Source organism: Nonomuraea fuscirosea (genome assembly GCF_003001935.1).
Lineage (GTDB): Bacteria > Actinomycetota > Actinomycetes > Streptosporangiales > Streptosporangiaceae > Nonomuraea > Nonomuraea fuscirosea.
The window spans coordinates 1-57003 of sequence record NZ_PVNG01000033.1 but is presented as its reverse complement, the minus strand read 5'-3'; the positions used below and the strand labels follow the sequence as shown (position 1 = coordinate 57003).

Genomic DNA, 57003 nt, shown 5'->3' with positions numbered 1-57003 from the left:
GTAGACGAAGATGCCGACGAGCAGCACCGCCATGAGCGTGAACGACAGCGCCGAGGCGGTCGGGTAGTCGAGGTTGGTCAGGTACTCGGTCTGGATGATGTTGCCGATCATCGTGTTGGAGGTGCCGCCGAGGATCGCCGCGTTGATCGGGTCGGCCGTCGCGGGCACGAACGTCATCAGCACCCCGGCGAAGACGCCCGGCAGCGACAGCGGCAGCACCACCCGGCGGAAGGCCGCCGCCCGGGTCGCGTACAGGTCCTGCGCCGCCTCCACCACCCTCGGGTCCACCCGTTCGAGCGCCACGTAGATCGGCAGGATCATGAACGGCAGGAAGTTGTACGTCAGCCCGCCGACCACGGCGAACGTGGTGGCCAGCACGTGGAAGTCGGCCGGCAGCAGCCCCCAGTCCTTCAGCGTGCCGAACAGGATGCCGTTGTCCGACAGCAGGAAGTTCCACGAGATCGTGCGCAGCACGAACGAGACGAAGAACGGCAGCAGCAGCAGGAAGAGGTAGACGGACTTGCGGTGCCCCGCCTTGAACGCGATCCAGTACGCCACCGGGTACCCGATGACCAGCATGGCCACCGTGGCGAGCCCGCCGTAGAGCAGCGAGCGCAGCAACTGGGGGCTGTAGGCGCCGATCGCGTCGGCGTAGTTGGAGAAGCTGAAGGTCATGGCGAAGCCGTCGATGGCGTTGCCGGTCTGCAGCGACACCGACGCCATCGCGGCCATGGGCACGACCAGGAAGATCGCCAGCCACATCCAGCTCGGCAGCGCGAGCAGGTAGGGGGTGAGCCGCCGCATCGCGCTAGGCCTGGGTGATGGACTGGAAGATCGGGTTGAACACCTGCTCCTGCTGGGTGGTGAGCTGGGTGTAGGAGCGCAGCTTGGCGTAGTCGGCCTCGGTGGGGAACATGAGCGGGCTGTCCACCATCTCCTCCAGAGCCTTCTTGGCCGCGCCCTTGGCCGTGCCCGCCTTCTCCCGCAGCAGGTCCTGCACGGCCGGGACGGGCGTCACGAACTGGATGAACTCGTCGAGCTCGGCGGCCACGGCCGGCTGGTAGAGGTAGTCCATCAGCATGAGGGCGTCGACCGGGTTGGCCGCGCCCTTGGGGATGAGCATGTTGTCGGTCCAGATCGTGCCGCCCTCTTCGGGCACGATGAACTTGACGGGTTCGCCGGCGAGCTGGCGCTGGAAGACGTCGCCCGACCAGGCCATGGTCAGCCAGATGTCGCCCTTGGACACCGCATCGATATACGACTGATCATAATATTTCCGGACAATTCCGGCGTCGCGTTGCGCCTTGAGCTTCTCGCCGGCCTTCTTCCAGTCGGCCTCGGTCGACTTCTCCGGATCGATGCCCAGCGCGATCATGCCGAAGTTGCCGATCTCCTGCGCGTCGGACATCATCCCGACCCGCCCCTTGTACTTGGCGTCGAACAGCGACTCGATGCTGGTGATGTCGTCTTTGACGTACTCGGTGTTGTACGCGATCCCGGTCACGCCCGACGTGTACGGAATCGTGTACTTGTTCCCGGGATCGTAGGCCCGCTCCTTGTACTTCTGCCCGGCGTTGGCCTGGAAGTTCGGCAGCTTCGACTGATCGAGCGCCACCACGTAACCCAGCTCGATCATGTGCTGGAGCTGGATGCCGTTGGTCATGACCACGATGTCGTAGCCCAGGGGCTGCCCGGCCCGCAGCACGGGGTCGGCCTTGCCGAAGAACTCGGCGTTCTCCTGGATGACCTCTTTGTACTCGTAGGAGATGCCGGTGTCCTTCTTGAACCGCTCCAGCGGTCCCTTGTCCTCCGGCATGTACTCCGGCCAGTTGGCGAAGACGACCTTGCCGTTCTTGGTCTGCTTGGCCCAGTAGTCCGCCACGGCGTCGGCCTTGGGCGGCGCCACCTTCTGCCCCTGCACGCCACAGGCGGCCAGGGCGAGACCGGCGGCGGACAAGCCGGTCAGCCTGAAGACGTCACGACGGGTGCGGGGCTGCGTCATTCCACGCATGAGGGGGTTCATGAGGGGGTGTCAACTTCCAATCACGTACGAGTGCTGTGCCCGCCACGACAACCACACGGAGTCGCCCCGCTCCGCCGTCGCCGTCGCGTCGTGCGCGTTCTGCTGGAAAACCGTCATCTCGGCCCCGTCGGCGAGACGCACGGCATAACTGTTGTAGGTGCCCAGATAGACGACTTCGGCCACGGTTCCGCGCACGGCGCTCGATTCGCGCGCGGGTTCCTCGGTGCCGATGGTGATCTTCTCCGGCCGTACGGTCACCGTCACCTCGCCGTCGTGACCTGGGACCAGCACCCGGCCGCCCGCGATCTTCAGCTCACCGCCGGTCGCGGCGCCGGTGAGCAGGTTGGAGGTGCCGATGAAGCCGGCCACGAAGGCGGTCGCGGGCCGTTCGTAGATCTCGTGCGGCCCGCCCAGCTGCTCGACCAGGCCGTCGTTCATGACGGCGATCCGGTCGCTCATGGTCAGCGCCTCGCTCTGGTCGTGCGTGACGTAGACGAAGGTGATGCCGACCTCGCGCTGGATGCGCTTGAGCTCGATCTGCATGGCCTGGCGCAGCTTGAGGTCGAGCGCCCCGAGCGGCTCGTCGAGCAGAAGCGCGCGCGGCCGGTTGACCAGCGCCCTGGCCAGGGCCACGCGCTGCTGCTGGCCGCCGGACATCTGGCGCGGCATGCGCTTCTCCCGGCCGGCCAGGTCGACGATCTCCAGCATCTCGCCGACCCTCCGCTTGACCTCCTCCTGTGGCGTCTTGCGCTGCTTGAGGCCGAAGGCGACGTTGTCCCAGACGCTCATGTGCGGGAAGAGCGCGTAGGACTGGAAGACCATGTTGACGTCGCGCTTGTTCGGCGGCACGTTCGTGACGTCCTGGCCGAGCAGGCGGACCAGGCCCTTCGAGGGCGCCTCGAAGCCGGCGATCATTCGCATGGTCGTGGTCTTGCCGCAACCGGACGGCCCGAGGAGGGAGAAGAACTCCCCCTCGGGGATGTCCAGGGTCACACCCTTGACCGCCTGGACGACCTCGCCATGCGAGTGGTACTCCTTGACGACGTCTTCAAGCTCGATCGCACTCAGCTCGGTCATCCCAGGGTCTTTCCTTCTTATTCGCCGATGTAGTGCATGACGTGCTTCACCCGGGTGTAGTCGTGCAGGCCGAACACCGACAGGTCCTTGCCGTACCCGGAGTGCTTGAAGCCGCCGTGCGGCATCTCCGAGACGAACGGGATGTGGGTGTTGACCCACACCACGCCGAATTCGAGCCGGTTCGACATGCGCATCGCGCGGCCGTGGTCGGAGGTCCACACCGAGCCGCTCAGGCCGTACTTCACGTCGTTGGCCTTGGCCAGCGCGTCGGCCTCGTCGGTGAACGTCTGGACGGTGATCACGGGGCCGAAGACCTCGTTCTGCACCATCTCGTCGTCCTGGCGCAGGCCGTCGACGATGGTCGGGGCGAAGAAGTAGCCCTTGTCGCCCACGCGGTGACCGCCGGTGAGGACCTTGGCGTGCGCGGGGACCCGCTCGACGAAGCCCTGCACCTTGGCGAGCTGGCTCTCGTTGTTGAGCGGACCGTAGAGGGCGTCCTCGTCGTCCAGGCCGCCGGTGACCGTGCCGGCCGCTGCCTCGGTGAGCGCGGCCACGAACTCGTCGTGCACGCTCTCCTGCACGAGCACCCGGCAGGCGGCCGTGCAGTCCTGGCCGGCGTTGTACAGGCCGGCGGTGGCGATGTCGGCGGCGGCCCTGCCCAGGTCCTTGACGTCCTCGAAGACCACGACCGGCGCCTTGCCGCCGAGCTCCAGGTGCACCCGCTTGAGGTCGTCGGCGGCGCTCTTGGCGACCGACATGCCAGCGCCGACCGAGCCCGTGATGGCCACCATCGCGGCCGTCGGATGGCTCACGACCAGGGCGCCGGTCTCGCGGTCGCCGGTGACGACGTTGAACACGCCCGCCGGCAGCACCTCGCCGATGATCTCGGCCAGCTTCAGCGTGGAGACGGGCGTGGTGTCGGACGGCTTGAGCACGATCGTGTTGCCCGCCGCCAGCGCGGGGGCGATCTTCCAGACCGCCATCATCATCGGGTAGTTCCACGGCGTGACCTGGCCGATGACGCCGATCGGCTCGTGCCTGATCACGCTGGTGTGCTCGGCCAGGAACTCGCCGGCCGTGGGGCCCTCCAGCGTGCGCGCCGCGCCCGCGAAGAAGCGGAAGTGGTCGGCGGCGATGGGAGTCTCGTCCTCGGCCATGCGAGCGCGCGGCTTGCCGGTGTTGCGGCACTCGGCGTCGTTGATCTCATCGGCTCGCGCGTCGATGGCGTCGGCCACCTTGAGCAGCAGATTGGCCCGCTCACCCGGGGTGGTCCCGCCCCACGCCTCGAACGCGGCCGCCGCGGCGGCGTAGGCGCTGTCGATGTCCTCGGGCCCGGAGACGGGAGCCTGGACGTAGGCCTCCCCCGTGCACGGATCGATGATGTCGGAGAACCGGCCGCTCTTGGCGTCCACGAACTCACCGTTGATGAAGTTCTGCAGACGGGGTGTCATGCGCCCTCCTGATGAGGTGGCTGAGATGCCGCGACTCTGACAGAGCGCCAGCATCCGGACAAGGGATTTCGTGGCGAAGATATCAAATTGCTACGAATTCGCTTGACAGACCACGGAGAACTGACAACATGTCGCACCAGGACGGCAACCCAGCGGGAACGCCCCCGTAACGCCGGACCAGTAGGAGGATTCCTCTCGATGACGACGCCGCCGCGCGTACGCAGAAACAGCGCCAGCACCGGCACCGTCGTGCTCGACGACCTGTCCAAGCAGATCATCGAGCAACTGCAGAACGACGGTCGGATGCCGTACGCGGCGATCGGGAAGGCGGTGGGCCTGTCGGAGGCGGCGGTCCGCCAGCGCGTCCAGCGCCTGCAGGACGCCGGCGTCATGCAGATCGTCGCCGTCACCGACCCGCTCACCCTGGGCTTCCCCCGCCAGGCCATGATCGGCGTCAACTGCGAGGGCGACCTCGAGTCGGTGGCGGACGAACTGTCGGCCATCGACGAGATCGACTACGTGGTGCTCACCGCCGGCTCCTTCGACGTGATCGTCGAGGTGGTGTGCGAGGGCGACGGGCACCTGCTGGAGATCCTCAGCAAGATCCGCGCCATCCCGGCCGTACGGGCCACCGAGTCGTTCGTGTACCTGAAACTACGCAAGCAGACGTATTCGTGGGGCACCCGCTAGAAGCGGATCCGACTGGAGAACGGCCCCTTCTCCGCCCTCCATCCGGGTGTGATGTCAGCCGACTCGGCTAACCGAAGACGTCCTCCACCGATTCGGCCTTCAAGGCTCGCCTGAGCCACTCGTCCAGGACTGCCTCGTCGCGACAGCCTATGACGTGCTCCCGCGTCTCTTCGGGCACGGCGATCCCCCGCGTGTCGAGGAGGTGGAGAACCGCCCGCGCCATGCCCTGCGCGATGAGGCTTTCGGCGTACTCGCCTTGATACGGATAGGTCATCGGACTTATGTCGCGATCCCTTTTTGTCTCACTCAGAGGAAGAGTTCCTCGACCGAGTCGCCCTTGAGAGCCCGCTCGAACCAGTTGTCGAGGGTCGGCTCGTCACGACACTCCATGACGCGCTCGCGCACATCATCGGGTACCGCATGTCCCCGCGAATCGAGGAGTTTGAGCAGCAACTCCGCTTTACCCTTGGCCTTGCCCTTAGCCTCCCCCTTAACCTCTCCCTCGGCGACGAGGCTTTCGGCGTATGCGCCCTGGTAGGGATAGGTCTTCGTGTCCATACCTCGGCCCCATTCTTCCTGAGCGTCACCTTCCAGTGACAGGGTGATGTATCGAGCGTACCGATAAGCGGTCTCTCGATCGATGGTGTCCAGTGCCGCTTGTACTGCAGCGGTGATTTCGTTGAATCGAGGATGCTCACTCTGCGTGACCACCGAGACGACCGCCAGCCCGATGTTCTCGGCCGCCTGGCGGGCGTCCGTGATCACCGGTGTGTTGCCTTCGTGGATGACCAGGGGCTTCAGGACCAGCCCTGGATGGCCGGTGGAGATGTCGCCGCTCGCCCACTTCGCGACCCTGCCCTTGGGGCAGATGACGACCAGGCAGGCCGGGCACTTCAGAGGATGGCGCCGTCGGCGCGGCAGACGCCGGGGTCGGCCTCCGAGAAGTCGGGCGAGGCGAGGCGTACCGCGCCCGACTTCGCGATCGGCAGATCGAACAGAGCCAGCGAGCGACGCGCCGTAATCATGCGGCTACATTACTACGTGCGTTCGATTCGTTACTCAGAGTTTACGGAACTGGATGGTCGCGATCTCCCAGGCGTCCAGCGGCAGCCGCACCTCCCCCTCCGTGATCTCGATCGGGTCGCCGGGGCGGCCGCGCAGGTCCGCGTGGCGGGCGGCCACGAGGTCGCCGGAGATGACGGCCTCGGTGGGGTTCGGGGTGGAGGCGACGACGCGGAGCTCGTGCCAGCCGTCGCGTTCGCGCAGCGAGGTCATCGTCACGCCGTGACCCATCACCGAGATCCCGGCCCCCGCCTCGGGCAGCGGCAGGAACGGCTCACCCTGGCCGGGCACCACCAGCAGGTCGTGCCGGAAGGACTCGGCCGCGGGCACGACCTCCTCCCACGAGCCTCCGTACGGCATCAGCGCCAGCTCCACCGTGCGCAGCCCGCGGGACTGGGCGGCGGGGGTCGGCAACTGCGGGCCGGCCGGCTCCGGACGCAGGACGTTGCGGTTGCGCGACAGGTAGCCGACCGAGCGGAGCAGTGTCAGGGCCAGCTCGGTGCCGCCGTCGATCACCTCGTACTCGGTCACGTGCTCCAGCAGCGCGGCCACGCCGCCCGCGGCCACCCAGGAGGAGGCGGGGAAGGTGGGCAGCGGTTCCTCGCCGCAGCCGCCCTCGGAGGTGAGCCCCCGGGTGACGACCGCGAACTGCCCTTCGGCGTGCGACTCGGTGGCCGTCTGCGGCAGCGGTATGTGCAGGCGTACGCGGTGGTCCTCGCAGCGGTTGTCGAACTCGACCCGCAGCCGCACGAACGGCTCGCCGGCGCGCAGCTCGACGCGGGTGTTGACGACGATCTCCTCGACCCTGGAGCTGCGCGTGATGGCGGGGATCTCCGGGCTGCCCGCCGAGATCTCCGCCGAGGCCGGCCAGTTGTAGACGCGCCGGACGTCGACCGCCGCGATCAGCGGCCCCGAGGTGACCGGCTCGATGGTGACCATCTCCGCCTCGACCACCTCCTGGTCTGCCAGCGGGGGCGCGTAGTTGTAGGTGTCGCCCACGTCGCCGCGGTTGACGATGCGCCCGGCGCCGGTGACGGTGGTGCCGTCCTCGCCGACCAGCGTCAGCGTGCCGTCGCGGGCGATCAGGACCCGGAGCAGCCCGTTGTCCAGCACCTCCTCGTCGCCGCGCACCGGCAGGGGCGCGGAGTCGGACCTGAGCCAGCAGGCCGGGTGGTGCTCGCGCAGGCTGTGGTCCTCCGGGACGCTGGGCGGCCCGTAGACCTGGTCGCGGGGCGCGGGGCGGACGCTCGTGTGGCCGAGCGGGGGGACCCCCACCAGGGCCGCGACGGTGCGCCGGGGCTCGGCCTCGATGCGGACGCGGGTCACGCCGTCGATGGAGCGGCGCAGTTCGTCCATGTCGACGAGCTCCGACGTCTCCCGCGCGACCTTGAACGTCAGCGTCCCGTCCTCGACCGACCAGGCGGTGATCTGCTGCCCGTACAGCTCGGTGCCGTGGACGAAGGTCAGCGCCGTGGCGGGGTCCATGGTCTCGTCGAGCAGCAGCGTGGAGGCGTACTCCAGCGGCTGCGTGGGCACGGGCCGGCCGGCCGGGTCGATCAGCGGGTCGCTGCCCGCCACGTCCACGACGACGACGCCCTGCCGGGCGGCCGGCGTCGGGTTGACGACGAGCGCCGCGTCGGACGGGACGGAGCGCGCCAGGCGGGCGGTCACCATGTCGCGCACGGCCTGGCCGAGGTGCTCGGCCTCGGCGACGCGGGCGGCGACCTGCTGGGCGGTGTCGTCGACGCCGCAGCCGGTCACGGAGTCGTGCCCGCTGGCGTCCACCAGCCGCCACCACGCCATGTCGAGGAAGCGACCGGGCCACTCCTCGCCCCAGAGGGCGGCCAGCGGCTCGGCGTAGCGCTCGACCATCCGCTCGGCCCGGCTCATGGCCTGCTTGACGTGGGCGCGGATGGAGATGACGCCGGGCAGGATGTTGGCCCTGGCGTGGGAGCGCAGCTCGCCGTGCACCTCCGGCAGGCCCTCGACGTCACCGCTGTACGCGCCGATGTAGCCGGACAGGGTGTCCATCCGGGCGTCGATGGCGGCGACCATGTCCGGCAGCCCGCGTACGGGGGCGGAGTGGTCGGTGCCGTACATGGCGAGCAGCGGCCCCTCGGGACCGTGCCAACCGCGCATGGTCGTGACGAAGGACTCCGCCCGCTCCTTCAGCCCTTCGGTGTCGGAGAACAGGTGGGCGCCGTTGCCGTAGCCGCCCGCGGGCAGGTACTGGGTGCGCAGCGCGGTGCCGTCGGGGGCGACCCAGGCGAAGGCGTCGGTGGTGACGGAGGACGGGACGCCGCGGTAGACGCAGGCGTGCAACAGCCCGGCCTTGCGCAGGATCTGCGGCATCTGGGCGGTGTGGCCGAACATGTCCGGCAGGTAGCCGACCGGCATGGCGCCGCCGAGCTTGTCCGCCCTGGCCATGCCGAGCTCCAGGTTGCGGATGATGTTCTCGCCCGAGCACAGGAACTCGTCGAGCAGGATCTGCCACGGGCCCACGGCCAGCCGCCCGGACTCCACCAGGGCGGCCAGGCGGTCGCGGTTCTCCGGGCGCACCTCCAGGTAGTCGTCCACGCAGGCGAGCTGCCCGTCGAGGGTGAAGTGGTAGGCGGGCTCGCGTTCCATCGTGTCGAGCACTTCGTCCATCAACGCCACCAGGCGCAGCCGGAAACGCTGGAAGGGTTCGTACCACTCCCGGTCCCAGTGCGTGTGCGGAACGACGACGATCTCCTTGCTCACGCTGCCTCCCCTCCAATGGGCAGATCATGCTGCACGGCGTAACGGGCCGCGATCCGCTGCGCCGTGACGATGTCCTCGAGCCCGCCACCCGCGTCGGTGAGGGGCGGCTTGCCATCGTTCACGTAAGCATGAAAGGCCGCGAGCTGTACTTCGAACGCCTCAGTCACCTCGCGCCAATGTGCCCTGCTCTCCGCGTCGGACACCACGGTCAGCGTGGTCGGCGCGTTCATCAGGTACGGCGAGGGGAAGACCAGTTCGAGGGAGCCGCGATCGTGGTGGATCGCCACGGTCTCGCGGTAGGCGGGATAGTCCTCCAGATAGTGCCAGCGCAGGGAGAACCTGCCCCGGACCGGCAGCGGCCCCGAGATCTCGATGGAGCCGGGGGCCGAACCCCACGTCTCGACGTACGAGATCTCCTGGGGTGAGCCGGTGAAGCGGCGCAGGAGCGACAGGTCGTGACAGATGGAGCCCAGCGCCACCCCGTACAGGTTCCTGACCGGTTCGGGGGCCGCCTCGCCGAGCGCCCGCGACACCAGTTCGTGCTCGGCCGCCCGCAGGGAGGCGAGCAGGTCCTGGTCCACGTCGCGTGCCTGGGTCAGGTTGGCGAAGGCGAGCTGCGACTCCCCGCTCGGGTGCAGCACGGTGACCTCGACCGCGCGGATCGCCTCGGGGCCGCCGAGCGCGGCCAGGGCCTCCTCGGCCCGGCGTACGGCGGGGTCGTACTGCTTCATGTAGCCGACCATGAGCCGCCCTTCCGGCAGCGCGGCCACCTCGGCCCTGGTCAGCGCGAGCGGCTTCTCGCAGAGCACGGCGTACCCGGCAGCCAGGGCCTTCCTGACGGTCTCGCCGTGCGAGCCAGAGGCCAGCACGACGACGGCCTCGAAGCCGCCGGCGGCGAGCAGGTCGTCCACCGACGTGTATCGTCCGGCGGCGCCCAGCCGGTCGCCCACGGCGTCGGCGAGCGTGCGCGACAGGTCGCAGACGGCGCTCACCTCGAACAGGTCACGCCGCCGCGACAGCAGCGGCACGTAGACCGCCTGGGTGACGGCCCCGCAACCCACAAGCGCGATTCTCAAAGTCCCAAGTCCTTCAGCATCTGACGGTTGGCCGCCTGGTCGGCGATGTTCTGGGCGACCGAGCGCCGGCCGGGCAGGGTGTCCTGCTCGATGATGATCCAGCCCTCGTAGTCGATCTCGTCCAGCGTGCGCACCACGGCGGGCAGGTCCAGCTCGCCCTCGCCGAGCCGGGCGAACCCGCCGCGGCCCATGAGCTCGCGCAGGTCCACGCCGTCGGCCAGGGCCTGGGCCAGGATCTTCGTGTCGCCGTCCTTGATGTGCACGTGGTCGACCCGGTCGGCCCAGGCGCGCAGGCACTCGACCGGGTCGCCCCCGGCCAGCAGGAGATGCCCGGTGTCGAGGCAGAGGTGCACGTCGGTGAGCTCCAGCAGGCGTTCGACGTCCTGCGGCGTCTCGATGTTCGTGCCGAGGTGGTGGTGGAAGGCGGGTTCGAACCCGCGCTCCCTGCACCGGTCGGTGGCCTCCTGGATGCGGGCGGCGTAGGCGGGCCAGTCGGAGGCGGCCAGTCCTGGAACGCTCCCGCCGGGCCGGGCGAAGCGCTCGGCCGAGGTGGAGCAGGCCAGCGTGGGCCGCGGCGGCAGGTCACCGGCGGGGGCGGCGGCGAACACGTCGAGCGCCGCCTCCAGCGCGGGCAGCCCGCTCGCGTAGGCGTCCGCGTCCTCGTAGCGCAGGTCCACCCAGCCGCCGGCCAGCAGCAGCCCGGCGCCGGCCAGCCGATCGGCCAGCTCGGAGCCGGTGCCCAGGTAGCCGATGGGCCCGGAGTCGATGCCCTCGTAGCCGGCGTCGGCCAGCGCGCGGACCATCTCGTCGGGGCCGAGCGGCGGCGGCGCGTCGCTCAGCTCGAAGACGCCGAAGCTCACGGGGGCGTTGGCGATTTTCCTCACGCGCATAGGGCGATCACCTCGTTCTCATAGGTTTCCAGCCGGTGCCGGCCGTCGATCGCCGGCAGCAGCGCGCGTTCGCCGCGCACCACCTGCCGGGTGCCGTCGGGGCGCACCAGCACCAGGCCGTCGGCGTCGAGGGCGAGCAGTTCGTCGCCCAGCCTGAGCAGCAGCGGCGCGTCGGGGCCGGCGGAGACGGCGGTGCGCCCGGCGCGCACGCCGTCGAGCACGGCGCCGGTGTCCTCGGCCAGCACCCACGTCGTGGGCGCGCCGGGCAGGCCGTCGTTGCCGTGCTTGTGGAAGTCGCTGCCGCCGATCACGATCAGGTCGTCGCGCCAGGCGTCCGCCCAGGCCAGCGGGGCGCCCCAGCGGCGATCCCACCAGCCGGAATGCCACACCTCGGCGATCGGAGGACGGCGGTCGATCGGCTGCAGCCAGGCGCAGTCGCCGCCGAGCGGATGGTTGATCGACATGAGGCCGCCCGCGCGCTCGGCGTGGTCGAGCCAGGAGTCGGGGCGCTCGCGGAAGTCGACCCAGCCGACGTCGCCGAACACGTTCGCGTGGCCGCGGTCGGTGGTGACCTCCTGGCCGGGGATGAGCGTGATGTCGCGGCCGGTCTTGGCCAGCCAGGGGTGGTGGCTGACCGTGTTGTGGTCGGTGACGGCCAGGAAGTCGAGGCCGCGCCCGTGGGCCAGCTCGGCCAGCTCGGGGATGGTCAGGCTGCCGTCGCTGTGCAGGGTGTGGGCGTGGAAGTCGCCGGCGTACCAGGTCAGGCCGTCCACGCCGGGGATGTCCCGGCGGGGCGGGCGCTCACCGTGCGGCGGCTCCTCGGCCACGGGCTCGGGCGGGGCGACGGGCTCGGCCGTGATCTCCAGGGTGTAGTCCAGCCCCTGCGCCGGGATCCGGTGCAGGCGCAGCCAGACGTGCCACGTGCCCGCCTCCGGCTCGCCCGGCAGGTAGCCGGGGGTGGCCCAGTCGCGGGTGATCGTGTACTCGTCGCGGGCGCCACCCGACCAGCCGCGGAAGCCGTCCGGCGCGCCGCACCCGAGGTCGAGCACCCCTTGCGACCTGTCGTACGACAGCTTCACGTGCACGGCGGCGGTCCCGGCCGGCACCTCGAACGGCACCTCGCGCAGGATCCGCTCCAGCCGGTCGTCCAGCGTCCAGTGGCCTCTCACACCAGTTCTCCGTCCAGGTAGACGAGGGCGCGGTCGCGCCTGGGCAGCGCGTATCCGTCGTCGCCCACGGCGGGCTCGCTGCCCTCGGGCACGACGGCCTGCACGTTCACGTCGTTGACGTCGAGGGTCACCAGGTGGGAGGCGCCCAGGTTCTCCACGATGGACACCTTCCCGCCCAGCGCGCCGTCAGCGGGCTCGGCCGAGTACGTCATGTACTCGGGACGCACGCCGTACACGATCTTCCCTCCGTCGGACAGCCGGCCCTCCGCCGCGGCCGGGACCGCGACCTTGCAGCCCGCCACTTCCAGCGTGTCACCTCGGACGACGCCGTCCAGGAGGTTCATCGGCGTGGAGCCGATGAAGCCGGCCACGAACGTGTTGGCCGGCCGCTGGAACACCTCGGCCGGCGTACCGATCTGCCGGATGTGCCCGGATTCCATGACCGCCATCCGGTCGGCCATGGCCAGGGCCTCGGCCTGGTCGTGGGTGACGAAGACGGTGGTGACGCCCAGCTCGCGCTGCAGCTTCTTGAGGAACGTACGCGCCTCCAGCCGCAGCCGCGCGTCCAGGTTGGACAGCGGCTCGTCGAACAGGAACGCCTGCGCCTGCGTGGCCATCACCCGGGCCAGTGCGACCCGCTGCTGTTGCCCGCCGGACAGCTGCCCGGGGCGCCGGTCCATGAGGTGTTCGAGCCCTAGCCGCGCCCCGACCTCGGCGGCCTTGTCGCGGCGGTCGTTCTTGGACACCTTCTTGATCCGCAGCGGGTAGGCGATGTTGTCCGTGACGTCCATGTGCGGGAACAGCGCGTAGTCCTGGAACACCATGGCCACGTCCCTGGCGCCCGGCTGCACGCCCGTCACGTCCCGGTCGCCGATGACCACGGCGCCGCCGGTGGCGGTCTCCAGCCCGGCGATCGTGCGCAGCAGCGTGGTCTTGCCGCAGCCGGAGGGGCCGAGCAGGGCGAAGAACTCGCCGTCGGGGATGACCAGGTCGAGCGCGTCGAGCGCTCTGACCCCGCCGGGGTAGACCTTGGTCAGCCCGCGTAGTTCGATGGCGGCCATTAACGCTTGATCCCTCCGTGGAAGCGGAAGCCGTACTTCTTGCTGACGAACAGGTACATGAGGACCACCGGGATCGAGTAGAGCAGCCCGAACGTGGACAACATGCTGAGGTTGGCCTGCCCGCCCTCGGTGTACAGCGTGTACGTGATCACCGCCGCCGGCTGCTTCTCCACGTCGCTCAGCAACAGGTACGGCATCAGGAAGTTGCCCCACACGTTGGCCACGGCCCAGACGGCGATGGTCGCGAGGCCGGGCCGCACCAGCGGCACCACCACGTCACGCACGATCTGCAGCGGCGAGGCCCCGAACACCCGGGCCGACTCCTCGTAGGACTTCGGCGTGGAGTCCATGAAGTCCTTCAGCATGAAGATCGCCGCGGGCAGCAGCCCGCCGGTGAGAATGAGGATCAGTCCGAACTGCGAGTCGATCAGGTTCAGCTCCACCGCGAGCTGGAACAGCGGAACCATCGCCGCCGTCCCGGTGATGATCGACGACAGCAGCAGCAACGCGTACAGCAGTGCGTCGCGGCCCGGCAGCCGCACCCGGCTGAGCGCGTACGCGGCCAGCGCCGCGAAGATCACGACCAGCACGGCGGTGCCGGCCGACAGCACGACCGAGTTCCACAGCGACGGCAGCGCGTACGGGTGCTCCAGCAACGCGGCGAAGTTGTCCCAGGTGAAGTCCGGCACCCGCACCTCGTACGTGGGGTCCGAGGTGAACGGCGCCGTCACCAGCCACAGCAGCGGCACGGTGAAGAAGGCCAGCAGCACCGCGATCAGCGTGTAGAACCCGATCCGGCCCAGGACGAAACGCGTCATTTCTTGCTCCGCAGCAGCCGCAGGTAGAACACCGCCACGACCAGGTTGATCAACAGGATGATCGTGGAGACGGCGGCGCCGTAGCCCAGTTCACCGCTCTGCAGCGCCACCTTGTACACGTGCACGGCGAGCACCTCGGACTTGCCGTCGGGGCCGCCCGCGGTGAGCAGGAACGGGCTGAAGTCGTTGAACGTCCACAGGCTGATCAGCAGCAGGTTGGTCAGGATGTGGCCTCTGATGTGCGGGAACACCACGTCCCTGAGCTGCTGCCAGCCGGAGGCGCCAGCCAGGCGGGCGCTCTCCAGGTGGGAGGGGGGCACGTTGCCGAGGGCGGCGCCGTACAACATCATCGAGAAGGCCGTGCCGCGCCAGGTGTTGAACACGATGATCGAGAGCATCGGGTGGTCGAGCAGCCAGGCGAAGCCGGGCAGGCCGAGCAGCGCGTTGAGCGTGCCGCCGTCGCGGTCGAGCAGCGCCACCCACAGGAACGACACGATCGCGCTGGGCAGGATCCAGGCCAGGATGACCAGGCCCTCGACCACGCGCTTGAGCGGGCCGCGCCGGTCGCGCAGCAGCCAGGCGATGGCGAAGCCGAGGCCGACCTGCCCGATGACGGCCGAGCCGAGCACGAACTGCACGGTCAGCCAGGTCGAGCTCCAGAACGTGGGGTTGGAGACCGCGTCGAGCAGGTTGTCCAGGCCGACGAACTGCGGCTCGGCGGCCGCGGTGCCGGTCAGGCGGTAGTTGGTGAGTCCGAGATAGAGCACCCAGAGCGCGGGGAAGACGAGGAAGACCGCGATGAGCAGCAGGGCCGGCGCCGCGAAGGCCCCGGCCCGCGCCTTGCCCAGGCCCGCCGCGTCAGAGCTGTAGCGGGGGGCCTGCGCCTCGTCCTCGGGCCGCGTCTCAGGAGGCGATGTTGCCTGCGCCACCGACGATTCCTTCGAGCTTCTTCTGGTAGTCGGCCGCGACCTGGTCGGGCGCGGTTCCGCCGACGACCGCCGCGGTCGCCTCCTGCAGCGCCACCGACACCTGCGGGTAGGCGGCGACCGGCGGCCGGTAGGCCGTCAGCGGCAGCACCTTCTCCGAGATGAACGTCAGCAGCGGCTCACCGGCGAGGATCTCCTTGTTGACGTCGCTGCGCGGCGTGATGCGCACATTGCCGTCCTTGGTCTCCTCCTTCAGCGCCTCCGGGGAGAGCATGAAGGTCAGCAGCTCGAAGGCTTCCTTCGGGTGCTTGGTGTTGGGGTTGACCGTCCGCAGCGCGCCGCCGGACATGCTGACGAAGTCCTGGCCGCGGATGCCCTTGCCGGGCTCCATGGCCGGGATCATGGCGTAGCCGACGACCTGGTCGCGGTCGGCCATCTTGGCCACGCCCGTCTTGGGGTTGACCACGCCGCGCCAGAAGTAGTCGCCCTCCATCAGGATGCCGATCTTGCCGTCGGCGAACTGCTGGAACGACTTGTCGCGGCCCTTGGCCTCCTGCTGGAGCTTGGGGTCGCCGAGGCCGCCGCCGTAGATCTTCTGGTAGAGGCCGAGCGCGTCCTTGAGCGGCTGGGAGGCGCCGCTCCACTTGCCGTCCTGCTGCACCTCGCCGCCCGCGCCGGCGAGCAGCGGCAGCACGCCCTGCATCGAGGTGGCCTCGCCCATGGCGGTGCCGGCGTTGATCTGGATCGGCACGGGCACGCCGGAGGACTTGAGCTTGGTGCCGGCGTCGAGGACCTCCTGCCAGCTCTTCGGCTGCCAGTCGGCGGGCAGCCCGGCCTTGGCGAACAGGGTCTTGTTGAAGTAGAGGACGCGGCCGTCGGTGCCGACGGGCAGGGCGTACTTCTTGCCGTTGAACTCGGTCATCCCCTGGACCGCCTCGGGGATCTGCGACCAGCCGTCCCAGCTGTCGGCCTCGGCCCCGGCCACCTCCGTCAGCGGCTTGATGTAGCCGGCCTCGGCGAACTCGCCGGCCCAGATGCTGTCGATGTCGATCACGTCCGCGCCCTTGCCGGACTTGAGGTCCAGGGAGAGCTTGGTCTTGTACTGCTCGTCGTCGACGCCGCTGGGAACGAACTTGACCGTGACGTCCTTGCCCTTCGCCTTCTGGGCCTCCTGGAACTTGGGGATGACCCAGTCGGCGATGAACTTCGCGGCCGCCTCGTTCTTGCCGCCCTGGATGGCGTTCTGGGCGATCGTCAGCTCGATCGCGTCACCGCCTCCCCCGGACGACGACTGGCCGCAGGCAGCGAGCCCCAGACCGGCCGCGGCGATGACCGCGACCACACCTACCGACCGTTTCCGCAGTGCCATGCAAACCCTCCGACGTGTGCTTTTGGGGAGGAAGCCAGAAGGTCCAATATGTCATGACATATATATGACGTAAAGACCTTGCCATAGGGCCCCCAGGCTGAGGACATCTGGCAACATAGCGGACATCCGAATGTCATGACAATATGCCATAGTAGCCACGCAAAGCTCGGGCCCCCTGGAGGTGCGTTGTACGACCTGATCACGTTCGGGCGCAGCGGCGTCGACGTCTATCCGCTCCAGACCGGCGTCGGCCTCGCCGACGTCGAGACCTTCGGGAAGTTCCTCGGCGGCAGTCCCACCAACGTCGCCGTCGCCGCCGCCCGCCACGGGCTCAGACCGGCGGTGATCACCGGAGTCGGAGCGGATCCGTTCGGAGACTACGTGCGCCGGGCCATCCGCGGCTTCGGCGTGGACGACGCCTTCGTGCACACCGTCGAAGGCCGTCCGACGCCCGTGACGTTCTGCGAGATCTTCCCGCCCGACCACTTCCCCATCTACTTCTATCGCGGCGAGCATCCGCCCGACCTGCAGATCTCCCCCGACCTGCTCGACCTCGACGCGATCCGCGCGACCGAGCTGTTCTGGTTCTCGCTGACCGGGCTGAGCCAGGAGCCGAGCGCCGCCGCCCACGCCGCCGCCCTGTCGGCGCGCACGTCCGGATGGACGGTGTTCGACCTCGACTACCGGGCCACGCTGTGGGAGTCGCGCGAGGCCGCGCACGAGGCCGCGCGCCGGGCCCTGCCGCAGGTGAACGTGGCGGTAGGCAACCTGGAGGAGGTCGAGGTCGCGGTCGGCGTACGCGATCCGGAGGCGGCCGCGCAGGCGCTGCTGGACGCCGGCGTACGCGTCGCGATCGTGAAAATGGGCCCCGAAGGGGTTTTCGCGCGTACCTCTGAGGAGAGCGCAGTGGTGGAGCCCATGGAGGTGAAGGTGGTCAACGGGATCGGCGCGGGAGACGCGTTCGGCGGAGCCATCTGCCTCGGGCTGCTGCGCGGCTGGCCGCTGGAGCGCACCCTGCGCTTCGCCAACGCGGCCGGCGCGTTCGTCGCGGCTCGCCTGGCCTGCGCCGACGCCATGCCGACGACCGCCGAGGTGGAGGATCTGCTGAACGGGGCCGGATCTTGAGCGACACGACACTGTCCGTGACCGACGCGCGGGCGACCGACTACGCGCGGCTCACGCACATCCGCGCCACCCGGCCGGAGGAGATCGCCGCGGCCGCGGCCCGCCGCGAGCGGCGCGGCCTGCCGGCCGAGGGCGAGCGGCTGCTGATCATCGCCGCCGACCATCCGGCCAGGGGCTCACTGGGCGTACGCGACCGGCCGCTGGCCATGGCCAGCCGCGTCGACCTGCTCGACCGGCTGCGGGTGGCGCTGTCCAGGCCGGGGGTGGACGGCATCCTGGCCTCCCCCGACGTCCTGGAGGACCTGCTGCTGCTCGGCGCGCTGGAGGGCAAGCTGGCCTTCGGCTCCATGAACAGGGGCGGTCTGCAGGGCTCGGTGTTCGAGATGGACGACCGGTTCACCGGCTTCGACGCCGACTCGATCGACGCCATGCGGCTCGACGGCGGCAAGATGTTGTGCCGCATCGACCCCTCCGACCACGCGACCGTGGCCACTCTGGAGTCGTGCGCCCAGGCGGTCACCGGCCTGGCCCGCAGGCGGCTGGTGGCCATGGTGGAGCCGTTCTGGTCGCTGCGCTCGGAGTCCGGCGTCGTCCGCAACGACCTGTCGCCCGACGCCGTGATCCGCTCCATCAGCATCGCCCAGGCCCTCGGCGTCACCTCCGCCTACACCTGGCTGAAGATCCCCGCCGTGGCCGAGATGGAGCGGGTGATGGCCGCGACCACGCTGCCCGCGCTGCTCCTCGGCGGTGACCCGCCCGACATCGACGCCGCCTACGCCGACTGGCACCGGGCGCTGGGCCTGCCCGGCGTCCGCGGCCTCGTGGTGGGGCGCGCCCTGCTCTACCCCCCGGACGACGACGTGGCGACCGCGGTGGACGGCGCCGCAGCCCTGGTGCGAGAGGCTGGAGCATGACCTATCTGCCCTACGGCAAGACCGCCGACGGCCCCTGGTCGGTGCGGATCACCCCGTCGCTGGCGGGCTGGACCTACTCGGGCCTGCGGGTCGCGGATCTGAGCGAGGCTCCGGTCACGTTCGACACCGGTGAGGAGGAGATGCTCGTCCTGCCGCTGGCCGGCTCGTGCACGGTCACCCTGCCCGATGACACGTTCGTGCTGACGGGCCGCGCCTCGGTCTTCGACGGCCCCTCCGATTTCGCCTATATCCCGATTTCTACGAAAATCACCGTGTCGGGCGCGGGACGCATCGCGTTCCCCTCCGCCCGCGCCACCCGGGCGCTGCCCCCGCGCTACGTCGCCGCAGCCGAGGTCTCCGTCGAGATCAGGGGGGCGGGCCGGGCCAGCCGCCAGGTCAACAACTTCTGCAGCCCCGACGCCTTCGACTGCGACAAGCTCATGGCCGTGGAGGTGCTCACCCCCGACGGCAACTGGTCCTCCTATCCGCCGCACAAGCACGACACCCCCAACCCGGGCGAGGCCGTGCTGGAGGAGATCTACTACTTCGAGGTCGGCGACCAGGGCATCGGCTACCAGCGCGTCTACTCCTCCGAGGGAGGCCAGATCGACACCCTCGCCGAGGTCTCATCCGGCGACGTGGTCCTCGTCCCTTACGGCTACCACGGTCCCTCCATGGCCGCCCCCGGCTACGACCTCTATTACCTCAACGTCCTGGCGGGCCCAGGGGAGCAGCGTTCGATGGCGTTCTGCGACGATCCCCGCCACGCCTGGATCCGCTCGTCCTGGGAGGCCCAGCCCATCGACCCCAGGCTGCCCTTCGGGAGGACATCGTGATCCGGCTGACCGTCGCGCAGGCCGTCGTGCGCTTCCTGGCCCACCAGTGGAGCGAACGCGACGGCGTCGAGCGCAGGTTCTTCGGCGGCTGCGTCGGCATCTTCGGCCACGGCAACGTGGCCGGCCTCGGCCAGGCGCTGGCCACCTCCGCCGAGGACCTGCCCTACCACCTCAGCCGCAACGAGCAGGCGATGGTGCACACCGCCGCCGCGTACGCCCGCGCCGGCAACCGGCTGACCACCCTGGCCTGCACCACCTCCATCGGCCCCGGCGCCACCAACATGATCACCGGCGCGGCCGGGGCGACCATCAACCGCCTGCCCGTGCTGCTGCTGCCCGGCGACATCTTCTCCACCCGCGTCGCCAGCCCGGTGCTGCAGGAGCTGGAGGACCAGCGCTCCTACGACATCTCGGTCAACGACTGCTTCAAGCCGGTCTCCCGCTTCTGGGACCGGATCAACCGCCCCGAGCAGCTGCCGTCCGCGCTGCTGGCCGCCATGCGGGTGCTCACCGACCCGGCCGAGACCGGCGCGGTGACGCTGGCGCTGCCGCAGGACGTTCAGGCGGAGGCGTTCGACTGGCCGGACGAGCTGTTCGCCGACCGCGTCTGGCACATCCCCAGGCCGCGCCCGGAACGCGCGGCTCTGGCGCGGGCCGCCGAGCTGATCAGGGCGGCCGAGCGGCCGCTGATCGTGGCCGGCGGCGGCGTGATCTACGGTGAGGCCACCGACGAGCTGCGCGCCTTCGCCGAGGCGCACGGCGTCCCCGTGGCCGAGACCCAGGCCGGCAAGGGCGCGCTGCCGCACGGTCATCCGCTCGCGCTGGGCGCCGTCGGCGCGACGGGCACCACGGCCGCCAACGCGCTGGCCCGCGAGGCCGACGTGATCATCGGCGTCGGCACCCGCTACAGCGACTTCACCACCGCCTCCCGGACGATCTTCGCCCCCTCCGCCCGGTTCGTGAACCTCAACATCACCGGCTTCGACGCCGCCAAGCTGTCGGGCCTGCAACTGGTCGCCGACGCCCGCGAAGGACTGGCCGACCTGACCGAGGCGTGCGCGGGCTGGGGCACGCCGGCCGCCTACCGGGAGCGGGCCGCCGAGCTGACCCGGGCCTGGGACTCCGCCGTTGACCGGGCGTACGCGGTGGAGGGCACCCCCATCCCGCAGTCCGCCGTGATCGGCGCGGTCAACGAGGCGGCGGGCGACGACGGCGTGGTGGTGTGCGCGGCCGGCTCGATGCCGGGCGACCTGCACAAACTCTGGCGGCCCAGCGGCCCCGGCTCCTACCACGTCGAGTACGGCTACTCCTGCATGGGTTACGAGATCGCCGGCGGCCTCGGCGTGAAGATGGCCCGCCCTGAGCGCGAGGTGTTCGTGCTGGTCGGCGACGGCTCCTACCTGATGATGGCCCAGGAGCTCGTCACCGCCGTCTCCGAGGGCGTCAAGCTCGTCGTCGTCCTGGTCGACAACTCCGGCTTCGCCTCCATCGGGCGCCTGTCGGAGAGCGTGGGCGCCGAGCGGCTCGGCACCGCCTACCAGCGGCACGACGGCGGTCCGCTGCCGGTCGATCTGGCGGCCAACGCGGCCAGTCTCGGCGCCACCGTGCTGCGTCCCGAGACGGTCGCCGACCTGCGCAAGGCGCTCGACGACGCACGTTCGGCTTCGGAGACCACGGTCGTCTACGTACGCACCGACCGGATGGCCGACGACGTGCCCTCCTCCGAGGCGTGGTGGGACGTGCCCGTGGCGCAGGTGGGGACGACCAGCGCCACCTACGCGGCGCGGGAGACGTACGAGGCCAGCAAGCGCTCCCAGCGTCCGCACCTGGCCCCGCCCGGCTGAGCAGGGTTGCCCCCGCTGACCTGGGGGAACTCCTCTGACCAGGCAGGATGGGGGGCAGGGGATGAGGCCGTGGCGGCTGCTCGGTTGGATCGCGGTCATCGCGGTGGTCCTCTTCTGCCTCCACCAGGTGCGGACGGTGGCCCTGTCGATCGTCATCGGCGTCTTCCTCACCGCCCTGCTCCGCCCGCCCGCCCGCTGGCTCCGCTCGCGCGGCCTGGGCGCGGCCCTCGCCACCACGATCGTCTTCGCCGGCGGGCTGCTGCTGGCCGGGGGCCTCGGCGCGCTGCTGGGGCCGCCCACCATCGCCAGCCTGTCCGAGCTGGGCGCCAGCCTCGGCACGGTGCTCGACGGCCTGCACGACCTGGCCCTCAGGTTCGGGCTCGACGACCGGCAACTGCTCGGCCAGGCCCGCGACTACCTGGCCGGGCAGGGCCGCCAGGTGGCCGGCGGCGCACTGGCCGGGGTCAAGACGGCGGGCGAGATCGTCGTCGGGGCCGTGCTGGCGGTGATCCTGTCCATCTACTTCGTGCACGGCGGCGACCGGCTCTTCCACTGGCTGCTCCAGCTCGCCCCCGCCGCCGCCAGGCCGCGCCTGGCCGAGACCGGCCGCCTCATCTACTCGGTGATCGGCCGCTACATCCGCGGCATCGCCGTCGTGGGCGCGGTCGACGGGTTCTTCATCGGGATCGCGCTGTGGATCCTCGGCGTGCCACTCGCGCTGCCGCTGGCGGTGCTGACGTTCATCGGCGCGTTCCTGCCGGTGGTGGGGGCGTTCCTGGCCGGGCTGCTGGCCGCCGTGGTGGCGCTCGTGGCCAAGGGCGTGTTCGTGGCGCTGATCGTGGTGGCTGTGACCGTGGCCGTGCAGCAGATCGAGGGGCACGTGCTGGCGCCGCAGATCTACGGCAAGGCCCTCGACCTGCCCGGCGCGGTCATCCTGGTGGCGATCGCGGTGGGCGGCGTGATCGCCGGCATCACGGGCGCCTTCCTGGCCGCCCCCGTGACCTCGGTGGTCGTCGCCCTCCTCCACCGCACCCGGCCCGCCTAGCCTCGCCGAACGCCCGCGTGGCTCAGCACAGGATCCGTGATGACCGTCATGATGGGATTCATGCGATGGGTAACGTTCGACGTTTTCGGAACACTGGTCGACTGGCGGCACGGCATCCGCACCGGCGTCGAGCTGGTCGCCCCGGGGAAGGGAGCGGAGGTGCTGGAGGCGTACGTCAGGCATGAGCGCGACGTCCAGAGCGAGTCGCCCACGATGCGCTACCGCCTGCTGACGGCCGAGGCGCTGCGCAGGGCGTGCGCGGAGGAGAAGGTCGAACTGGGCGCCGACGACGCCTCCGTGCTGGCCGCGACGCTGCCGTACTGGCCGGTGTTCCCCGAGGTCGGGGCCGAGCTGTCGGCGCTGCGCGAGGCCGGGTGGCGGCTGGGGCTGCTCACCAACTGCGACCGTGACCTGGTCGCCGAGACGCGGCGGCGGCTGGCGGTGCCGGTCGAGGCGGTGGTGACGGCCGAGGACGTGGGGGCCTACAAGCCGGCCACGGCGCACTTCGAGGCGTTCGGGCGCGCGTACGAGCCGGAGGTCTGGGTGCACGTGGCCCAGAGCTACTTCCACGACATGGTGCCCGCCCACCGGCTGGGGCTGCCCCGCGTCTGGATCAACCGGCAGGGGCAGCGGCCGGACGACGAGACGATCATCCAGCGCGCCCAGCCGGACCTGCGCGGCCTGCTCGAAGCCGTCGAGAACGCCTCCACGCCGGCAGGCTGAGCGGCTCAGGCGCGCTGCTCCAGGACATCGGCGATGCCCGCGAGGAAGGAGTCGACGTCCGCGATGAGGTAGCCGGACCTGAACAGCACGGTCGAGAACTTCGCCGCCCGCACCTCCTTGGCCGTCACCGGAAAGTCGGTCGTGCCGCGCAGCGTGGCCACGATCCGGTCGAGGAAGGCGTCGATCTCGTCCTCGTTGTAGCCGGTGCCCATGCGGCCGGGACGGAAGGCCACGCGCTCGACGCGCGCGGCCTGCGTCTCGAACCACTCTTCGCGGAGCATCTCGCCGGTCGGCTCGGCCATGGCCAGCCGTACGGGCCGCTTGGCCTGGGTCTCCAGGGCCACCACGAACGCCTCCAGGGCGAAGTCCACCGCGGTCTCCTGGTAGCCGCCGCGCTTGGCGCGGAACGTGGCGCCGCGTACCTCGTCGGCGGTGACGGGCTCCAAGGCGTGCGAGCCTCGGCCCAAGGTCGACTCGATCCGCCCGATCAGGGCGTCGACCTCGACGGGGTCATAGCCTGAACGCATGCCGATGACGCGTGGAAAGCGGTTCAAGCCTCTCTCCTCTTGAGACGTGAAGCTGGGGTGCCGCCTCTATTGTCGGACCTTTATCCCGGCCCTGCGACCCGACCTATACCGTTACAGGATCATGCGTCTATCCCGGGTCTCTTTCCGTTACCGAAGGCGTGAACCTTTCGTCATCGAAGACGTCGACGCCGACCTCGCCCCCGGCGACGTGATCGAGCTGACCGGCGTGAACGGAGCGGGCAAGTCCACCCTGCTCCGCCTGCTGGCGGGCCTGGCACGGCCCACCCGCGGCACCGTCTCCGGCCGCCCGGCGGTCGTCGGCTTCGCCCCCGACCGTTTCCCCACCGACCAGCCGTTCACGGTCACCGGTTATCTGCGGCACATGTCCCGCGTCCGCGGCCGCGCCCGCTGGGAGCCCTGGGCCGAACGCCTGAACATGGGCCGGCTGCTCGACACCCGGCTGCCCGACCTGTCGAAGGGCAGCGCGCACAAGGTGGGCCTGGTCCAGGCGCTGATGGCCGAGCCGGGGCTGCTGATCCTGGACGAGCCGTTCGCCGGCCTGGACGCCGACACCCGCTCGGCCCTGCCCGCGATCGCGACCGAGGTGGCGGCGCGCGGCGGCGTCGTCATCGCCAGCGACCACCAGGGCGGGCTGCGCGGCCTGCCCGGCCTGCGCCACTGGTCCGTGCTGGACGGCCACGTCACGGAGAGCGCGGTGGCTCCCCCGGAGCCCGAGGAACGCGGCCAGGCGACGGTGGCCGTCACCGTGCCCCTCGACGAACTGCCCCGGTTCCTGGCCGGCCTGCGCGACCAGGGTTATCCGGCCCGTGAGATCGAGGAGATCCGATGATCGCCCTGGCCGTCTTCCGGCTGGCCGCCTACATCCGCTCGCACCGGGTGCACCAGGCGCTGCTCCTCACCGTGGCCATGCTCGCGATCGTGCACGGCAACCGGGCGCCCCGGGGCGAGGAGGCCTCCGTGCTCACGGACGGCGCCATCCTCGTCCTCCCCGTCCTGGCCTGGGCGGCCAGGAGCCTGCTCGACACCGAGCCGGACCGTCAGCGGGAGATGTCGGCCGTCCAGGTCGGCGGGCGGGGCAAGGAGGTGGCCGCCGGGCTGCTCGCGGCGTTCGCCGCGACCGCCGTCCTCTCAGCGCTGGCCATGGCCTGGGCGCTGCTGCTCGGCATCACCGGCGCGCCGTCGCCCGGCCTGCTGACCGCCTCATTCCTGCTGTACGCGCTGTCGGCCCTGACCGGCACCGCACTCGGCGCCCTCACCAGCCGGGTCGTCCTGCCGTCGCCCGCCTTCTCGATCATGGCCCTGCTGCTCGGGTTCCTGGCGATGCTGCTGATCAGCGGCACGTCGCTCTACTGGCTCACGGTCCCGCTCATCTCCTGGATGAAGGCCGCGAACGCCGGCGAGCTCGTCGCCCAGCTGCCCGCGCTCGGCTCGATCTCGCTGGCCTGGTGCCTGATCGGCCTCGGCGCGTACGTGTGGCTCCGCCGCAGAACCTGACCCACTCGCACCGGCTCCGCCTCGGCCTCCGGCCGATCTTCACTCGGCCGGCGGCTATTCGGGCGGTGGTGATTCGGCGGCGGGTGCTTCGGCGGCGGTCATTCGGCGGTGGTGATTCGGCGGCGGGTGCTTCGGCGGCGGTTATTCGGCGGCGGCGAGCTGTCCGCAGGCGCCGTCGATCTCGCGTCCGCGGGTGTCCCTGACCGTCACCGGAACCCCGTGGAACTCCAGCCGCCGCACGAACGCCCGCTCGTCCTCCGGCCGCGACGCCGTCCACTTCGACCCGGGGGTCGGGTTGAGCGGGATCAGGTTGACGTGCACCAGCTTGTTCTTGACCAGCTTGCCGAGCAGGTCGGCCCGCCATTCCTGGTCGTTGACGTCCTTGATGAGCGCGTACTCGATCGAGACCCGCCGCTTGGTCCGCGCCGCGTACGCCCAGGCGGCGTCGAGGACCTCGGCCACCTTCCACCGCGTGTTGATCGGCACCAGCGTGTCGCGCAGCTCGTCGTCGGGCGCGTGCAGCGACAGCGCCAGCGTGACCGGCAGCCCCTCGTCGGCGAGCTTGCCGATCGCGGGCACCAGCCCGACCGTGGACACGGTGACCCCGCGCGCCGAGATGCCGAGCCCGTGCGGCGACGGCTCCACCATGCGGCGGACCGCGCCGATCACCTGCTTGTAGTTGGCCAGCGGCTCGCCCATGCCCATGAACACGACGTTGCTGACCCGCCCTGGCCCGCCGGGCACCTCGCCGGCGGCCAGCGCCCGCGCCCCGGAGACGACCTGCTCGACGATCTCGGCGGTGGACATGTTCCGGGTCAGTCCGGCCTGCCCCGTGGCGCAGAACGGGCAGTTCATGCCGCATCCGGCCTGCGACGACACGCACATCGTGACCCGATCGGGATAACGCATGAGCACCGACTCGACCAGCGCCCCGTCGAACAGCCGCCACAGCGTCTTGCGCGTGGTGCCCCCGTCGGTGGTCATCTCCCTGACCGGCGTGAGCAGATCGGGCAGCAGCGTGGACAACCTCTCCCTGGCCGCCGCGGGCAGGTCGGTCATCGCGTCGACGTCGGTGGTCAGCCGCTCGAAGTAGTGGCGCGAGAGCTGGTCGGCGCGGAAGGCCTTCTCGCCCAGCTCGGTGACCGCGGCCCGCCGGTCGGCCATCGACAGGTCGGCCAGGTGCCGGGCGGGCTTGGCCCGGCGCGGCGCGACGAAGGTGAGCTGGCCTGGAGGCTGGGACACGTTACTGCCTTTGCTTTGAGGGGTTGTCGACCAGGGTAATGAACGTTCGGATCGGAGGTGGCATTCCTGGTCACGTCATGGCTCGCGCGTTGGTCACCGCCCGATCTACAGTCATCTCGTATGGCGATTTTTCGGTCGGCATCTGGCGAGGGTGGCACCGAGGTCGTGCTCGCCGCCGGCAACCCGTACGGGAGCCGGACGCTCGTGGTCGAGCGGGACGAGGACTCCTCGGTAGCTTACCTGTGCTCACCCGACGGTGCGGTCCACGGCGCCGTCTGGCTGGCCAACCACCGCCCCGCCCCGGCCGTCGTCGACCTGGCGCGGATCAACGCCGGTCTGCCGCCGCTGATGCCCAGGCCCAACACCCTGCACCCCGGCGGCCGCCGCCCGCTCGGGCAGCTGAGCCCGCTGTGGTTCGAGGAGGGCGACGGCGTGGCGCTCTACGAGGACGACGATCTGCTCGCGGTCATCCCGGGCTGGGCCGACATGAACCGGGGCATGCCGGGGTACGCCCGCGACGCGGTGGGCGAGTCGCCGTTCGCGTGGGCGCTGTCGGAGGCGCTCGAAGGGCTGCGTCCCCGTATCTCCAACGCCAGGTCCTACTGGCGCTGGCGGCACAGCGAGGGGTCGTGGCCGTCGTTCCAGGAGTTCGTGATGGGGCACCTGGACCGGGTGCTGGGGCCGGCGGGCCGCTACTGGGACGCCAGCGGTGACCGGCTGCCCACCGTCGGCATCACCGAACGCCCTCCGGCGCACGACCGCGGCTTCACCGTGCTGTCCACGGTCGGGATGAGCTGCCAGCGCATGCCGACGGTGGAGCAGTGGATCGACAAGCCGGACGCGTACGCCAGGATCGAGCTGGCCGTGGCCACCCGTGAGGATCCGCGGGACGCGGCGCTGCTGCTGGTGTGGCTGTCGCAGTATCCGTGGCACTCGGTCACGTGGCTGGGCCACGGGCACACGGCTAAGTGGTATCACGAGCCTGCGACGTTCCCCCTGGGGCCGCAGTACTCGGGCGTCCTGATGCAGGCCAATCCACCCCACATGCCTGACATGTCAGGATTCGCGTTCGGCGGGGAGGCCGTACGGTGGCTCTGGCTCTCCCCCACCACCACAGCCACAGAAGCCCAGCACCCCTGACCCCCGCCGCCGTCAGAAGAAGATGGTCATCAACGCCCAGACCGGCACCAGCGTCGTCACCAGCGAGTCCAGCCGATCCATCAGCCCGCCGTGCCCCGGCAGGATCGTCCCCAGGTCCTTGATGCCGAGATCCCGCTTGATCATCGACTCGATCAGGTCGCCCACGGTCGCCAGCACCGCCGCCAGCGCGCCGATCAGCGCCCCCTGCCAGATGTCGCCGCCGAGCAGCCAGGTCACCAGCCAGGCGCCCACCGCCGTACACGCGACGATCGACCCGGCCAGCCCCTCCCAGGTCTTCTTCGGGCTGATCACCGTCAGCTGGTGCTTGCCGAACAGCACCCCCGCGATGTAGCCGCCGATGTCGCTCGCCACGGTCACCGCGATGAAGATCACCACGCGGTGGTCGCCGTCGCTCTCCTTCAGCAACAGCGCCACGAACGCGGCCAGCATCGCGGGATAGAGGAGCGTGAGCACCGACGCCGACGCGTCGCGTACGTAGCCGTCCGTGCCGTCGCTGAACATCCGCCAGATGAGCAGCACCAGCGCGGACAGCGCGAACGTGGCCAGCAACCAGACCGGTCCGCCCCAGTACGCCCCCGCGTGCATCGCGACCATGCCTGCCAGCACCGGCGCGGCCGGAACCTTGATGTCACGGGTGGCGAAGGCCTTGACCAGCTCCAGCACGCCCACGCCGACGGCCCCCGCCACCACCAGGAGGAACAGCTCCTTGATGGTGTAGACGGTGCCGATGACCAGCGCGCCCAGCACCACACCGACGGCGATCGCCGCGGGCAGGTTTCTTCCGGTACGGCTGCCGCCGCTCGAGCTGGTGCCAGCCGTACGTTCTTCCACTGAGTTCTCCAAGAGCCCACGGCCCCCGCCGTCGAAGCGAGGGCCGTAGTGCAGACCCGCTACGCTGCGGCGGCCCGTCCAACACGGTCCGCCCTGCGGCGGCCCGTCGCCGGCGCGGTCCGCCCTGCGGCGGCCGGTCGCGAACGTGGTCCGCCCTGCGGCGCGCCGCTCAGACTTCGAGCAGCTCGGTTTCCTTGTGCTTGAGCAGCTCGTCGATCTGGGCGACGTGCTTCTGGGTGAGATCGTCGAGCTCCTTCTCAGCCCGCCGGACCTCGTCCTCGCCCGCCTCGCCGTCCTTGATCATCTTGTCGAGGACTTCCTTGGCGGAGCGGCGGATGTTGCGTACCGACACCTTGGCGTGCTCGCCCTTGTTCCTGGCGACCTTGATGTACTCCTTGCGACGCTCCTCGGACAGCTCGGGGAACGTCACCCGGATCACCTGACCGTCGTCGGTGGGGTTGACGCCGAGGTCGGAGTCGCGGATGGCCCGCTCGATCGCGCTCATCGAGCCCTTGTCGTACGGCTGGATGATGACCATGCGCGCCTCGGGCACGTGGAACGACGCCAACTGCTGGATCGGCGTCGGCGTGCCGTAGTACTCAGCGTTGATCTTGTTGAACATCGAGGGGGTGACCCGGCCCGTACGGATGCTCGCGAAGTCCTCCTTCGCGACCGAAACGGCCTTGTCCATCTTCTCCTCGGCTTCGAGGAGGGTTTCGTCGATCACAGCGGCTCCCTGTCTTCTAGCTGGCGGTCTCGGGCTCGCTCCGTCATTTGCCTGCGGGACTAACCAGCGTGCCGATTTTCTCACCGCGCACCGCTCGCAGGATGTTGCCTTCGCCCATGAGGTCGAAGACGACGATCGGCAGGTCGTTGTCCTTGCACAGGCTGATCGCGGTGGCGTCCATGACCGCGAGGTCGCGCAGCAGCACCTCGCCGTAGTCGAGATGGTCGAACCTGACCGCGTCGGGGTTCTTGCGGGGATCGGAGTCGTAGATCCCGTCCACCTGCGTGCCCTTGAGCAGCGCTTCCGCGCCGATCTCCAGGGCCCGCTGGGACGCCGCGGTGTCGGTGGAGAAGTAGGGCGAGCCGAGCCCGGCACCGAAGATGACCACGCGCCCCTTCTCGAGGTGCCTGATCGCGCGGCGTGGCAGGAACGGCTCGGCCACCTGCTGCATGGTGATGGCGGTCTGCACGCGCGTCTCCACGCCCCGCCGCTCCAGGAAGTCCTGCAACGCCAGGCAGTTGATGACCGTGCCGAGCATCCCCATGTAGTCGGCCCTGGCGCGGTCGATGCCGCCCTGGGACAGGGTGGCGCCGCGGAACATGTTGCCACCGCCGACCACGACCGCGACCTGCACGCCCTCCTTGACCGCCTCGGCGATCGAATCGGCCAGGTGATCGACGATCACCGGATCGATGCCGAGGGGCTCGCTGCCGGCGAACGCCTCCCCTGACAGCTTCAGCATCACCCGCTTCCACCTGAGTGGACCCTGCGGGTTCGGAGATGGGGAAGCCGCCGTCCGTGTGGATTCGTGGGCTGACTCCCGGTGGTCCTGCACGGCGGCGGCCTCCTTCATTCGGCGGATCTGTGAGCTGGCAGCTTGCCTAAGCCTAAGCCTGACCGACCTTGAATCGGACAAAGCCCAGCACCTCGACGCCATTCTCTTCGGCGTACTTGCCCACGCTCTTCTTGTTGTCCTTGACGAAGGCCTGCTGCAGCAGCGTGAAGTCCTTGTACCAGCCGTTCACGCGACCCTCGACGATCTTGCCGATGGCGGCCTCGGGCTTGCCCTCCTCACGGGTCATCTCCTCGAAGAGCTTGCGCTCCTTCTCGACGACCTCGGCGGGCACGGACGCGGCCTTCAGGTACTGCGGAGCCATCGCGGCGGCGTGCTGCGCGACGTCCTTGGCGACCTCGGCGTTCGGCTTGTCCAGCTGGACCAGCACCCCGACCGCCGGCGGCAGCGCCGGGTCGGTCTTGTGCATGTACGCGCCGATGTAGCCGCCCTCCAGCACCGCGAAGCGCCGGATCTCGATCTTCTCACCCAGCGCGGCGTTGGCGGTGTCGAGGAGCTCCTTGACGGTCTTGCCGTCGACGGAGGACTCGAGCAGCGTCGCCACGTCGGCCGGCTTGCTCTCCAGGACGTGCGCGACGACCTGGGCGGCCAGCTCCTGGAAGCGCTCGCCCTTGGCCACGAAGTCCGTCTCGCAGTTGAGCTCGAGAAGCGCGGCAGCGGAGTCGCCGTCCTGCTTGAGCGCCACCAGGCCGTTGGACGCGGTACGGGCCTCACGCTTGCCCACGTCCTTGGCGCCCTTCAGGCGCAGCAGCTCGATGGCGCGGTCGAAGTCACCCTCGGACTCCTCCAGCGCCTTCTTGCAGTCCATCATGCCGGCAGCGGTGATCTCGCGAAGCCGCTTGACGTCGGCCATGTTCACGGAAGCCATTGCTCTTTTTCCTTGTGGGATTTCGTCGTCGTCATCGTGGATGGGGCAGGTGCCGGGATCCGGCCTCCCACCCTCTGTTCGTACGGCAGGCGTATGCCGTACGGGAGCCTTGCCTTACTCGGGGCCCGGGTCGGCCCGGCCTCGCTGCTGCTTCGCTCGGCATACTGCCCAGCCTCGCCTCGGCTTACCACCTCAGCTCAGCACCGCCTCACATCAGCCACAGAACCTGCGCGACCAACCACGGCCGACCACACAGAACGTGCGCAACCAACCTCGGCCGACCACACATCGTGCGCAACCAACCTCGGCCGACCACACATCCATGCGGAACCGACCACGGCCGATCACACAGAACGTGCAGGACCGACCGCGGCTGATCACGCAGAACGTGCGCGAACCAACCTCAGCCGACCGCACAACCTGCACCGACCTACTCTGGCCGACTGCAGACCCTGCGCGAACCGACCACCATCAGTCGCTCAGCTTCAGCACCCTCAGCCCTGGCCGACCTGTACTTCAGCCAACCTCAGCTTCGGCAGCCGCGGCCAAGCTCAGCCAACCCGGCTCTACCAGCGGCAGAACCTGAGCCAACCGACCTCGTACCGACACCAGCTTCGAACCGGCACCGACCTCGTACCGACACCAGCTTCGAACCGGCACCGGCCTTGAACCGACACCGACCCTGAAAGCCAGTGCCCGCCCTAAGCCGGCACCCGACTCGGAGCCGATGTGCCCCACCTTGAGCCAGCACTCCGGCCTTAAGCCGACATCCGACCTTGAGCCAGCACCCGACTCCGAGCGGGTTTCCCTGCCCCAAGCCGGCACCCGGCTCTAAGCCGACGTTCCGGCCCTAAGCCAGCACCCGACCTCGGACTGATGTCCCGACTCCAAGCCGACACCTGACCTTAGGCCGGTGTCCGCCCCTGAGCCGGCACCTGACCTTGAGCCGGTGTCCCGGCCTCAAGCCGACACTTGACCTTGGGTCGATGTCCCGGCCTGAGCCAGCACCTGACCTTGGGCCAGTGTCCGCCCCTGAGCCAGCGCCCGGCGCTAGACCGGTGCCCAACTCAAGCCGACACAACACCCGGCCTGGCCCGGCCCTCAGCCGACATCCAGCCTTAGCTGACATCCAGCCTTAGCGGACTCCAGCCTCAGCCCGGCGCTCCCAGCCTCAACCTCAGACCGGCACTCCCAGCCTCGGACCGGCGCCTGCCGACCTTCCGACCGGTAACCGTCCGTCCAAGAGGCCGGAAGCTTTCGCCTGCCAACCCGCATGCGTGCCCCGAAGAGGGCGGGGACGTCAGAAGTCGTGCCCCGCCCTGACCAAGGCCTCAGCTTCGGCCTCAGCCTCAGGCCTGCGGCTGCGCGTTCTCGCCCTCGGCGGCGGCCTCAGCCGGAGCCTCCTCGGCCGGAGCAGCCTCGGCGGCAACGGCCTCGGGAGCAGCGGCCTCAGCAGCGGGAGCCTCCTCGGCGGCCGCCTCAGGAGCAGCCGGCTCAGCCGGCGCGGCCTCGTCAGCCGCACGCTCAGGGGTGCCCTGCTCGATGAGCTCGCGCTCCCACTCGGCCAGCGGCTCGGCGGCGGCCGGCTTCTCGTCACCGCGAGCGGCGCCGGAGCGAGCCATCAGACCGGCCGCGACACCGTCGGCGACGACCCTGGTCAGCAGACCGACGGCGCGGATGGCGTCGTCGTTGCCCGGGATCGGGTAGTCGACCTCGTCGGGGTCGCAGTTGGTGTCGAGGATCGCGACGACAGGGATGCCAAGCTTCTTGGCCTCACTGATCGCGATGTGCTCCTTCTTGGTGTCGACGACCCACACCGCGCTGGGCACGCGACCCATGTCACGGATGCCGCCGAGCGTACGCTCGAGCTTGTCCTTCTCGCGACGGCGCATCAGGAGCTCCTTCTTGGTGAGCCCCGAGGCCGCGACGTTGTCGAAGTCGAGCTCCTCGAGCTCCTTCAGACGCTGCAGCCTCTTGTGCACGGTGGAGAAGTTGGTGAGCATGCCACCCAGCCAACGCTGGTTGACGTACGGCATGCCGACCCGCGCGGCCTGCTCGGAGATGGCCTCCTGAGCCTGCTTCTTCGTGCCGATGAAGAGAATCGTGCCGCCGTGGGCGACCGTCTCCTTCACGAAGTCGTAGGCCCGGTCGATGTACGACAGAGACTTCTGCAGGTCGATGATGTAAATGCCGTTGCGCTCGGTGAAGATGAAGCGCTTCATCTTCGGGTTCCAGCGCCGGGTCTGGTGCCCGAAGTGAACGCCACTCTCGAGCAGCTGTCGCATGGTGACGACGGGGGCCATGTTCTGGTCCTCCAGGTCTTGGCGCCCTGCGGATGGGCGCGGTTCTCGGTTATGCCGCAGCAGCACGTTGTCTGCCGCCCTGATGCCCCGAACCCGCTCCCGCCGGGCACATGGCCCGGACCGATGGCGCGGTCCGCAATGGGGCATGCGAAGTCGGCCTGTGGTCACAGGCCACCGAAAAGTCTACCTCCCACACCACCCCAGGCTGACCGTCTGCGGTCAACCAGACATTCCGCCCCTCCGCCACACCACCACTCATCAACCCCACCAGCCCCAAATCACCCACGCCAATCACAACGACCACCCCACCACACGGCCACACACACCGCCTCAACCCACAGCACCGCACCTCCACTCCACCCGTCCCACCCCACCCATAACGCCCCATCTCGCCACACAAGCCACACGACTCCCCCAGCCACACAACCCCCACCGCCCACTTCACTCACACCTCACCCACTCGACCCGCATTGCCCACTACACCCCTCATCCACAACGCTCACCTGCCACAAGTCACACGACTCACCTCACCCACAGGACCCGCACCGCCGGCACCGCCCACACGACCCACACCACCCGCCCAGGCACCTACGCATCCACACATCCACGCGGACCCTCACCCCTGCCCACAGTCCAGCCACCTCACCCGCCCTAACACGTCTAAGCAGAACCTACAGAGGCCCAATCAAACCCTTGATCGTCACCGCCTGCGGCCGAAGGCCGAACTCGGCGCGCCCCGGCTGCGGATGACGGAGCGTCCGCCACTGGTCGCCGTCGAGATCGACCTGCGCAGCCTAGACGACCCCGACCACCTGGCCGCGGAGTTCCTGGCCACGGCGATCCACCGCATGCTCGGCTGGGTCACCGGCCGGCGCATCGTTCTCCGCCCCTTTCTCCAGCCCGCCATAACCCCACCACATGCACCTTCACAACCACCTGTCCGCGCTCAAGCCTTGCCTCCTCACCTGCCCAGCCCCCTTATCCAACGGTCTTGCCGCCGACCAACAACCCGCCCCACCTCCCCAGCAGAAACCGCCCCCGCTACGTCCAACCTCCGACGACCACACTCAACCCCGCCAGCCGGCCAATCCGCTCGGCGAGCCACCGAACTGCACGACTCCAGCAACTTCACGACAGCGCGACTCCACAAGAGCGCGACTCCAACATCGATGAGTTTCACCCAGGTCGCCGGTCTGTCTTCATACACCGACCACCCACGCCGCAGGAGGCCATCATGACCGCCACCTACACCTTCGACGTCTTGACCAGCCTCGACGGCTTCGGTGCCGCCAGTGGCGACTGGACCGGCTACTGGGGCAAGCAAGGCCCCGAACTGCTCGACCACCGCCTCTCCCTGTACGAGGAGGAGCAGCGGATGGTCTTCGGGGCCAACACGTTCCGGGCGTTCACACAGATGCTGACCACGAGCACCGAGGAGTCCGAGGTCCGTGACCCTTGGGTGACCCGCATGACGAATCTGCCGGCGACCGTGGTGTCGACCACGCTGAAAGGCCCCCTCGACTGGCGCGACGCGACCTTGGTGAGCGGCGACGCCGTCGACATCGTCGCCCGGATGAAGGAGGAGTCCGAGGTGCCGTTGCGCTCGCACGGCAGCCTGTCGCTGAACCGGGCGCTGATGGCCGCCGGCCTGGTCGACCGCGTCCAGGTGACCATCTTCCCAGTGATCACCGGTCAGACCGGACTGGATCCGATCTTCCAAGGCGCGGCCGACTTCGACCTCGAACTCATCGAGAGCAGAACCCTCGACAGCCACACCCAAGAACTCATCTACCGCCCCACCCTGCACGCCTGACCCCACCTACAGACCTTCACCTTCCTCCAACAACCGACCCAACCCCGTTCCCCGACGTGCGAACCACGCAGCTATGGCACGCCCCCGGCCAGCCGACCGCCTCGCGATCAGTCGACAGTGATCGAACGCCTCGGGGCCCCGGAACTGCCGCGAACCCCGGCGCCGAACCGCCCAAAGAGCGAATTCTTACGAAATGTCACTCCGACCAGGACAATCGGAAAGCGACAGCTTGCCCCTCGCTCAACATGTGATCGTCAATCACCACAGGTAGCCACCCGTCAACGCCCCACTTTCAGCCCGTCCCTCCTCTCCGAGCACCCCCGGACGATCAACCCCCGCCGCCGCTACGAGACCGCCGCACTTGCCTGACCCCACAACCCTGGCGTCGTCAAAGTGGAACAACCTCATCCGCCGCCGACCGCGCCACTCACCCTCCCGCTGCAGCTGCGCTCCGCTCGTCCACCGTCGCGAGATCCCGGACGACGCCGTGGAAGACACCCGCGGTGCGCCGTTGCTGTCCCGGGGAGCACCCGTGGACCTGGGCGATCTATTCGGCCAGCTCGCCATCCGCACAGCACGCGGTCCAGGGGCGGCATCGCGGCGTGCGCGGTCCAGGGGCGGCATCGCGGCGTGCGTCAAAGGCAGCACGGGAGACTCCCAGCAACTCACACGCCCGCTTGACGCCGTGACCGCCCTGCTTCTCCGCCTCAATGAACGCCTCTTCGTCGCAATGAACGCTTCTTCGCCTCAATGAACGCTTAGCCTCGATGAACGGATGCACGCTCACCGGTTCTCCTTGGCGAAGAAGACCGTCGCCCGCTTGAGAACGTCGACATACTCACGCAGCCGCCGGGTCTCCCGCCGCAGCGCCGCCAACTCCTCCCGCTCGCTACTGGTCAGCCCCTCACGCCGCCCGGCATCAACCTCGGCCTGACGCACCCATTGCCGCACCACGGTCTCGGTCAGATCGAACTCCTTGACCACCTGCCCAACCGAGCGATCACCACGCAGGCACAACTCGACGATCTCGGCCTTGAACTCGGGCGTGAACGAACGGCGAGGACGCGCCTTCTTCCCATGCTCTCCGTCATGGACGCCCTTCCGCGGACGAACCCCTTGTCAACGGCATCTGAAAGGGACCCAGCGGGCGCTCGGGTTCTAGCGCTTGTCGCAACACACCTGATCTCGGATGCCCGTTGAAGCGGATCAAGCCCACACTCACCCATTCCCGCTGCATTCCCCACGCTCTGCCGAAGCCAGGCGCACCGTCCACCCCTTACACCCACACCCGCCTCTTACACCCACAGCCCACACCCACCCCTTACACCCCACACGAAGCCGCGTACCTCACTTACCTCCAGCCGCACCATGGTCTTCGGTGGGCAGCCCCGGCACCGCCCTAGCGACCACCGGGAACAGATTGACCTGAGCCTCAGCCACTCGGGCCCCCTTCGGTGCGACCCCTTCACGCCGGCGCTGCACCACGAAAGGTTCGATCAACTTCCCGATCTCCCGGTTCAACTGGGCAAGCTCCTCGGCATCGACCCTGATCCGGTAACGACCGAACAGGGTCGCATCACGCCACTCCTCGGGCTCCTGATCGATGTTCGCCAGCGCCCGTTCAGCCTCCTCATTGGCCTCCCGGCGGAACGCCGTGATCAACGTGACCTTGGCCTCCCGGACATCAGGCTGATCATCAGGCAGCACCCCCACGCTGACCGGCTTGCCCACCGCCTTCCAGAGCCGCTCCCTGCCATCCCCCCTCGGCGGTGCGTCCTCCACGAACCCGTACTTGGCCAGCATCCGCAGGTGATAACTGGCGGCGCTGGGAGTGATCCCCGCGATCTCCGCCACCTCGGTGGCGGTGGCGCTGCCCTCCACATTCAGCCTGTTGAGGATCATCAACCTCGCCGGATGAGCCAGCGCCCTCATCGCTTTGGGATCACTGAGCCCTTCACCGTGCCGCGTCATGTGCCAACGGTACTCAATATCGGACGTGAAGCATTGCTTTCATAACTGTGAAGGGATATCTTCATAATCATGAAGCGTTCCCTTCACAGTTTGGCCGACGCCGCCCCTACCCGCCAACCCCACTCGCATCAGCCTGGACATCATGAGGCCAGTAGCATCGCTGACCTCACCGACCCCCCCGCCACGGCTTCCGGATGCGCCGAGACCGGAGAAGCAGGCATTAGCCGACCCAGCCCTCCGACCACCGCTGAGATTGCTCCCCTGCCAACCCCCTTGAGAAAGCAACGCGACTATCGCCTGCTGTGGACCGCCCGAACGATCTCCATCACCGGCTCAGAAGTGTCGAAGCTGGCCATCCCACTGACCGCTGTCACCCTGTTGACCGCTTCCCCATCCCAGATGGGCATGTTGACCGCCGCCGCCTCGGTGCCCGCTCTCGCGTTCGGCCTCCAGTCGGGCGCCATCGCCGACCGGCTCACCCGTCATCGCCCGATGATGATCGCTTGCGAACTCGTCTCATGTGCAGCCGCAGTCACGATCCCGATCGCCTGGTTGCTCGGCGTACTGAACGTCGTCTGGCTGATCGTCGTGGCCCTCGTGATCGGTACGGCCGGCGTGCTCTTCAAAGCGGCGAACTTCCCCCACATCGCGGCCGTAGTCCCAACGGCCCAGCGCACCGAGGCGATGGCCGGCTTCCACGCCTCGTATTCCGTCGCATCAGTCAGCGGTCCCGGCTTGGCAGGCCTCCTGGTGCAGCTCCTCACGGCACCCTTGGCCGTACTGGCGGAAGCTCTGTCGTTCCTGACCTCGGCCCTACTGCTCCGCTCCATCCGAACCCCGGAGAAGAACACCGCCACGACCTCGCGAGGCATGTGGCAGGACGTCAGGGAAGGCCTGAAGGCCAGCGTCACCCATCCCATGCTCCGCGCGCTCCTGGGAGCAGGCGTCACGATCAACTTCTTCGCCATGGCGTACACGGCCGTCTACATGCTCTACATGCTGAACACGCTTGACATCCCCAAAAGCCTTATCGGTGTCCTCATCGCCCTGGGCGGCGCCGGCGGCCTGCTCGGCGCATGGGCAACGGCCCGCCTGTCCAAGCGCTATGGCGAGGACCGCGTCCTCCTCATCGCGGTGATCTTCTTCCCCATGGAGATCCTCACGGTGGGTCTGCTGAACGGCTCTCTTTGGTGGAAGATCTCGATCCTCGTCCTGACAGGCACGATCACCGGCGGCATCGTCGTCGCCTTCGCCACTTGCATGGGTGCGATCATCCTCCGGGAGACGTCCCCGGAGCTCCGTGGCCGGGTCAACGCCACCATGACCTTCGCCGTCCAAGGCGTACTGGCCTTGGGCGGCCTCGCCGGCGGTCTGGTCGCCGAACTCATCGGCTTGCGCCCTGTCATCCTCATCTGCGCCGCGGGCATCGCTCTGAGCACCATCTGGATCTGGACGTCACCTCTACGTCCGCACGGCGCCAACCATCGTCCCCGGACCACGTAACCGCAGCGTCATCAGGTGTAGCCCACGAACCACTTGATCGAGTCGACCCACCGTCCCGCAGCAGGCGTCCCCATCATGCCTCACCCTCACCATTCCGCAACCGCGTTATCCACAGGCACCCTTCCGCTGCGCCCTCTATCCACAGAACGACGTTCACCACCTCGCGACCCAAGGCAACCCCGCCAAACTCCCCGCATGAACGTCAACACGACCTGCCCCATCCCACCCGTCTCTCCGGCTTCCACCTCTCGCCCGCTGGCGCACGCTGATCCGCAACCACACCCTCACCCCCGAACGAGACCGGCACTGATCAGAGCCGCCATCGTGGCCACACTCATCTCCGCGACCCTGATCCTCCCCATCCTCACTCCCCCAGCCAGAGCCTCTCCGACCCCCTGGCGCTGGCCTCTGGACGGACACCCCAGGCTCGTGCGCCGCTTCACCCCACCTCCAGAGCCTTGGCTCGCCGGTCACCGAGGCATCGACCTGGCCGCCCCCGTATCCGCCCCCGTCATGGCCTCAGGCTCAGGCACGATCCGCTTCGCCGGCCCAGTCGCCGGAAAAGGCGTGATCGCCATAGACCATCCAGACGGCCTCCGTACGACCTACCTTCCCGTCACAGCATCCGTACGCCGCGGCCAACCCATCACAGCAGGTGCCAAGATCGGCACCCTCGAAGACTCGAAGACCCACTGCCCGGAGTCATGCCTGCACTGGGGCCTCCTCCGCGACACCCGCTACCTCAACCCTCTCGCCCTTCTAGGCCAAGCCCCCATCCGCCTCCTCCCTTTCTGGCCCCGATTCACGACCAGAACACATGACCCCCAGCATCCACCCCCAGCCCACATCATGCTTTCCCCGCTTACAGCACCCCCCTCGAACGCCCTCCCCCACTCAAAACCAGCCCCGCCCCCACACCCGCAAACACCGCTCCACCCCTCGGCAGCCTCACTCCCGCAATCCGCAGCACACCCCTCAACCCCAATTCCACAGGTAGGAACACCGCCCTTCCCACGCGGAACCCCAACCCAACCGCCATCGATAGATCCACCAACCCTGTTCCTGACCTCATCCCCCGCGACACCAGGCATCAGCCTCCTGACCATGGCACTCGCCCCGTTCATTCGCACCACCGTCCCAGCGAACACCACCCCCGGTACGACCACAGAGACGTTCCAGAACCCGGCCGCCCAAGCTGGCCACAACCACAACCACAACCACAACCACTGACACCGACACCGACACCGACACCGACACCGACACCGACACCGACACCGACAAGATCATTGCAACCGCCGCCACCAGCACCAGCGCCAGCGCGACCGTGAGCACAGATACGACCACCGCCGCGATCGTCAGCACCACCACAACGGCGACCACGAACGCCACCAGCACGAACGCCATCGCCACCACGTCCGGCGCTGACCTTGGCCTTGATCTTGGCCCTGGCCCTGGCCCTGGCCGCGACAGCATCAGTGACGGCTACGTCGAGAGCGAGGACGAGAGCGAGAGCGAGAGCGAGAGCGAGAGCGAGAGCGAGAGCGAGAGCGAGAGCGAGAGCGAGAGCGAGAGCGAGAGCGAGAGCGAGAGCGAGAGCGAGAGCGAGAGCGAGAGCGAGAGCGAGGGGGAGAGCGAGAGCGAGAGCGAGAGCGAGGGGGAGAGCGAGAGCGAGGGGGAGGGCGACAAAAGCGCTACCACCTCAGGAGAAGGCTCGCTACCCGCCAGCCATCGCCCCACATCCCCAATCCAATCCCTGCTGTACGCAGCCTCAACCCAGCTGATCTCTGCCTCCACAATCGGCGTCGGCGTACTTGTGGGAGCCGTGCTCCTCCTGCTCGCCACCGCCTTGCGCAGCACACACCGCATACGCAACAAGCGCCAAGTCAGAACGCCTCAGCACGGCCCGACGCGAGGTCAGCACCGTAAAGGACGACATCACCGCCGAAATGCAGCTCCCCGACGCCGCCTTCCTCCGAGCTGACCGACGAACCGCGCGACATCAACAGCCAGCACCCGCTCGATCGATGGCCCTTCGCCGCCTCTACAACCCCGTCCCTACCGGCCGACCGAAGGGCTGGTGAGATTAGAACGGCCACCCACTGACTGAGAGCACCTCGCGTCATCGCGTCAGCTGCTTTGAGCAGACTGGCCAAAGCGAGACGGTAGCCGTTACTCGCGCCTCGACCCGCGAGTCGTGGACCCACGTCGTATGGACGCACATCTACCCGCCCTCATCCCTGCCCGATCCATCGATCAAGCCCGAGGATGCGCCTGCCGATACGCCGCCCGCAGCCGTTCGATCGATACATGCGTGTAGATCTGGGTGGTGTTGAGGGACGCGTGCCCAAGCAGTTCCTGCACGCTGCGAAGGTCTGCGCCGCCTTCAAGAAGATGCGTCGCCGCACTGTGCCGCAACCCATGCGGCCCCAGATCGGGCGCGCCCTCTACTTGCGCCAGCCGCGCGTGCACCACTCGCCGTACGGTGCCCGCGTCGATACGCCCACCCCGAACTCCCAGGAAGAGGGCCGGCCCGCTTCCAGCCTTCATCCACAACGGCCGCCCATGGATGCACCACCGATCCAACGCGCGTAGAGCAGGAAGCCCGAACGGCACCGTACGCTCCTTGCGCCCTTTGCCCATCACCCTGACGACGTTCCGCTCACGGTCGACATCGTCAACGTCGAGCGCGCAAAGTTCACTCACCCGCACGCCCGTGGCGTACAACAACTCAAGAAGCGCCTGATCGCGCAGTTCCTTAGGGTCTCCGCTGGGGGTGGCATCCAGGGCTGCCTCCGCCTGCCGCTGATCGAGTACGGCGGGCAGCGGCCTGGGCGCCTTGGCGCTCCCCAGCAGCAGCCCCGGATCCGTCGACAACCAGCCGCGGCGATGGCAGTACGCGGTAAAGGTACGAGCGCAGGCCGTCTTCCGCGCCAGCGTGGCCCGCGCCTTTCCCGCCGCATGCTGCCCGGCCAGCCACTCCCTCAGCGCCCCGATATCGAGCCCTTCCAGCACCCCGTGCGTGTGATCGAGCAGGGAGTTGACGTCGGTCAAGTACGCCCGGACCGTGTGCGGCGAAAGATCACGCTCAAGCCGCAAATACCGCCCGAACTCGATCACCACGTCTTCCCTGTCCACGCCCACCTCGTCCACGCCCACATCACTCTCCGATCAAGGTCTGACCGCGTCCGTCCCCTCGAACGTCCACCGCACGCCACACCCACCGCCATTCAAGACGCTCACTCTTCCGGCCACTCGCCCACCCATACCCACCACACCTCCCACCTCCAAACCACGAACCCGCTCATGTCCGCCTCGCCACCCCGGCCCGTCCAAACCCACTCACCCTCCCCCATCTTCGTCGTAAATGCTCGCTTGACGGGGTCGACAAAGTAGGAGCCACCGATGTGCGTTCTGCCTTACCCGCGACCAGTCGGAAGCCACACTGTTGTTGCGGCCATCGTTCTGCTCTCCGGTCTCGTCAGGGCCCTCCAAGGGTCAAACGGTGGCCGTCACCATTTCACAGCTCCATGTTTGTGAGCAGGGCAAAGTGGTGCGCCACTTCCGTCGGCGCAACCCGTCGTGTGATGCCGTTGTCGCGCGCCGGGGTTGTATGAGTTGATCGCACGCCTTCACCGGGGGGAATTGGCCTGTCCCGGCAGCCCTGCATCGCCTGCACCGTTTTCTACGCCATCGGCCGAGGCTTCCTTCGCTGATGACGCAGGTCTTCAGCCTCCTGTTCGCGGGACTGCCTGGGCCTCACCTGGTACTCGGTGTTGTGCGTACGTGATCGCCCTCGTTGATGGGGCAACCCTGCTGCGGTTACGGGAAGTCCTCCGGGAAGGGTGGGAATTCCGCGGGGTCGGGCTCGGGGGCTGGGGGTGGTTCGAGGGTGCTGGAGTCGGGGGCTCTGCGGTACGCGGTTTGTTGTTTGCGGAGGCGCCAGCCCTTGGTGCTTCGTTCGACGTAGCCCGCGGCGGCCAGGCCGCCCAAGGCGCTCAACGCCGTGTCCAGGCCGACCCCGGCCGCCACCGCGATCGATGCCGGCCCTGCGCCGCCTCGGGTGGGTACCGCGTCCAGGACTCGTTTCGTCGACTCGTTGAGCTTGTCTCTGGGAACAGCGGGAGCTCTCGTCTGTGGTGTCAGGTCGTCGCCCAGCACGCCCACGAGCTCGATCATGTCCTCCGGTGAGGTGACACACACCGCCTTGCGTTCGCGGAGGAGTCTGTGGCAGCCGGCGGACATGCTCGACGTGATCGGCCCCGGCACCGCGCCGAGGTGTCTGGTGAGGGTCAGGGCGTGGGTGGCCGTGTTGAGGGCGCCGCTGCGGAGAGCCGCTTCGACGACCACCGTGCCTCGCGACAGGGCGGCTATCAGGCGGTTCCTGATGAGGAAGCGGGCTCGGGTCGGATGGACGCCGGGCGGGCACTCGCTGATCAGGACCCCCTGCTGCCCGACGGCCGCGAACAAAGCCTCGTGGCTGCTCGGATAGCAGACGTCCACACCACAGGCGAGGACCACGACCGTCGGCGCACCGGCGGCCAGCGCGCCCTTGTGCGCGGCTCCGTCCACACCGAACGCTCCGCCTGACACGACGGTCCAGCCCGACTCGCTCAAGCCGACGCCGAACTCCGCCGCGACGTGAGAACCGTATGACGTGGCGGCTCTGGCTCCTACTACGGCCACCGATTTGAGGCACGAGAAGCGGAGGTCCGCGGTGCCGTGAGCCCAGAGCGCCAGGGGACGGCCCGCTCCGAGCTGGTCCAGCTGCGTCGGCCACTCCGAGTCGCCCGGGATGATCAGCCTGGCTCCGAAACTCTTCCCCACCTCGACATCCGCTGCGGGGTTGGAGGCCGCCAGGCGGGCGTACCAGGTGTTCAGGCGTGCCGTGAGGTCGGGTGGGCGTTCTTGCTCGGCTTCTCGGGCGGTGAACTCCGGTGGCAGGGTCCGGGAGCGGATCGCCCTCACTGCCTGCTGGGCACCGTACTGGTCTACCAGGCGGCCCATCACGGGGTCGCCTACGTCGGCGGCTCGCATGAGGGCGGCTCGGGCTTCGGTCTCGCCTTGGGCTGTTGCAGCGATGATGACGGGGCCGACATGTTCATTTGTGTCGCTCGGGGCTCTCGCTTCTGCGGCGACGGCGACGGTGAGGGCGTTCTGAGGGGCTCCGGCATGTTCGGAAGGTCCCGGTGTTACCTGGTCCCCCGACGAGGTTTCATCGGACTCACAAAATCTGTCGATCTTGGACAATCCAGACTCTTCGGCGGTCAGGGCTGTCCCATTTGGGCGGCCGGGGTATGTAGCAGGCGTCCCGGTGCCGGTCGACGCCTCCCCTGTCCTGGACGTGCCGGAGGGCCTGGAGATGCTGGAGGGCCTGCACGGGCTAGACGAGCGAATCGGGCTAGAGGGCCTAGAGGTGCTAAAGGGGTTGGATGGGCTGGAAGGGCTGGAGGGGTTGTAAGGGCTGGAAGGGCCAGGTGCTTCCAGGGAACCGTAGATCCCTGGAGGAACAGTCGAAGTGGTAGGAGCCCTCCTGGTTTCGATCCGCCCGGGAGAGTGCGAGGGCCCGCTGTCGACTGTCCGGCTGTCGGCTGTGCCGCTGTCGTCCTGCGTTTGCGCGTGGTTCGCTGTCTCGCGGCTTTCCGACGCTGTCTCGATGCTGATCTCCATCACAGGCTTGGCCTCCCTGTTAGTCCCGGCTTCGCTGCAGGGTCTGGTCTCCTTCCAGGCCTCATACGGCAGAGGACTTCTGTCCGGACTTGGTCGCCCTCGGTGGATGTGACCGGTCCGGTGATGGCCGCGCCTGTGGGAGTGGGAGTGGCAGCCGCAGGAGTCGCAGGGCTGGCACGCATGACGTTTGTGAGGTGTTGAAGGGGCGCAACCGGTCTGACCGGCGTACCGGACGTGATTGGCACACCGGGTCCGACCGGCATAGAGGACCTGATTAGCGCACCGGGTCCGACCGGCATACAGGACATGCTTAGCGCACCGGGTCTGACTGGCTTACCGGACGTGACCGGCCTGCCAAATCCGACCGGCTTGCCGAGTCCGGCCGCCCTACCTGATGCGACCGGTGTAATGCGTGTGACGGGCCGGAAGTGCTCGGGGGGCGTCGTAGGTCCGGTGCGTGCCAGGGGTGAGAGGGGCGTGTTCTGGGTGGCAGCTTGGAGTGGCGCTGGGCGTTTGGTGATCATGGCAAAGCTCCGGGTTGCGGTTCGGGGCGGTACAGGACGTGCGGTGGGCACAGGTCGGGGCTTCGACCGGTCGCTAGGCGAAGTGCAGTCAGGGTTCCGGCCGGTCGCTGCGCAAGGTGCGATCAGGGGCACCCGGTCGTGAGCTGTACACGGTGCGGCCGGGAGCTCCGGCCGGTCACTGCGAAGTGCAGGCAGGGGCTCCGGCCGGTCACTGCGCAAGGCGCGGGCACGAACTCCGGGCGATCGCTGCGCAGAAGTGCAGGTAGAGGGTCCGGTCGTTCGCTGTGCAAAGTGCAGGCGTGGGCTCGGATGGTCGCTGCGCGGTGAATGGTTCGGCTTGGTCGGAGGTGTATGGCGCGGTGGGGTGTGTATGGCTTTGACGGCTCGCGTTGGCCCCGCCGGGACGGCGTGGAGTGCCCCGCCCCGGTTCAGGCGTCGGTTGTGTCGACTAGGACTGGTCTCAGCCTGGACCTGACCTTTCATATCGATGCTGCTTGCGGCGGGCTCTCTCGATCGGTCACTTGATCTACGTCGTGGAGCTGACTCGGACCGACGAGTGGGCAGGTGCAATCGTCGGTCGCGAGTGTGTAAGGGGGCCGCGTCCGATGGCGACGTCGTCGGCCCTGCTCGTGCGAGGCGAGGGCTTAGGAACTCTGCTTGTGTCCGAGATGGCGTCGTCTGCGGCTCCGCTCGTGCGAGATAGCGGCGCCTTCGGGTCCGCCCGTGCGAGATGGCGACGTCTCCGGGCTCGCTCATGCGGGCTCGCGGCGTCTCTGGGACCGCTCGTGCGAGATGGCGGCGTCTTCGGCGCTGCTCGTGCGAGATGGTGGCGTGCTCAGCCTTGCTGGTGCTGGAGGTTAGGACTCCACGCCCAGCCAGAAGCTGAGGGCGGCGTTGGTTTCGTCTTGGCTGGGGACGTCCTTGTCGGCCAGGTCGGCGAGGGTCCAGGCGACTCGGACGACGCGGTCGAGGCCGCGGGCGGTCAGGGTGCCTGAGTCGAGGCAGGACGTCATGGGGTGCATCGCTTCGGCGGACGGGCGGTAGTCGGCGTGGAGGACGGAGGACGGGATCTCGGCGTTCGAGCGCCACGGTGTGCCGGCCAGACGTTTGGCGGCACGTTCACGAGCCACCAGGACGCGTTCGGCCACCGTCTCGCTGGTCTCCACGAACTGACGGTCGGCCAGCAACTCGCGTCTGGTCGAGCGCGCGACCGTGACCTTCATGTCTATGCGGTCGAGCAGCGGGCCGGAGAGCCTGCCGAGGTAACGGCGGCGGGTCATGGGTGTGCATCTGCAGGTGCCTCCCTGGTCTTCGGCCTGGGCGCAGGGGCAGGGGTTCGCCGCCAGGATGAGCATGAACCTGGCGGGGAACGTGACCGAACCGGCGGATCTGGAGACGGTCACGCGGCCGGATTCGAGCGGCTGTCTCAGCGCGTCGAGGACATGGCGCGGGAACTCGGGCGCCTCGTCCATGAACAACACCCCGCGATGGGCCAGGGAGACGGCTCCTGGGCGGACGATCGTGCTGCCGCCGCCGATGATCGCGGCGGAGGTCGCCGTGTGGTGCGGGCTGACGAACGGTGGCCGGCTCATCATGGGGGCACTGGATGGCAGGGCTCCGGCGACCGAGTGGATGGCCGTGACCTCCAGGGCATGGTCGAGCTCCAGATTCGGCAGGAGGGTGGGGAGGCGCTCCGCGAGCATGGTCTTGCCGGTGCCGGGCGGGCCGAGCATCCAGAGGTTGTGGCCGCCGGCCGCGCAGACTTCGAGGGCTCGGCGGGCGACCGGCTGGCCCACGACGTCCGCCAGGTCGATGTTGTCGGGCTTGGCGGCGGGTTTGGGTGGCTCCGGGCACTCATCCGTCTCTGGTTTGGGCGGGTCGTCTCCCTTTCGCAGCCACTCCACGAGCTGCCGCAGGTGCGCGACGGGGACCACCTTCACGTCAGGCACCAGGACGGCCTCCGCGGAATTCGCCGCCGGGACCACGACCGTGACGTCTCCGTGCTTGGCCGCGCCCAGGACGGAGGGCAGCACGCCGCGTACCGCCCTAATTCGGCCGTCCAGGCCCAGCTCGCCGAGGAAGAACGGCTCCGCGATCCGTTCCGCGGGAACCACTCCGGCCGCGCCGAGGATGGCCATCGCGATGGCCAGGTCGAACTGCGATCCGCGCTTGGGGAGACTGGCCGGGAAGAGGCTGACGATGATGCGGGCGTCCGGCCAGGGATAGTTGCTGTTGACCATCGCTGATCTCACCCGGTCGCGGGCTTCGCTGAGTGCGGTGTCGGGGAGGCCGATGAGGTGGATGCCGGCCAGGCCGTTGCCCACGTCGGCCTCGACCTCCACCGTACGGCCCGTGACGCCCACCAGCGCCACACTGCGCGTGCGGGCCACGGCCACCTAGATCGCCCCCCGCACGTGACGCAGTGCGAAATCACCGGCGAAACGTTCGAGGGCGATCACGTCTACCCTGACCGCTTTGTACGTTTCGGTGCGCGTGGTCAGCCATTTGGCCGCGAGCATGCGCAGCCGGGCGAGTTTGGCGGGGCTGACCGACTCCAGGGCGGAGCCGTGTGATCTGCTCGATCGGGTTTTGACCTCCACCACGACGAGGTTGGAGCCGTCTTCCGCGATGATGTCGATCTCGCCGTGGCGGCAGCGCCAGTTGCGTTCGATCACCTTCATCCCCTCGGCCTCCAGGTAGGTCACCGCTACCTGCTCGCCGCGTTTGCCCAGCTCTTGCTTGCTCTCCGGTGTCATGTGCCGGCTCCGTCCGGTGGGTGGTGCGGGTGGGTCTGCGCACTGACCTTCGCGGATGCGGGGTGGTGGATGAGGGGCCGAACGGGGTTCTGGGGATAGGGGTGGAGGGAGGGGGAGAGCCTGTGGATAACGCGGGAGCGGGCCCCCATCTCCCATGTCCCGCCGAGTGGCTGCTTCTCGGTCCCGTGGAAGCGGGTGCTTCCCGTGATCCTCCTAGAGTCAGCGTCTCAAGATCACAGGCCGCGATGAGGGCGAGCGGCCCCGGTGAAGCAAGAAGCCCACCTCGCGGGAAGCACAGAGCCCACCTCGTGGGAAGCGTAAGCAGCTCAGAAAGTGCAGGACCCTCCCTGCCAGAGGGCCGAACGGCCGCGAAGAGCGGCAGGGGCCGCTCGCAGGAAGAGCGAGGGAATCCGGGAGGGCGCCGGGTTCGCCCGCAGGAAGAGCGAGCGGCACCCTCGGTAATCTCGTGGAAAGGGGGAGCGCTCTATTGAAAGCAAGGGCCGCCGTGCAGGGGATGAGCGGCCAGGCAAGTGCTGGGCCCACCTCAAGGGGAAGAGGCGACCTCCGTGAGGTCGAGCGCGGCTCGGATGACGCGGTCGTGGGTGAGAGCTTTCCGGCCCGACCGCCTGGAACGGTGAGAGCGGCCAGGGCCCCTCAAATGCGGCCGGTCTCGTGAAATGCGGGCGTGCCCGAGATGAGAGCGCGCCCTGAGATGGATGCGACCGCACTGCTGACAGGCGGGCATGCCCTGAGGTGCGGGCGCGGCAGGCGTGGGAGTGAACGGCCTTGTCAGCGGGCCGTAGCCGTGTACGTCCCAGGGCCGTGAGTCCATCGCCGGCTCAGGCCCCCAGCCTTCCCACGCGCCCCCTACCCCGAGAACCCCTCCTTGGGCATTTCCAGGTCCGCCTTGGCGAGCTCCTCCACGTTCACGTCCTTGAATGTCACGACCCGCACGTTCTTGACGAACCGCGCCGGCCGGTACATGTCCCACACCCAGGCGTCCTGCATCTTCACGTCGAAGAAGACGTCACCGTTCTCCGCGGTACGGACGTCGAGATCCACCGAGTTGGTCAGATAGAAGCGCCGTTCAGTCTCCACCACGTACGTGAACAAACCGACGACATCACGGTATTCGCGGTAAAGCTGCAGCTCCATCTCGGTTTCGTACTTTTCGAGATCCTCTGCGCTCATCGCGGTCCTCCTGTCGTACCGGTCCCCCGGTTCGCCTGGTCAGGCAACCCCGGCCCCCATTTCATTTTCACCCATCCCCCTCGCCACCGTGACGAAGGAGAAACGGTGATCAGGACACGGGCCATGCGTTTCCAGCGCCAGCCGGTGTCCTGGTGTGACATACCCCTTGTGTTCGGCGAAGCCGTACAGCGGGTAGCGCTCGTCGAGCGTGACCATGAGGCGATCCCTAGTCACCTTGGCCACGATCGACGCCGCCGCCACGCATGCGGCCACCTGGTCCCCCTTCCACACGGCCAGAGACGGCGCCGGTAGCCCCGGGACCGGGAAGCCGTCCGTCAGGATGTACTCCGGGTCACAGGGCAACTGTGCGACAGCTCGCCGCATTCCTGAAACGTTGCACTTGTGAAGACCTTTGGCGTCGATCTCCCCCGACGGGATGATCACTATGCCTACATGGGAGACGCGGATGATCTGCTCGTAGAGTCGTTCGCGCACCTGGGGGGTGAGAAGTTTGGAGTCTGCCAGGCCGTCGACCTGCTTGCGCAGGATGACGGCCGCGACCACCAGCGGCCCGGCGCACGCGCCGCGGCCGGCCTCGTCCACGCCCGCGATCGGGCTGAGGCCGCGGCGAGCGAGCGCCCGCTCATAGGCGTAGAGTCCGGAATCTCGCCGGACGACGCTCGGTCGAGGGCGGAACGCAACTGTCATGACACAGGCAGCGTACGCCCCATTCGCCGCAATCCGCGACCGGAAGCCGCGCCTACTTGACCTTGTCGAAGATGTCGGGACGGGAGAAAAGATAGCCCCGCGACAGCGGCCAGTAGCGGACCACGGCCGTGCCGATCACCGCGTCCACCGAGATGAAACCGCCTCCGGGCTCCTCCATGTGGGACCGGGAGTCGGCCGAGGCGCTGCGGTGGTCGCCCATCAGCCAGAGCTTTCCTGCGGGCACGGTGACGTCGAACTTATCGCCGGAAGCGAAATCGTTGGGATAGAGGTAGGAGGACTCGTCCAGGGCCGTACCGTTGACCGTGATGCGCTTCTGTTTGTCGCAGCACACCACCTTGTCGCCGCCGACACCGATGACCCTCTTGATCGTGTCCTCGCCGTTCCATCCCTTGAAGACGATGATGTCGCCGCGATCGGGCGCGCCCGCGAGCTTGTTGACGAAGACGCGATCGTTGATCAGCAGCGTCTTCTCCATCGACTCCGACGGGATGTAGAACGAGCCGACCACGAAGGCCTGCAGCAGCAGCGCGATGCCGACGCCCATGACGAGCAGCAGGACAGTCTCGCGGAAACTGCCCTTCTTCTTCTCTTTGCCCACGCCCTCCGCCTTCTTGGTGACGGCCATCAGCGCCTCTTCCGCAAGCGCCGACGAACCAGCACCAAGGGTACGGCCAGCCCGAACCCCGCGACCAGCGGCACCTGTTCGCCGAGGGCGTTGAGAGCGGGCTGCGCGAAGGTGTCGGGGATGTCGATCGAGGAGAACCGGTCGAACGGCCAGACGATCACGAACGCCCTGCCGATGACCTGCCCCACGGGAATGGAGCCGCCGCCAGGATCGCCGGTGTGCGAGCGGGAGTCGAGCGAGACCGAACGGTGGTCGCCCATCACCCACAGCCGGTTCTGCGGCACGGTGATGTCGAAGAACTTGTCGGACGGCACGTCACCCGGATAGAGATAACTCTCTTCCTCGATGGGTGTGCCGTTGACCGTGATGCGCCCCTTGGAGTCGCAACACTTGACGTGGTCGCCGCCGACGCCGATGACCCGCTTGATGTAGTCCTTCTCGCCGGGCACGATGCCGAACGCGGTGCCGACCCAGCGGAAGAACGCCGCGACGGGGTTGGACGGCTCCTCCAGCTCGAACTCCCCGTCCCAGGAATCGACTCCCGAGAACACCACCACGTCACCGCGCTCGATGTCACGGGTGTGGTAGACGAGCTTGTTGACCAGGACCCTGTCATTTGTCAGCAGGGTGTTCTCCATCGATTCCGACGGAATATAGAACGCCTGGACCACAAACGTCTTGATGATCAGGGCCAGCACCAGGGCGACTACCACGAGAACAGGAAGTTCTTTCCAGAACGACCCCTTCTTCTCATTCTTCTCGCCCTTGGCAGGCTGCTGAGTCTCTTCGGCGACCACGTCCACCTCGTCCTCGACAGGGCGGCGCACAGCGCCGTGCTCCTGGCTCTCGCTAGTCATCGCTGACGAGCCTAGATGATGACTAGGCTCGACAAGCCTCGACCGACGTTACACCCACGCACGAGTCGCTCCACATAAAGGAAACGGCCCTGTAAAGCCGAATGGCCCGCGCGATGCGCGGGCCATCGGTAAACGCCATGGTTACTTGGCGGCCGTCGTCTCACGCTTCTCGCGGATACGGGCGGCCTTACCACGCAGGTCGCGCATGTAGTAGAGCTTGGCGCGGCGGACGTCGCCACGGGTCACGAGCACGATCTTCTCGATGACCGGGCTGTGCACCGGGAAGGTGCGCTCGACGCCGACGCCGTAGCTGACCTTGCGGACCGTGAAGGTCTCGCGGGCGCCGCTGCCCTGCCTGCGCAGCACGAAGCCCTTGAACACCTGGACGCGGGACCGGTTGCCTTCGACGACGCGTACGTGAACCTCGAGGGTGTCACCGGGGCGGAAAGCCGGCACGTCGCCGCGCAGGGTCGCCTTCTCGAGCTCCTGGATCTTCGTGTGCATGAGAGTCTATTCCTCAAAGTTTCGCGGGCACGCGGAGGTCCACCCGGCCACACCCGAGTCGGGCGCGGCGACGGAAGCGGACACGCTTGCTGTCTCGTGGGGCCCGGGGTCGCTCATTCCCGGGCACGCAACACCGACCGCGGGATGGTCGGCAGCGATTCAGTTTGCCACATCTTTCCGGCGGACGCGAAACGACAGCTCGTCGAGGAGCTTCCTGTCGTGCTTGTCCAGCTTCGCGGGGTCGAGCGCCGCCGCGAGTTCAGGCCGATTTCGTACGGTACGCCGGATCGCTTCGTCCCGTCGCCACCGGGCGACATTTCCGTGATGTCCGGACAGCAGAACGGCGGGCACCTCGCGCCCCCGCCACACCGGCGGCTTGGTGTAGACCGGGCCTTCGACCAGATTCTCCATGGACCCGGGCGCGAACGAGTCGTCCACGACCGACTGGGCGTTGCCGAGCACGCCGGGCAGCAGCCTGCCGATCGCCTCCACCATGACCAGCACCGCCACCTCGCCGCCGGCCAGCACATAGTCGCCGATGCTGACCTCGTCCACGCGCAGCCGCCCGGAGTACTCCTCCATGACCCGCGAGTCGATGCCCTCGTAGCGCCCGCAGGCGAACAGCAGCCACGGCTCCTGCGCCAGCTCCTGCGCGAGCTCCTGACTGAACGGCCGGCCGCTCGGCGTCGGGACGATCATCCGCGGCAGGACGGGCGTTCCCGATGCGACCGTTGCCGACGCGCCTGTTCCCGGCTCGACCCCTGCCGGCTCGACCGTTCCCGGCTCGACCGTTCCCGGGGCATCCGTTCCCGGGGCGACCGGAGGTGGCACGACCGACCCGGGCGCGCTAGCCTGCGGCGTGGCGCGGGCCTCTCCCCCGTCGCGCCCCTCGTCCTCATCCGAGCCCTGAACGTGACCTCCGCCCCGGGCTCCGCCGGGGACCGCGCTCGCGCCGATGACCGCGTCGATGGCCTCGCCCCACACCTCCGGCTTCATGACCATGCCCGGACCCCCACCGTAAGGAGTGTCGTCCACGGTCCTGTGCACGTCGTACGCCCAGTCGCGCAACTGGTGCACGCGTACGTCGAGCGTGCCCCGCTCCCGCGCCTTGCCGATCAGCGAGACGTCGAGCGGCGCGAAGTACTCGGGAAAGATCGAGATGATGTCGAGCCGCATCACAGCAGCCCCTCAGGCGGATCGACGACCAGCCTGCCCGCCTCCAGGTCGACCTCGGGCACCAGCGCCCGGGCGAAGGGGATGAGGGCGTCCTCCTGGCCCTTGCGGCGTACCACGAGCAGGTCCTGGCCGTGGTGCAGCACGTCGTCCACCTGCCCGACCGGCTCGCCCGCGACGGTCACCACCTCGAGCCCGATGAGCTGGTGGTCGTGGAACTCGTCGGGGTCGTCGGACGGCGTCACCTCGTCCGAGTCGATGACCAGCATGGTGCCGCGCAGCGCCTCGGCGGTGTCGCGGTCGGTGACCCCTTCCAAAGACAGCAGCAGCGTGCCCTTGTGCCAGCGGCGGGCCGCGACGACGAGCGGACCCCGGTCCGGCGGATCGGTCCGGATCGCCGTACCGGCGGCGAAGCGCAGCTCCGGTTCGTCGGTGCGCACCTCCACGGTCACGTCACCGCGTATCCCGTGCGGGCGGCCTATCCGGCCGACGACCAGCTGCACCTGAACCTGCTTTCTGTAGCAACGCGGAGCGCCCCCATCGGAACGAGACCGATGAGGGCGCGAAAACCTACCTGACGCTAACGGACTGCTTCGTGCAGATCGAGCAAGTCGACCCGTACGTACTTCCCGTCGGCCAGGGCGTTCACGACCGTGCGCAGCGCCTTGGCGGTGCGCCCGCCGCGTCCGATGACCTTACCCAGGTCCTCGGGGTGCACCCGGACCTCCAGGACGCGCCCGCTGCGAATGCGGCGTGCGCGGACCCGGACATCGTCAGGATGTTCGACGATGCCCTTGACGAGGTGCTCGAGAGCCTCCTCGAGCACGTCAGGCCTCGCCCTCGGCCGGGGTCTCGGCGGGGGCCTCGGCCTCGTCCTTCTTCTTGGCCTTCTTCGGCGTGGTGGCGGCCGTGCCGGTGTCGCCACCGGACAGCGCCTCCTTGGCCGCGGCCTCGTAGAGGGCGTGACGGTCGGGCGCGGGCTCGGCGACCTTGAGCGGCGCAGGGGCGGGCTCGCCCTTGAACTTCTGCCAGTCACCGGTGAGCTTGAGCAGCTTGAGCACCGGCTCGGTCGGCTGCGCGCCGACACCCAGCCAGTAAGCGGCACGCTCGGCGTCGATCTCGATGCGCGAAGGGTCGTTCTTCGGGTGGTACAGGCCGATCTCTTCGATCGCCCGGCCGTCACGCTTGGTGCGGCTGTCGGCGACGACGATGCGGTACTGAGCGTTGCGGATCATGCCGAGCCGCTTGAGCTTGATCTTGACTGCCACGGGTGTGGTCTCTCCTGCATTCGAGCGTGGGTGAACGGCACCTCGCCGAGTGGGGCACGACGGGATGACGCTCCAGGGACAGGCGCGACCTGCGGGAGGTGAGAGGGCACCCGCCTGGTCACGATGTTCCAACATGTCATTGTGCCAGATCGACGGCACTACCCACGACTCGTCGACGACACCACACCGCAAAACTACGACAAGAACCACCACACCCCCAGACCCCGCGCCCGACCTACCAAGGCCATGTCCCCCACCGCAGTCCGTACAGGCCGGAAACGGCACTTCACCGCCAACCGGCGACCGGCGAGCGACCGCACCGCCGGCCGGGACAAAGAAGGGTCAAGTGGAGGTGACGGTCCGGATGGTAGGGCAGGCGTGCGCACAGGCGGGTGCGCGGGCGGGTGCGCGGGCGGGTGAGACCGGACTGGTCCAACGGGAGTGCGGGTGGGGCGGATGTGGAGACGGTGGGTCGGACGAACCGGGCGGGCGTGCAGGCAGGGCAAGGCGGCCGCGCGGGCGGGCCAGGTCGGGGGTGCGAGTGGGGGTGCCGGCTGAGTGGTGGAGCAACGAGTTCGCCGCGCATAGACGCCCCGGGCGAGGTGGCGGCTCACAGAGTGGTGACGGCCTGTGGAGCGGCGACAACCCCGCAGAGTGGTGACGGCCCATGGAGCATTGGCAGCCCCGTGGCGCGTTGGCAGCCCCGTGGCGCGTTGGCAGCCCCGTGGCGCGTTGGCAGCCCCGTGGAGCATTGGCAGCCCGCAGAGCGGTCTAGTAGCGGTGATCGCTTGGTCTGGTTTGCCGCGGGATGGCGAGTCGCCGGGCCCCAATGTCCGCCGCCCCGAGCGAGGTGCCCGGGGCGGCGGGTGGGTTACTTCTGGCCGGGGAGGCGGAGTTTGGAGGGGTCGAAGCCGGGCGGCAGCTCCATCCCCGGAGGCAGCTTGCCGCCCAGGTTGCCGAGCACGCCGCCCTGCTTGGGCGTCTCGTCCTCCGTGCGTTCCGCGGGAGCCTTGCCGAGGGCGGCCTTGCGCGGGTCGCCGCTGACGCGACGGCCCTTCTTGGCCTTCTTCTGGGCCTTGCCGGACTTGCCGCGGCCCCCCGGCATGCCGGGGATGCCCATGCCGCCCGCCATCCGCTTCATCATCTTCTGGGCTTCGAAGAAGCGGGTGATCAGGTTGCTCACGGCGCTGACGGTGACGCCGGAGCCGGCGGCGATGCGGGCGCGGCGGGAGCCGTTGATGATCTTGGGGTCCTGGCGTTCGCCGGGGGTCATCGAGCGGATGATGGCCGCGATGCGGTCGAGGTCGCGGTCGTCGATGGAGTTGATCTGGTCGCGCATCTGCCCCATGCCGGGCATCATGCCGAGCAGGTTTTTGATCGGCCCCATCTTCTGGACCATCATCATCTGCTCGAGGAAGTCCTCCAGCGTGAAGTTCTCGCCCGAGGTGAGCTTGCCGGCCATCTTGGCCGCCTGCTCCTCGTCGAACGTCTTCTGGGCCTGCTCGATCAGGGTGAGGATGTCACCCATGTCGAGGATGCGCGAGGCCATCCGGTCGGGGTGGAAAGCGTCGAAGTCCTCGAGCTTCTCGCCCGTGGAGGCGAACATGATCGGCCGGCCGGTGATGTGGCGGACCGACAGGGCGGCGCCGCCACGGGCGTCGCCGTCGAGCTTGGTCAGCACGACGCCGTCGAAGCCGACGCCCTCCATGAACGCCTGCGCCGTGGTGACGGCGTCCTGGCCGATCATGGCGTCGACCACGAACAGGACCTCGTCGGGCGAGACCGCGTCGCGGATGTCGGCGGCCTGCTTCATCATCTCCTGGTCGATGCCCAGGCGGCCGGCGGTGTCGATGATGACGATGTCGTGCTGCAGGCGGCGGGCCTCGTCGATGGAGCGGCGGGCCACCCCGATCGGGTCGCCGACGCCGTTGCCCGGCTCGGGCGCGTAGACGGCGACCTGGGCGCGCTCGCCCACGACCTGGAGTTGCTGGACGGCGTTGGGCCGCTGCAGGTCGGCGGCGACCAGCATGGGCGCGTGGCCCTGCTCGCGCAGCCACCGGGCGAGCTTGCCCGCGAGGGTCGTCTTGCCCGCGCCCTGGAGGCCCGCCAGCATGACGACGGTGGGCGGGGTCTTGGCGAAGCGGAGCCTGCGGGTCTCACCGCCGAGGATCCCGATCAGCTCGTCATTGACGATCTTGACGACCTGCTGCGCCGGATTCAGCGCCTGGGAGACCTCGGAACCGCGGGCGCGCTCCTTGACCTGGGCGACGAACGCCTTGACCACCGGCAACGCGACATCGGCCTCTAGCAGGGCGATGCGGATCTCGCGGGTGGTGGCGTCGATGTCGGCGTCGGACAGCCGCCCCTTGGATCGGAGGGAGGAGAAGACCGATGTCAGCCGGTCGGAAAGCGTCTCGAACACGTGGTTGGCCAGTCCTCGAAGCGAAAGTACGTCTAAGACTCCAGCCTATCCGGTCCGCTAGCCGCTCCAGCCTGGCACGGCCATCCTGACCGTGAGCGCGTGCTCGACCAGGTTGATCAGAGCGCTCTTGACCGAGTCCTTGGAGCGGGCGTCGAGCCGCACCATCGGGATGTGCGGCGCCAGCGTCAGGGCGTCGCGCACCTCGGAGTCGCTGTGCGGGTAGGAGCCGTCCCACCCGTTCACCCCCACGATGAACGGGAGCTGCGCCTCTTCGAAATAGTCGATGGCCGGGAAGCTGTCGGCCAGGCGGCGGGTGTCGACCAGCACGACCGCGCCGATGGCGCCGCGTACCAGGTCGTCCCACATGAACCAGAACCGGTGCTGCCCGGGCGTGCCGAACAGGTAGAGGATCAGGTCACGATCCAGGGAGACCCGGCCGAAGTCCATGGCGACGGTCGTGGTCGACTTCAGCGGCGTCATGCCCAGATCGTCGATCCCGGCGGAGGCATCGGTCATGACGGCCTCCGTGGTCAACGGCATGATCTCCGACACCGCGCCGACGAACGTCGTCTTGCCCACTCCGAAACCGCCGGCGACCACGATCTTGGTCGAGGTCAGACCGGGGCTAGAGCCTGCGAAGTCCACTTAGCACCCTTTCCAGCAGGTTGACGTCCGGCCTACCCGCTTCCAGCTGCGGTTGATGCACCCGAACCAGACCCTCGGCCGCCATGTCCGCGATCAGCACGCGCACCACCCCGAGCGGGATCCGCAGCAGGGCCGAGACCTCGGCCACGGATCTCACCTGGAGGCAGAGCTGGCTGATCGCTTTGTACTCGGGCGTGATGTGGGAGAACTCCCGGTGCTCGGCCGTCGCCGAGGACACCAGGGCCTCCATCGCCAGTTTGACCCGCGGCGCCGTCCGTCCGCCGGTCACGGCGTAGGGCCGTACCGGGGAGGCCGGGTCGGAGCTCGACGGCGGCGGAGGCGGCGGCTCCCAGCCGCCGCTGTTCCAGCCGCCGCTGTTCCACGTGGGATTCGACACCTACATCACCTGGTCTGGCTGGCGCGCAACTCCGCACGCACAGCCGGAGTCAGCACCTGACCGGCGCGATCCACCATCAGCGTCATCTGA

54 protein-coding genes and 2 pseudogenes (1 of these 56 only partly in view) are annotated in these 57003 nt (G+C 68.7%); 13 read left to right on the top strand and 43 right to left on the bottom strand.

Annotation, left to right across the window (positions count from 1 at the left end; all coding sequences use genetic code 11):
* The 4 genes in view from B0I32_RS50630 to B0I32_RS50615 are tightly spaced (at most 30 nt apart) and all read right to left on the bottom strand, a layout consistent with a single transcriptional unit that may run on beyond the window.
* Nucleotides 1-804 carry the 5' portion of an ABC transporter permease gene (locus tag B0I32_RS50630; RefSeq protein WP_106252028.1) on the bottom strand. It extends 48 nt beyond the left edge of the window, so the window shows 804 of its 852 coding nt (coding positions 1-804); the start codon lies at nt 802-804; its stop codon lies beyond the left edge, outside the window.
* A gap of 4 nt (nt 805-808) precedes the next feature.
* Complete coding sequence (locus tag B0I32_RS50625) at nt 809-2002, bottom strand: polyamine ABC transporter substrate-binding protein (RefSeq protein ID WP_106252027.1); 1194 nt, start codon at nt 2000-2002, stop codon at nt 809-811.
* A 30-nt stretch (nt 2003-2032) separates the two neighbouring features.
* A complete protein-coding gene (locus tag B0I32_RS50620) occupies nt 2033-3100 on the bottom strand; it encodes an ABC transporter ATP-binding protein (RefSeq protein ID WP_106252025.1) in 1068 nt (355 codons plus the stop codon).
* A gap of 17 nt (nt 3101-3117) precedes the next feature.
* Nucleotides 3118-4551 (bottom strand): gamma-aminobutyraldehyde dehydrogenase, encoded by a 1434-nt coding sequence (locus tag B0I32_RS50615; protein ID WP_106252023.1) that lies wholly within the window; start codon nt 4549-4551, stop codon nt 3118-3120.
* A 198-nt stretch (nt 4552-4749) separates the two neighbouring features.
* On the opposite strand from B0I32_RS50615, the gene B0I32_RS50610 reads away from it, so the two are divergent.
* Complete coding sequence (locus tag B0I32_RS50610; protein ID WP_106252021.1) at nt 4750-5241, top strand: Lrp/AsnC family transcriptional regulator; 492 nt, start codon at nt 4750-4752, stop codon at nt 5239-5241.
* Nucleotides 5242-5308: 67 nt separating this feature from the next.
* Here B0I32_RS50610 and B0I32_RS50605 read toward each other — a convergent pair whose 3' ends face one another.
* From B0I32_RS50605 to B0I32_RS50560, 11 genes are all read right to left on the bottom strand, one after another.
* Nucleotides 5309-5515, bottom strand: a complete 207-nt coding sequence (locus B0I32_RS50605) for a hypothetical protein (protein ID WP_106252019.1) — start codon at nt 5513-5515, stop codon at nt 5309-5311.
* A 32-nt stretch (nt 5516-5547) separates the two neighbouring features.
* On the bottom strand, nt 5548-6006 hold the full coding sequence (locus tag B0I32_RS50600; RefSeq protein ID WP_106252017.1) for a hypothetical protein: 459 nt from the start codon (nt 6004-6006) through the stop codon (nt 5548-5550).
* Nucleotides 6007-6134: 128 nt separating this feature from the next.
* The gene (locus tag B0I32_RS61230; protein WP_281262675.1) at nt 6135-6266 is read right to left on the bottom strand and encodes a hypothetical protein; all 132 of its coding nucleotides are present in this window, start codon (nt 6264-6266) and stop codon (nt 6135-6137) included.
* Between the two features lie 34 nt (nt 6267-6300).
* The gene (locus tag B0I32_RS50595) at nt 6301-9045 is read right to left on the bottom strand and encodes a glycoside hydrolase family 38 N-terminal domain-containing protein (protein WP_106252016.1); all 2745 of its coding nucleotides are present in this window, start codon (nt 9043-9045) and stop codon (nt 6301-6303) included.
* Complete coding sequence (locus tag B0I32_RS50590; protein WP_106252014.1) at nt 9042-10121, bottom strand: Gfo/Idh/MocA family protein; 1080 nt, start codon at nt 10119-10121, stop codon at nt 9042-9044. The genes B0I32_RS50595 and B0I32_RS50590 overlap by 4 nt, the downstream gene beginning before the upstream one ends.
* The gene (locus B0I32_RS50585; protein ID WP_106252012.1) at nt 10118-11011 is read right to left on the bottom strand and encodes a TIM barrel protein; all 894 of its coding nucleotides are present in this window, start codon (nt 11009-11011) and stop codon (nt 10118-10120) included. The genes B0I32_RS50590 and B0I32_RS50585 overlap by 4 nt, the downstream gene beginning before the upstream one ends.
* Nucleotides 11002-12180, bottom strand: coding sequence for a CehA/McbA family metallohydrolase (locus B0I32_RS50580; protein ID WP_106252011.1), 1179 nt, complete (start codon nt 12178-12180; stop codon nt 11002-11004). Before B0I32_RS50580 ends, B0I32_RS50585 begins: the two co-directional genes overlap by 10 nt.
* Entirely contained in the window at nt 12177-13241 is a 1065-nt protein-coding gene (locus B0I32_RS50575) for an ABC transporter ATP-binding protein (protein ID WP_106252009.1), read from the bottom strand. The genes B0I32_RS50580 and B0I32_RS50575 overlap by 4 nt, the downstream gene beginning before the upstream one ends.
* Nucleotides 13241-14059 carry a carbohydrate ABC transporter permease gene (locus B0I32_RS50570; RefSeq protein WP_106252008.1) on the bottom strand — a complete coding sequence of 273 codons (819 nt, stop codon included), beginning with the start codon at nt 14057-14059 and terminating at the stop codon, nt 13241-13243. Before B0I32_RS50570 ends, B0I32_RS50575 begins: the two co-directional genes overlap by 1 nt.
* A complete protein-coding gene (locus tag B0I32_RS50565) occupies nt 14056-14988 on the bottom strand; it encodes a carbohydrate ABC transporter permease (RefSeq protein ID WP_245956654.1) in 933 nt (310 codons plus the stop codon). The genes B0I32_RS50570 and B0I32_RS50565 overlap by 4 nt, the downstream gene beginning before the upstream one ends.
* A complete protein-coding gene (locus B0I32_RS50560; RefSeq protein WP_245956653.1) occupies nt 14963-16354 on the bottom strand; it encodes an extracellular solute-binding protein in 1392 nt (463 codons plus the stop codon). Before B0I32_RS50560 ends, B0I32_RS50565 begins: the two co-directional genes overlap by 26 nt.
* Nucleotides 16355-16540: 186 nt before the next feature.
* Here B0I32_RS50560 and iolC point away from each other — a divergent pair, with 186 nt between their 5' ends.
* The 6 genes from iolC (at nt 16541) to B0I32_RS50530 (ending at nt 22841) form a co-directional block, all read left to right on the top strand.
* Nucleotides 16541-17479, top strand: coding sequence for a 5-dehydro-2-deoxygluconokinase (gene iolC / locus B0I32_RS50555; protein WP_219912435.1), 939 nt, complete (start codon nt 16541-16543; stop codon nt 17477-17479).
* The gene (locus tag B0I32_RS50550) at nt 17476-18393 is read left to right on the top strand and encodes a Cgl0159 family (beta/alpha)8-fold protein (protein WP_393271769.1); all 918 of its coding nucleotides are present in this window, start codon (nt 17476-17478) and stop codon (nt 18391-18393) included. The genes iolC and B0I32_RS50550 overlap by 4 nt, the downstream gene beginning before the upstream one ends.
* Nucleotides 18390-19229 (top strand): 5-deoxy-glucuronate isomerase, encoded by an 840-nt coding sequence (gene iolB, locus B0I32_RS50545; protein WP_106252004.1) that lies wholly within the window; start codon nt 18390-18392, stop codon nt 19227-19229. The genes B0I32_RS50550 and iolB overlap by 4 nt, the downstream gene beginning before the upstream one ends.
* On the top strand, nt 19229-21073 hold the full coding sequence (gene iolD / locus B0I32_RS50540; RefSeq protein ID WP_181308697.1) for a 3D-(3,5/4)-trihydroxycyclohexane-1,2-dione acylhydrolase (decyclizing): 1845 nt from the start codon (nt 19229-19231) through the stop codon (nt 21071-21073). Before iolB ends, iolD begins: the two co-directional genes overlap by 1 nt.
* 61 nt (nt 21074-21134) lie before the next feature.
* Nucleotides 21135-22118: an AI-2E family transporter gene (locus B0I32_RS50535; RefSeq protein ID WP_245956652.1), complete on the top strand. Its 984-nt coding sequence runs from the start codon at nt 21135-21137 to the stop codon at nt 22116-22118.
* A 60-nt stretch (nt 22119-22178) separates the two neighbouring features.
* Entirely contained in the window at nt 22179-22841 is a 663-nt protein-coding gene (locus B0I32_RS50530; RefSeq protein WP_106252100.1) for an HAD family hydrolase, read from the top strand.
* 5 nt (nt 22842-22846) lie between these two features.
* Here B0I32_RS50530 and B0I32_RS50525 read toward each other — a convergent pair whose 3' ends face one another.
* Nucleotides 22847-23395, bottom strand: coding sequence for a DivIVA domain-containing protein (locus tag B0I32_RS50525; protein WP_106252002.1), 549 nt, complete (start codon nt 23393-23395; stop codon nt 22847-22849).
* 94 nt (nt 23396-23489) lie between these two features.
* On the opposite strand from B0I32_RS50525, the gene B0I32_RS50520 reads away from it, so the two are divergent.
* The gene (locus B0I32_RS50520; protein ID WP_106252001.1) at nt 23490-24218 is read left to right on the top strand and encodes an ATP-binding cassette domain-containing protein; all 729 of its coding nucleotides are present in this window, start codon (nt 23490-23492) and stop codon (nt 24216-24218) included.
* Nucleotides 24215-24883, top strand: coding sequence for a hypothetical protein (locus tag B0I32_RS50515; protein ID WP_106251999.1), 669 nt, complete (start codon nt 24215-24217; stop codon nt 24881-24883). Before B0I32_RS50520 ends, B0I32_RS50515 begins: the two co-directional genes overlap by 4 nt.
* A 141-nt stretch (nt 24884-25024) precedes the next feature.
* Here the strand turns inward: B0I32_RS50515 and rlmN are convergent, their stop codons facing one another.
* Entirely contained in the window at nt 25025-26125 is a 1101-nt protein-coding gene (rlmN, locus tag B0I32_RS50510) for a dual-specificity RNA methyltransferase RlmN (RefSeq protein ID WP_106251998.1), read from the bottom strand.
* A 120-nt stretch (nt 26126-26245) separates the two neighbouring features.
* On the opposite strand from rlmN, the gene B0I32_RS50505 reads away from it, so the two are divergent.
* A complete protein-coding gene (locus B0I32_RS50505) occupies nt 26246-27265 on the top strand; it encodes a suppressor of fused domain protein (RefSeq protein ID WP_106251996.1) in 1020 nt (339 codons plus the stop codon).
* 12 nt (nt 27266-27277) lie between these two features.
* Here B0I32_RS50505 and B0I32_RS50500 read toward each other — a convergent pair whose 3' ends face one another.
* The 5 genes from B0I32_RS50500 to rpsB all read right to left on the bottom strand — a co-directional run bounded on the left by B0I32_RS50500 (nt 27278) and on the right by rpsB (nt 32868).
* Nucleotides 27278-28117 (bottom strand): phosphatidate cytidylyltransferase, encoded by an 840-nt coding sequence (locus B0I32_RS50500; RefSeq protein WP_181308687.1) that lies wholly within the window; start codon nt 28115-28117, stop codon nt 27278-27280.
* Nucleotides 28118-28286: 169 nt separating this feature from the next.
* The gene (gene frr, locus B0I32_RS50495; RefSeq protein ID WP_106251995.1) at nt 28287-28844 is read right to left on the bottom strand and encodes a ribosome recycling factor; all 558 of its coding nucleotides are present in this window, start codon (nt 28842-28844) and stop codon (nt 28287-28289) included.
* 43 nt (nt 28845-28887) lie between these two features.
* Nucleotides 28888-29586: a UMP kinase gene (gene pyrH, locus B0I32_RS50490; RefSeq protein ID WP_219912434.1), complete on the bottom strand. Its 699-nt coding sequence runs from the start codon at nt 29584-29586 to the stop codon at nt 28888-28890.
* A gap of 145 nt (nt 29587-29731) precedes the next feature.
* Nucleotides 29732-30565: a translation elongation factor Ts gene (tsf, locus tag B0I32_RS50485; RefSeq protein ID WP_106251991.1), complete on the bottom strand. Its 834-nt coding sequence runs from the start codon at nt 30563-30565 to the stop codon at nt 29732-29734.
* Nucleotides 30566-31914: 1349 nt separating this feature from the next.
* Nucleotides 31915-32868, bottom strand: coding sequence for a 30S ribosomal protein S2 (gene rpsB, locus B0I32_RS50480; RefSeq protein ID WP_106251990.1), 954 nt, complete (start codon nt 32866-32868; stop codon nt 31915-31917).
* Nucleotides 32869-34102: 1234 nt separating this feature from the next.
* Here rpsB and B0I32_RS50475 point away from each other — a divergent pair.
* Nucleotides 34103-34681: a dihydrofolate reductase family protein gene (locus tag B0I32_RS50475; RefSeq protein ID WP_106251988.1), complete on the top strand. Its 579-nt coding sequence runs from the start codon at nt 34103-34105 to the stop codon at nt 34679-34681.
* 547 nt (nt 34682-35228) lie between these two features.
* On the opposite strand, the gene B0I32_RS57045 is transcribed toward B0I32_RS50475, so the two are convergent.
* From B0I32_RS57045 to B0I32_RS50465, 3 genes and pseudogenes are all read right to left on the bottom strand, one after another.
* On the bottom strand, nt 35229-35468 hold the full coding sequence (locus tag B0I32_RS57045) for a hypothetical protein (protein ID WP_146178620.1): 240 nt from the start codon (nt 35466-35468) through the stop codon (nt 35229-35231).
* Nucleotides 35465-35728 (bottom strand): annotated as a pseudogene (locus tag B0I32_RS50470) (transposase); the annotation flags it as partial. The gene B0I32_RS57045 and the pseudogene B0I32_RS50470, both read right to left, overlap by 4 nt.
* 300 nt (nt 35729-36028) lie before the next feature.
* A complete protein-coding gene (locus B0I32_RS50465) occupies nt 36029-36652 on the bottom strand; it encodes a helix-turn-helix domain-containing protein (protein ID WP_106251985.1) in 624 nt (207 codons plus the stop codon).
* 273 nt (nt 36653-36925) lie between these two features.
* Here B0I32_RS50465 and B0I32_RS50460 point away from each other — a divergent pair, with 273 nt between their 5' ends.
* Both B0I32_RS50460 and B0I32_RS61895 read left to right on the top strand, forming a co-directional pair.
* Nucleotides 36926-38155: an MFS transporter gene (locus B0I32_RS50460; protein WP_245956650.1), complete on the top strand. Its 1230-nt coding sequence runs from the start codon at nt 36926-36928 to the stop codon at nt 38153-38155.
* Between the two features lie 75 nt (nt 38156-38230).
* Nucleotides 38231-38893 (top strand): annotated as a pseudogene (locus B0I32_RS61895) (M23 family metallopeptidase); the annotation flags it as partial.
* Between the two features lie 330 nt (nt 38894-39223).
* Here the strand turns inward: B0I32_RS61895 and B0I32_RS60615 are convergent.
* The 18 genes from B0I32_RS60615 to B0I32_RS50370 form a co-directional block, all read right to left on the bottom strand.
* Nucleotides 39224-39559 carry a hypothetical protein gene (locus B0I32_RS60615; protein ID WP_245956649.1) on the bottom strand — a complete coding sequence of 112 codons (336 nt, stop codon included), beginning with the start codon at nt 39557-39559 and terminating at the stop codon, nt 39224-39226.
* A gap of 78 nt (nt 39560-39637) precedes the next feature.
* Nucleotides 39638-40012 carry a hypothetical protein gene (locus tag B0I32_RS58440; protein WP_181308685.1) on the bottom strand — a complete coding sequence of 125 codons (375 nt, stop codon included), beginning with the start codon at nt 40010-40012 and terminating at the stop codon, nt 39638-39640.
* Between the two features lie 396 nt (nt 40013-40408).
* On the bottom strand, nt 40409-41305 hold the full coding sequence (locus B0I32_RS50445) for a tyrosine recombinase XerC (protein ID WP_106252096.1): 897 nt from the start codon (nt 41303-41305) through the stop codon (nt 40409-40411).
* A 669-nt stretch (nt 41306-41974) separates the two neighbouring features.
* The gene (dprA, locus tag B0I32_RS50440; protein ID WP_106252094.1) at nt 41975-43159 is read right to left on the bottom strand and encodes a DNA-processing protein DprA; all 1185 of its coding nucleotides are present in this window, start codon (nt 43157-43159) and stop codon (nt 41975-41977) included.
* A gap of 2044 nt (nt 43160-45203) precedes the next feature.
* Nucleotides 45204-46742 (bottom strand): YifB family Mg chelatase-like AAA ATPase, encoded by a 1539-nt coding sequence (locus B0I32_RS50435; RefSeq protein WP_106251978.1) that lies wholly within the window; start codon nt 46740-46742, stop codon nt 45204-45206.
* Complete coding sequence (locus B0I32_RS50430; protein WP_106251976.1) at nt 46743-47102, bottom strand: YraN family protein; 360 nt, start codon at nt 47100-47102, stop codon at nt 46743-46745.
* 867 nt (nt 47103-47969) lie between these two features.
* A complete protein-coding gene (locus B0I32_RS50425) occupies nt 47970-48293 on the bottom strand; it encodes a DUF2469 domain-containing protein (RefSeq protein ID WP_026215037.1) in 324 nt (107 codons plus the stop codon).
* 39 nt (nt 48294-48332) lie between these two features.
* On the bottom strand, nt 48333-49001 hold the full coding sequence (locus B0I32_RS50420) for a ribonuclease HII (protein WP_106251975.1): 669 nt from the start codon (nt 48999-49001) through the stop codon (nt 48333-48335).
* Nucleotides 49002-49053: 52 nt separating this feature from the next.
* On the bottom strand, nt 49054-49647 hold the full coding sequence (gene lepB, locus B0I32_RS50415) for a signal peptidase I (RefSeq protein ID WP_106251973.1): 594 nt from the start codon (nt 49645-49647) through the stop codon (nt 49054-49056).
* Nucleotides 49647-50504: a signal peptidase I gene (gene lepB / locus B0I32_RS50410; RefSeq protein ID WP_106251972.1), complete on the bottom strand. Its 858-nt coding sequence runs from the start codon at nt 50502-50504 to the stop codon at nt 49647-49649. Before lepB (B0I32_RS50410) ends, lepB (B0I32_RS50415) begins: the two co-directional genes overlap by 1 nt.
* A 141-nt stretch (nt 50505-50645) precedes the next feature.
* Nucleotides 50646-51008, bottom strand: coding sequence for a 50S ribosomal protein L19 (gene rplS, locus B0I32_RS50405; protein ID WP_106251970.1), 363 nt, complete (start codon nt 51006-51008; stop codon nt 50646-50648).
* Between the two features lie 159 nt (nt 51009-51167).
* Nucleotides 51168-52184 carry a tRNA (guanosine(37)-N1)-methyltransferase TrmD gene (gene trmD, locus B0I32_RS50400; RefSeq protein WP_106251969.1) on the bottom strand — a complete coding sequence of 339 codons (1017 nt, stop codon included), beginning with the start codon at nt 52182-52184 and terminating at the stop codon, nt 51168-51170.
* Entirely contained in the window at nt 52184-52684 is a 501-nt protein-coding gene (rimM, locus tag B0I32_RS50395) for a ribosome maturation factor RimM (protein WP_106251967.1), read from the bottom strand. Before rimM ends, trmD begins: the two co-directional genes overlap by 1 nt.
* 77 nt (nt 52685-52761) lie before the next feature.
* A complete protein-coding gene (locus tag B0I32_RS50390) occupies nt 52762-53007 on the bottom strand; it encodes an RNA-binding protein (RefSeq protein ID WP_043634919.1) in 246 nt (81 codons plus the stop codon).
* A gap of 1 nt (nt 53008) precedes the next feature.
* A complete protein-coding gene (gene rpsP / locus B0I32_RS50385) occupies nt 53009-53449 on the bottom strand; it encodes a 30S ribosomal protein S16 (protein ID WP_106251965.1) in 441 nt (146 codons plus the stop codon).
* A gap of 871 nt (nt 53450-54320) precedes the next feature.
* Nucleotides 54321-55871 carry a signal recognition particle protein gene (gene ffh, locus B0I32_RS50380; protein WP_106251964.1) on the bottom strand — a complete coding sequence of 517 codons (1551 nt, stop codon included), beginning with the start codon at nt 55869-55871 and terminating at the stop codon, nt 54321-54323.
* A gap of 57 nt (nt 55872-55928) precedes the next feature.
* Complete coding sequence (locus tag B0I32_RS50375; protein WP_106252091.1) at nt 55929-56489, bottom strand: GTP-binding protein; 561 nt, start codon at nt 56487-56489, stop codon at nt 55929-55931.
* Nucleotides 56490-56496: 7 nt separating this feature from the next.
* Nucleotides 56497-56913: a DUF742 domain-containing protein gene (locus B0I32_RS50370; RefSeq protein WP_393271781.1), complete on the bottom strand. Its 417-nt coding sequence runs from the start codon at nt 56911-56913 to the stop codon at nt 56497-56499.
* Nucleotides 56914-57003 lie beyond the last annotated feature (90 nt).

Excerpts from the sequence above, each read along its gene's own strand:
- B0I32_RS50625 (WP_106252027.1), bottom strand. The coding sequence starts at position 2,002 with ATGACGCAGCCCCGCACCCGTCGTGACGTCTTCAGGCTGACCGGCTTG.
- B0I32_RS50620 (WP_106252025.1), bottom strand. The coding sequence starts at position 3,100 with ATGACCGAGCTGAGTGCGATCGAGCTTGAAGACGTCGTCAAGGAGTAC.
- B0I32_RS50615 (WP_106252023.1), bottom strand. The coding sequence starts at position 4,551 with ATGACACCCCGTCTGCAGAACTTCATCAACGGTGAGTTCGTGGACGCC.
- B0I32_RS50610 (WP_106252021.1), top strand. The coding sequence starts at position 4,750 with ATGACGACGCCGCCGCGCGTACGCAGAAACAGCGCCAGCACCGGCACC.
- B0I32_RS50605 (WP_106252019.1), bottom strand. The coding sequence starts at position 5,515 with ATGACCTATCCGTATCAAGGCGAGTACGCCGAAAGCCTCATCGCGCAG.
- B0I32_RS61230 (WP_281262675.1), bottom strand. The coding sequence starts at position 6,266 with ATGATTACGGCGCGTCGCTCGCTGGCTCTGTTCGATCTGCCGATCGCG.
- B0I32_RS50585 (WP_106252012.1), bottom strand. The coding sequence starts at position 11,011 with ATGCGCGTGAGGAAAATCGCCAACGCCCCCGTGAGCTTCGGCGTCTTC.
- B0I32_RS50575 (WP_106252009.1), bottom strand. The coding sequence starts at position 13,241 with ATGGCCGCCATCGAACTACGCGGGCTGACCAAGGTCTACCCCGGCGGG.
- B0I32_RS50570 (WP_106252008.1), bottom strand. The coding sequence starts at position 14,059 with ATGACGCGTTTCGTCCTGGGCCGGATCGGGTTCTACACGCTGATCGCG.
- B0I32_RS50560 (WP_245956653.1), bottom strand. The coding sequence starts at position 16,354 with ATGGCACTGCGGAAACGGTCGGTAGGTGTGGTCGCGGTCATCGCCGCG.
- iolB (WP_106252004.1), top strand. The coding sequence starts at position 18,390 with ATGACCTATCTGCCCTACGGCAAGACCGCCGACGGCCCCTGGTCGGTG.
- B0I32_RS50535 (WP_245956652.1), top strand. The coding sequence starts at position 21,135 with ATGAGGCCGTGGCGGCTGCTCGGTTGGATCGCGGTCATCGCGGTGGTC.
- B0I32_RS50530 (WP_106252100.1), top strand. The coding sequence starts at position 22,179 with ATGCGATGGGTAACGTTCGACGTTTTCGGAACACTGGTCGACTGGCGG.
- B0I32_RS50520 (WP_106252001.1), top strand. The coding sequence starts at position 23,490 with ATGCGTCTATCCCGGGTCTCTTTCCGTTACCGAAGGCGTGAACCTTTC.
- B0I32_RS50515 (WP_106251999.1), top strand. The coding sequence starts at position 24,215 with ATGATCGCCCTGGCCGTCTTCCGGCTGGCCGCCTACATCCGCTCGCAC.
- B0I32_RS50505 (WP_106251996.1), top strand. The coding sequence starts at position 26,246 with ATGGCGATTTTTCGGTCGGCATCTGGCGAGGGTGGCACCGAGGTCGTG.
- pyrH (WP_219912434.1), bottom strand. The coding sequence starts at position 29,586 with ATGCTGAAGCTGTCAGGGGAGGCGTTCGCCGGCAGCGAGCCCCTCGGC.
- tsf (WP_106251991.1), bottom strand. The coding sequence starts at position 30,565 with ATGGCTTCCGTGAACATGGCCGACGTCAAGCGGCTTCGCGAGATCACC.
- rpsB (WP_106251990.1), bottom strand. The coding sequence starts at position 32,868 with ATGGCCCCCGTCGTCACCATGCGACAGCTGCTCGAGAGTGGCGTTCAC.
- B0I32_RS50475 (WP_106251988.1), top strand. The coding sequence starts at position 34,103 with ATGACCGCCACCTACACCTTCGACGTCTTGACCAGCCTCGACGGCTTC.
- B0I32_RS50465 (WP_106251985.1), bottom strand. The coding sequence starts at position 36,652 with ATGACGCGGCACGGTGAAGGGCTCAGTGATCCCAAAGCGATGAGGGCG.
- B0I32_RS60615 (WP_245956649.1), bottom strand. The coding sequence starts at position 39,559 with ATGGCGTTCGTGCTGGTGGCGTTCGTGGTCGCCGTTGTGGTGGTGCTG.
- dprA (WP_106252094.1), bottom strand. The coding sequence starts at position 43,159 with ATGGGCCGCCTGGTAGACCAGTACGGTGCCCAGCAGGCAGTGAGGGCG.
- B0I32_RS50430 (WP_106251976.1), bottom strand. The coding sequence starts at position 47,102 with ATGACACCGGAGAGCAAGCAAGAGCTGGGCAAACGCGGCGAGCAGGTA.
- B0I32_RS50425 (WP_026215037.1), bottom strand. The coding sequence starts at position 48,293 with ATGAGCGCAGAGGATCTCGAAAAGTACGAAACCGAGATGGAGCTGCAG.
- B0I32_RS50420 (WP_106251975.1), bottom strand. The coding sequence starts at position 49,001 with ATGACAGTTGCGTTCCGCCCTCGACCGAGCGTCGTCCGGCGAGATTCC.
- lepB (WP_106251973.1), bottom strand. The coding sequence starts at position 49,647 with ATGGCCGTCACCAAGAAGGCGGAGGGCGTGGGCAAAGAGAAGAAGAAG.
- lepB (WP_106251972.1), bottom strand. The coding sequence starts at position 50,504 with ATGACTAGCGAGAGCCAGGAGCACGGCGCTGTGCGCCGCCCTGTCGAG.
- rplS (WP_106251970.1), bottom strand. The coding sequence starts at position 51,008 with ATGCACACGAAGATCCAGGAGCTCGAGAAGGCGACCCTGCGCGGCGAC.
- trmD (WP_106251969.1), bottom strand. The coding sequence starts at position 52,184 with ATGCGGCTCGACATCATCTCGATCTTTCCCGAGTACTTCGCGCCGCTC.